Below are 56,961 nucleotides of genomic sequence, written 5' to 3'. Positions count from 1 at the left end.
CGACCGCTGATTTCATTCGGGGCGCCTGAACCGCGCCGTTCACTGGCGGCCGGGCCTTTCCCCTGCTGATCAGGAAGGGTAAGAAGCCGCCAACCCATGCGCCGCTGATCGTCAAGGCATGAGCTTTGCGGCGCATCCAAGAGCTGGAGGACCCTGCCCATGACCAATTCAACGCCCCGCCCCATCATCGATGGTCAGGAACGCAGCCAGGGGTCCCTCGGCACGATACAATTGGTCAACCCGGCCACCGAAGAACTGATCGCGACACTGCCATCCTGCGGCGCTGAGGAAGCGGCAGAGGCGGCGCGGCTGTCGGTGGACGGCTTTGCCCAATGGTCGGCCATCTCCCCCTTCGAACGCAGCAAGGTCCTGCGCCGCGCCGCTGACCTGATGCGCGGCGAGGCCGATGAGGCCGCTGCTGAAATGACACGTGAAGGCGGCAAGCCGCTGGCGCAGGCGCGCGGCGAATGGCTGGCCTCCGCAGACCTGCTTGATTGGTATGCGGAAGAAGGCCGCCGCGCCTATGGACGTCTGATCCCGACCCGCGCCAGCGACATGCGCTGGGCGGTGGAGCGCCGTCCTGTGGGGCCTGTTGCTGCCTTCACGCCCTGGAACTTCCCGGCCTGGACGGTGATGCAGAAGGTCGCGCCAGCGCTGGCAGCGGGATGTTCCGTCGTGCTCAAATGCGCCGAGGAAACGCCGGGCTCAGGCTGGCGGATCGGCCGGGCTTTGCTGGCAGCGGGCCTTCCGCCACGCGCCATCAGCGTGATCTGGGGTGATGCCGCCGCGATCTCGTCCACGCTCTGTGCGGCTCCGGAAATTCACAAGGTGACGCTTACTGGATCGACCCGCGTCGGCCGCCTGCTGGCGAGCGCGGCCGGACAGCATCTCAAGAAGGTGACGATGGAACTGGGCGGGCACAATCCCGTCATCGTCGCGCGGGACGCGGACCTTTCGACGGTCGTCCCCCTCGCTACCGAATTCAAGTTCCGTAACGCCGGGCAAGTGTGCGTGTCGCCGACCCGCTTCCTGGTGGAAAAGCCGCTCTACGCCGATTTCGTCGCAGGCGTGACCGAAGCCGCTGGCAAGCTGCGCGTCGGCGATGGCCTGGAAGCGGACACGCAGATGGGCCCGCTCACGACCGCAGGCCAGCTCTCGAAGATCGAGGCACTGGCGGCAGACGCGGTGCAGCGCGGTGCCAGAATTGAAACGGGTGGGTCGCGCATCGGTAATCGCGGCTATTTCTTCCAGCCCACCGTCCTGTCGGGCATGACTCCTGAAATGGACGCCATGAATGAGGAGCCCTTCGGTCCTCTCATGCTGGTGATGCCGGTTGACGATATCGAGGCCGCGCTGACCGAAGCGAACCGCCTTCCTTATGGCTTGGCCTCTTACGCCTTCACCAACAGCATGAGCACTGAGCGCAAAATCGCCCAAAACATCCATGCTGGCATGCTGGGCCTCAATCACTTTGCGATGGCCATGCCGGAAACGCCCTTCGGCGGCGTTGGCGACAGCGGCATGGGTTCCGAAGGCGGCAGCGAAGGGATGGAAGCCTATCTCCGGCCCTTCCTGGTCTCCGCAAAAATCGGCTGATCCCACACTCCCTCGACGATGAAGATGCTGCCCTGCGCTGATGAAGCGCGGGGCATTTTTGTTCGTGCCCAACTGCCGAAATCCTCTCAGTTCCTTGACTCGGAAACTGATTGGTTTACCAAATCAACCTAACGACAAAAAGGAGAGGACCTAATGAGCGAGTCCGATGGGCCGGGCTTAAGCCTGGGCCAGCAATATGCCGCAACCATGCCCTTGGTGCGCGTACATGGCGTGGGCGACATGCGCGTGGATCAGGTTCCCGTCCCCGAAGTCGGCCCTCGCGACGTGCTGGTGCGCATCAGCGCGACGGGCGTATGCGGCAGTGATCTGGGATATGTCGCGGCCGGTGGCCTGGGCGGGGGCGCGCCGCTCATCGAACCACTGCCGATCGGGCATGAGTTTGCAGGCATTGTCGAGAAGGTGGGGGAGCAGGTCAGCGGCATCCGGCCGGGCCAGCGCTGCGCCGTCAATCCGGACGCGGGGCTGATAGGCGGCGGCGGGCCGGCCGGGGCCTTCGCGCCGTTCATCCTCATTCCGGATGCGCGTGCCGGAGCCGACATCTGCCCCATCCCCGATAGCTTGCCGCTTGAAAAGGCCGCCTTGGCAGAGCCCCTGTCGGTCGGCCTGCATGGTGTGAACATCGGCCGGGTGCAGCCGGGTGAAAAGGTGGTGATACTCGGCGCAGGTCCGATCGGCCTATGCACCATCATCTGCCTTCGCCATCGCGGCGTGGAAGACATTCTCGTCGCTGATCTGTCCGACGCCCGACTGGAACGAGCTCGTCAGCTCGGTGCTGCCGTCATGGTAAACCCCTCGCGCGAGCCGCTGGTCGAAGCCGTGGGGAAGGCGCATGGCACAGGCGAACGGTTCGGCATGCCATATGTCGGCAGCGATGTGATCATCGACGCGGCAGGAGCGCAACCGCCGCTGGCCGAACTGCTGGACGTGGCCAAATTCCGGGCGAGGATCGTGATCGTCGCCCTCCATAAAAAGCCGATGCCGATCAATTTGTGGAAGATGATGGCCAATGAGTTCAGCATTTCCGGATCGATCGCGACCGACCGGGAGGACGAATTCAACGAATGCCTCCAGATGCTGGCAAGCGGGGATGTGAACATCGGCCCGCTGATCAGCCATCGGGTAGATTTCGCCCAACTGGATGAGGCGTTCCGCATCGCTGCAGACACGGATGCCTCCGCGAAAGTCATCGTCACTTTCCCCCAAACTGCATGAAGCTGGCTCCAGCCACGCAATAAAGGATCAACAATGAACGAAACCACGCTGCCGGAGCCGCAGGAAATCCATATCAACGACATGGCGAACCCGGTCATCACGCCGATGTTGGACGCAGCCCGCCAAGGTCCTGCAGACCGTCCGGTACACATGACGGTCGATGAAGTTCTGGCCCAGGCTATCGCGGAGTCAGGCGGCCTCGATGATTTCGGTGAGGATCAAAGTTTCCGCGAACGCATGGCGGTGACGCTCCAGGCGTGGGATGAGGATGAAGGCCTCACTCGCGGAGGCCGCATCACCTTGCTCGACCATCTCGTCCGGGTGATGGTGAACCGCCTGCGCATCGAGGACATCGTCAAGCGGCATCCGGAAATTCTCGACATAGAGATCGACCGTCCGCTCTTCATCGCGGGATTGCCGCGCTCGGGCACGACCCATCTGGTGAACTGGCTCGCACGTGACGAGCGGTTGCGTTCGCTGACGCTCTGGGAGGCCGAGGAGCCTGTGCAGCTGCGCGATCTTGCGCCCGGCGAGATAGACCCGCGCATCACGCGCAGCGCAGAACTTTGGAGCGCATTCGAAGCAGTCCTGCCGCATATGGCGGCGATGCACGGCATGGATGCTGCATCGATCCATGAAGACAATGAACTGCTCTACATGGATTTGAACTGCTACAGCTGGGAGTTCCAGTCCCGCATCCCTCGTTGGATCGACTATTATTTCGCCCATGACCGCACGCCCAGCTACGCTTATGAGAAGAAGGTGCTGCAGGTCCTAACCTGGCATCGCGGCCCCAATCGTTGGCTGCTGAAATCGCCGCAACACATGGAAAATCTGGCGTCGATCAAGTCCGTGTTTCCCGACGCGACGATGGTTATCACCCATCGTGATCCCATCGCCGTTTTGCGATCGCTGACCACCATGCTTGGCTATAGCGACCGCATCCGGCGCGACCCCATCGATCCGCCTGCACTGGCCCGGCTCTGGATGGAGCGGATCGAGCGGCTGCTGCGCGCCTGTGTCGATCAGCGGGATGCATGGGGCCCTGACCAGTCCGCCGATATTCTCTTCCACGAATATATGGCTGACCAGAAACAGGTGATGCGCCAGGTTTATGATCTGGCGGGGCTGGATTTGACGCCAGAGGTGGAGGCCCAACTGCTCGGCTATCTCAACGAAAATCCGCGCAACAAGCATGGGAAGGTGATCTACGACCTTGAAGGCGTTTTCGGCTTGAATGAAGCCGCTGCGCGCGAACGCTTCAGCTTTTATTATGATCGTTTCCCCGTCCGGCATGAAGGCTGAGGCTGGTTGATGGCGACACCGGAAGCCAAGCTCACCCTGGCAGATTCAGCTCTGGCCCCCGCGCGGATGGGCCGGGCGGATCAGACCCTCGTAAAGAAGCGCCGCCTGCTGCAGATCGCTCGAGAGGAATTTATCCGCCAGGGCTATCGCGCCCTCACCATGGATGCGATCGCCCAGGCGGCGGGTGTTTCGAAGCGGACGCTTTATCTTTGGCATGAGGACAAGGCGGCGCTGTTTCGTGCCTGCCTCGCTGCCGGGGTGGAGCGTTTCCCCCTGCCGCAATTGAATGACCCGGCGGAGCCGGAGGCCGATCTGCGCGCGTTCGGCGTCGCCTTGCTCCTGGAATTCACCCGGCCCTCGACGGTAGGCATGGCACGTTTGCTCTTGCGTGAAGCGCATGAGTTCGCCGAATTCGGCCCGATGATCCGCCAAAGCCAGGATGACTATCTGGTCGCTCCCTTGGCCGCGCATCTCGCGCGTGCCGGTATCGCCAAGGACAGCCCTGCGGCAGCAGCGAAGATATTGCTGTCGATGCTCCTGATGCCTGTTCACAATTACCTGCTGATTGACGCCGAGCTTCCGGATGGAGTGGAGATCGAAGCCCATGTCCGGACGGTTGTCGGCACATTCCTCGGCGGCGCATGAAGGAGGGCAACGCCCAACTTGACTTCGAAATTGTCCTTCAATATCCATAAGTGAGTAAACACTCACATCTTGAGTCGGAGAGGTTCTAAAGATGGTCGAACATGCAGAAACCGCGGTAATAGCGAGAGATTGGCACGACCGCAGCTTGCCGCTGCCTGACAGCGATGAGCTGCGGGAAGCGTTGGATAGCGCGAATATCCACACGTTGCTGATGGTCTATGTGCATCTCACGCACGATGCGGTGATGCTGGATATCTTCGGCAACTATATCAAGCCGCCATTCGCGGTTCCCGGGACCGAGATACCGGACGAATATGCCCAGGAATTGCGGTCGAAGCTGCTGCATGTTCTGACGACGCCGGGCGCCGCGCGGGAAGATGATCCTTCCGAACAGCTGATGCAGCGGATGATGAGCGTGGGCGTGGGTGAGGAAGTCGCCGACGAATTCCTGCCGCTGCTCTTCGACCAGATCGGTTTCAAGCTGCCCAAGCCCCGCAAGGAAATCGAAGGCCGTACGCCGCCGCAGGCAGGCTTCAAGGTGCTGGTCATCGGCGCGGGCATGACGGGCCTCGCGGCCTCGCTGAAGCTGGAAGAGGCTGGCTACGAGCATATCGTCATCGAGAAGAATCCCGAGGTCGGCGGCACATGGTATGAAAACCGCTATCCCGGCGTCGGCGTCGACACGCCGAGCCACTTCTATTCCTACTCCTTCGAAATCACGCCGGAATGGACGCACTATCATCCCAAGGGCGTGGACATGCAGAAATATCTGCTGCACGTCGCCGACAAATACGACCTGCGCCGCAACATCCGCTTCAACACTGAAGTGGTCGCCCTGCGCTATGACGATGCCGAAGCCGTCTGGAATGTGACGGTGCGCGGCAAGGATGGCACGGAAGAAGTGATCCGCGCCAATGCCGTCATCAACGCACATGGTCCGGTGAACCGCTGGAAATGGCCGGATATTCCGGGTCGCGAAGACTTCCAGGGCAAGATGATGCACACCGCGACCTGGGACCCGTCCGTGCGGATCGAGGGCAAGCGCGTCGGCATCATCGGCACCGGTGCCAGCGCCGCGCAGCTGATCGGCGCGATTGCGGATCAGGTGGGTGACCTCACCGTCTTCATGCGTACGCGCTACTGGACGATCTACAATCCGGAGATCAATCATGAGGTGTCGCCGGGCATGAAGTTCGCCCTGCGCTACATCCCGCACTTCCGCGAATGGTTCCGCTTCCGCGTCTACTGGTTCGCGGCGGACGGCCTCTACGGCAATGTCGTCAAGGACCCGGAATGGCCCGTAGACAGCCCGTCGGTCTCGGCTGCCAACGAAGGCGCGCGCCAGTGGGCCTTGGCCCATCTGGAAGCGAAGTTCCACGACCGGCCGGACCTCAAGGAAAAGATGACGCCGGACTTCCCGATCTTTTCCAAGCGCATCATCCTCGATGCGGGCTGGCTGGATGCGCTCAAGCAGCCCAATGTGACGCTGGAAGATGGCGGGATCGAATGCTTCACCCCCAAGGGTATCCGGACGAAGGATGGGAAGGAGTATGAGTTCGACATCATTGTCTGCGCCACCGGCTTCGACGTTGCCAACATGATGGGCAAGCTCGAAATTCACGGCAAGGGCGGACGTTCGCTCCGCGACGAATGGGGGCAGGACGATCCGCGTTCCTACCTCGGCGTGACTGTCCCGGGATATCCCAACTATTTCATGACCGTCGGCCCTAACAGCGCGCCCAACCACGCGGCTGGACAGAATCTGATCTCCGAAGCGCAGGTCAACTACATCGTCGAATGCCTCGACTGGATCAACGCCAGTGGCGCGCGCGCCGTTGAGCCGACGCAGCAAGCTTTCGAGCAGTGGAACCGCGCGGTGGAAGACCAGATGAAGAACATGATCTGGACCCATCCGAGGGCGAGCAGCTATTATAATAACTCGAAGGGCCGCGTATTCCTGTCCTGGCCGTGGCGGCTTGTGGACCTCTGGAATCAGACACGTGGGCCGGTCAAAGAGAATTTCGAACTGCACTAAGCAGCTCGGATGTGAAAAAGGAGCCGGCCTGCAAAGACCGGCTCCTTTCATATCGGATGCCTATAATCAGCCCGCGACGGTATACCCCCCATCGACGGCTAAGGTCTGGCCCGTGATCCACGCAGCGCCGGGGCTCGACAGGAACAGGATCGCATTGGCAATGTCTTCCGGTTCGCCCGGGCGGCCCAACGGCGTTCTCGCAAGCGTCGGCGCCATCCACTCATCCTGCGCGAACGTGCCCTCCGTCATGCGGCTGCGGGTCAGCCCTGCCGCGACGGCGTTGACGCGGATGCCGCGCTCGCCCCACTTCACCGCCAGCGTTCGGGTAAGGCCAAGCAGGCCTGTCTTCGCCGCCCCATAGCCCGGAACGATCGGGATGCCGAAATAGCTGCTCATGGATGCGATGCTGACGACGCTCGCACCTCCTGCAATTTTGCTTTGTGCCAGCAGGTCAGCGCTTTGCCGGGCCATGCGGAAGGCGCCGACCAGCAGCATATTGACGGATCGCGCGAAAACATCGGGCTCATATTCGTCAAGGCCCAGGCTCGGCAGCGCCATACCAGCATTGTTCACCAATATGTCCAGTTGGTCGAGGCTGGCGGCAACGGCGTCGATGCTCTCGCCATTCTCAATGTCCATCTTCAGATAACGATAGCCCGACAAGTCGGCATCATATTCGCTGGCGCTCCCGCGCGTGCCTGTGATCGTCACATCCGCACCGGCTTCGCGATAGGCCCCCGCTGCCGCAGCGCCAATGCCGCTGGTGCCGCCGGTGACGAGGACATGCGCGCCCGAAAAATCATAGGATGGGTTCGTCATACTGCCTCCACTTCGACCCAACGGCCTTCCGCGGCGGACAGGCGAGCGGCGTCCAGCACCGCCTGCCCCGCCGCTGCGTCCTGAAAATCACCCGCCGGATCAGGAAGCGGAGGCGCACGCCCTTCGATCCTGGCCTTCATCTGGCGGAACAGCTTGGCATAGGGCGCGACATCGAAGCCTTGCGTATGCCAACGATCCATTTCGGTCTGGATCAGTTCCTTGACAGCAAAGGGCTCGGGCGCCGGGTTGACCAGTTCGTCGGGCATCGGCACCTGACGAGCCCCGTCCGCGTCCTTGATCCAGACTTCTTCGGGATCGCCAAAGGCGCTGCCCGATTGGATCCACGCAGCACCCTTCGTTCCCGCGACTTTCGTCGCCATGACGAACGGGCCGGGGAAGTTCATCGCCGCCTCGATCACACCCATGCAGCCGTTCGCCGTGCGGAATTGCACATTATAATAGTCGTCCGACGTCATCGTGGGACGGCTGGTCGTAAGCTTGCGCAATATCGCATTGACCGCGACGATCTCGCCCACGGTCGAACGAACCTGATCAATCATGTGCGTGCCGAACGCCCCCAGGAATCCGCCGCCCTGGGCTGCGTCCGTCCACCAATCCGCAAGCGGCTCGTCCTCGCCCGTGCCGGGTTGCTGATAGATGCGGCTGAACATCAGCGGATCACCGATGAGGCCGTCCTGCACCACACGCCGCAACAGTGCTTGCGCGCTGTCGAACCGGAACTCCGCGCCCAGAGCATGGACGATTCCTGCCCTGTTCGCCGCGTGGAGCATCTCGCGCGCCTGCGTCAGATCACGCGCGAAAGGCTTTTCGCACATCACATGGCGACCGGCGGCGATCGCCTGCATGACTGGCGTATAGTGGGCGTGCGGCGGCGTTGCGACTGTCACAAGGCGGATCGCCGGATCATCGGCGAGCACCTGTTCCAGATTGTCCGACGCCAGCGGGATGCCGAGTGGCGCGGCGCGTTCTGCGGTGCGTTCCCTGTTGCGCCCGATGATCGCGCGAACGTCAAAGCCTGCTTCCCGCAGCGCTCTCACATGTGTGAACAGGCCAAAGCCCGTGCCCACGACCACCGCGCCGATTGGCGCCTCCTCTCCATTCATTGTATCTCTCTTGCCTTTCTGATGATGCCGTGGGCGGCTGGCGCCCAGGATTTTATCGCTTCGGCCATCGGCGCCGACCGGGTCGCGGCCGAAAAGATCTCGACGGAAATCGGTGCTTCGGTCCCCGTCCGGTCCAGTGTTCGAATGAAGCGCGGGAGGTCGAAACTCCCTTGCCCAGGGATCAGGCGGGAACTCATCGTTTCCTGCAGCAGGTCGGGTTCAGCCTTTGCCGGGGCATCATTGATCTGGATGGTGTGGATGCGCGATCCCGGAATTTGCTCCAGCAGCTCAAAGCTCGAACCACTGCGGAAGAAGTGCCAGCTGTCGAGCGTCAGGCCGCCATTGATCCGTCCTGCCGCCTGAACAATCGCCCATGCGCTCGCCAAATCGGGAATCCCGCCAAAGGGCAGGAACTCGATATGCACCTTCAAACCATGTTCAGCGGCAAGATCGCACAGATATGCGAAGGCTTCCGCCGCTTCATCGAGCGAGGTCGTAACGCCCATCATCTCCACGGCAGTGACGGACGGCGATCCGATCCGCGCTGCGGCTTCGATCACGCGACCTGGGGTCAAGGATCGCAGGAGCGCTGCCATGGGAACATCGTCACCCGCAGTCCGCTGGCTAGGCAGCCAGCAGGCCGTGCAATCCATTTCCATGACGGCGAGGCCATGGTCTGCTATCCGCTGGCCGATCTCGACTGCGCTCATCCCGGCTGCTTCCAGCGACCAGATGTCGCCGGGCATCAACGATATGCCGGAAAAGCCCGCCTCCCGCGCGGGTGCCAGGCGATCGAGCAGCGGCAGATGCCCAAAGGGTGGACCCGACAGGACCAGCATCGGATCGGCCGTCATGCCTGCTCCAAACGAAAGTTGAGTTCAAGGATGATCCCGTTCCGCTCTTCCACGAACAGCTGGACGAGATTGGCAGGCGGATAATCTTTCCGCACAACGTTCACGCCTGCTGTCGTCAGACGGCTCAGCATCACCGGCAGATCATCGCACTCCAACGCGACATGATGCACCGCGCCACTTCCCCGTGCGGGGTGGAAGGGAAATGCGTCGTCACTTGGATAGCGCGCCTCGATCGGACCGATGTGGATGATCGGCCGGTCATCGGGATCGTGGATCCAGCAACCCTTGTCGATGGATTCCGCGCCCGGCGCGGCGGCGGCGCGAAGGCCCAGTACATCCTTGAAGAAGGCGGCAGTGCCCGGCACGTCCGCCGTGCGGATGTTTACATGGTCAAGCGTGCGCACAGCCATGGCATCAATCCACAAATTGTCCGGTCAGGATCGCTGCGTCGGGACTGAGCGCTGCTTCCCCCTCTGCCTCCAATCGGGCGAGCGGCAAGCGCCACAGATTGACCTCTGCGGTGCTCTCCGTTCGCACGAGCCGCAAGCCCCAGATGCCCCTTTCATGACCGAAGGAATTCACCCAATTCCCGCCAAGGCCCGGATCATGTTCGGCGATGATGATGCGCACGCGCCCGTCAGGCTCGGCAACGAAGCGGTAGTTGTTTACCCACCCATTGCCATCCTCGAACGTGTCGAGATTTTCCTGCCACATGTTGCAGATCTGGAAGTTCCAATATTCGCACTCAGGCGGCACGAACTCCAGCACCAGTGCTTCTTCCAGCTTCTTTTCCCAGCCACCAAAGGCAACGTGGCGGTCGGGCACACCACCATTCGACAGATATTGCGCGCGGCTATAGTCGAGCCGGTTCAGCTTCGCGGCGAAGTTGCCTTGCGTGCCGTTCCACCAGTTGCGCACCAGCTCCGCATAGCCAAGCACGGCCTGCCCGGCCCACGCCAGATTATTGGCCATCAGCGCAGGGGTGAGTGGTTCGGGCGCCGCTTCATCCATCCGCTCGATCCGCATGTCAGGCGCAATTTCCCTGTCCCGGTCGCTCCAGACGAGCCGGATGAGGATGCAATTGCTGTCGGGCTGCAGTTTCAACCAGTTCTTGCCTTCGCCCGGATCATTTTGCGACAGGATGATCTCGAACGTCCCGTCGTCCTCGACATGAAGCTGCTGACTGCCCAGGAACCCGGTCGTCTTCAGATTGGATGGGTCGAATTCCTTGAGGCCGTTCAGGCCAAGTTGAGCCCAATCGCGCGCGCCGACATCTTCGGGCGCTGGGGCGGTCAAAATGGCGAGAACGAAATAGGGTATGGTGCCGCGCGTGCCGATGATCCGGTAATCACGGGCTTCATCGAACTGGCACATCAGATGGTCCTGATCGACCGTTTGCACGTTGATCGACTGCCTCCACACCATGTCCCGCAGGCGCGGGCGCGTGGGCTCGGCATTTTCGATCAATCGTTCGAAGCTTGACCGCGCCACGCGGGTCAGGAACCGATACCATTCGGCCCTGTCCAGATCGGACGGGTCATCACCGAACCGGTCGATCATCCCGCCCGCAACCCTCAGGACATCGCAGAAATCTTCCCAGGACTGGCCAGAGAGCAGCCGCTCTGCCGCGCGCGCTTCCATATCGCGCTTGTCGTTCGATCCGTCCAACGCGTCAGCCATTGCGCCCTGTCCTCTCCTATCTTGTTGTGGGGAAGGTGCCACCGTCGCGCTTGCGGGGCCAGCCATTCTTCTGTCGATCCCGTGCCATTATCCTTCTTGTGTGACGCAAAATGGCCAGGCGGTGGGTATGAGCATCCACTCACCAAAGAGGATTGACGAAAAAGTTATAGATCGATAACTTTGTTACATTGATGGCGAATGGGACGATTCGCCTGGCCGTTTGGAGAGGAGTTCGAGAGCCATGTTGAGCAATGAGCAGAAGCGGCATTTGTCCGACCTCCTGCAACCTGTTTCGCCGCCGCGCGAACTGACCAATGTGTATACCGAGGATCAGCGTAGGCGGCTGCTGGACGTGGTCCATAGCGGAGCGTGGAAGCTCATCATTGCCCAGCATTTCCCGACGCCTGAGTCCCTTATCGCGACTTTCGCTGGCGGATTTCCGGAAGGGTTCGAACCGTCGCTGGACATGTTCCTGACGCCCACCTTCCGGGGCTTCTATGCCAATTATTCGACCTGCATGTATCCGGAAATCCAGGACACCTTCTACAATCCGACCTTCCTGGAATATGCCAAGTCCTACTGGAACGCGGAATATGCCAAGCCGCAGATGATGCTGTTCAACGTGAACGGCCCCTGCGGCAACACTGATCCGGGCCATCTGGACTCGCCGAGCTTCCGCGGCGTGCGTTATGAGAACTCGCCCACCTGGCTCTGTTCGATCATGGGCCGCTCGGGCCTGTTCCAGGACTATCTGATCAAGATGGCACAGGTGATCACCTGGTTCAGCCATGACCCGGAAAGCGGCTTCACCTACTGGCCCAAGGGCCCGCTGGAAAAGCCAGCCCGCTTGCAGCCGCCTGTCTATAATCGGGGCGTGCTCGTCCAGAACGAGATGCTCGTCCATCGCGGCGAAGCCAACGGCCCGATCGAGCGACGCAAGCCGAAGGGTCTGGGCTTCGACTCCTTGTTCAGCGGCGAACCGGGTAACCCTGATGGTTGGCTGGTAAAGACCGGTGACGAAGTCATCGAGCGTTATCATACTGATGAACTGCGCTTCCTCGTCCACTGGTCGGCCGAAGTGTTCGAAGACTATGCCGAGCTCAAGAAGAACATGGATGGCTCGGACAACCTCACCTATGATCAGGTGTTCGACACGCTGATCAAGGATGTCCGTTCGCGCGGCTTCCAGATCGAGACGCCGACTGATCCGCTGAATGATCCGGCTTTCATCAAGGCGCTGAATGCCGCTTATGACTATGGTGGCCCTGCCGAATATCCGGCCGAAGCGCCGCGTGAGCTGGTCGCCGCATAAGCGCCAGCGCGCTACGCGACAGGAAGAAGGGGCGCCCGGTCAGGTGCCCCTTTTTCGTTAGGAAACCGGCTCCATGTCGTCCGGTCCCCAATAAGCTTTTAGACTGGTGATGCGTCCTTCCGCATCGAAGGTGCACACGTCGAGCGACCTGATCAGCAGGCGAGGGCCCTCGGGCGGCTGGAACGTCACATCGAAGACCAGCGCGGCGGCATTGGCGTGAGATCCCCTGATGGGCGCAACGGGCCGGATGTGCGTGTCGAAGGCGATCGTGTCGGCAAACCAGCTATCGATATCTGCGCCTGTCTTGGGCGGAGATCCGAGCGGATCTTCGATCACCGCGCCGGGGGCGAACAGCGCAAGGACGCCGTCCTTGTCGCCAGCATTGATGCGATCGACATAGGCTTGAAGCGCCTGCCGCATGAGATCCTGGCTCGGAGCGGGAAGGCCAGGCGGAGAGGGTTCCGACATATTCTGCTTACCTCATCATCATGATGGCTTCAAAACGCGCATTTAACATATGAACTTGCTTTCTGGATCGTGTTTTGCGTAGAAAGAGGGAGATTTCAAGGCAGGCGATGGGCGAGGCTGTGACTCGCTGCATTAGCTGCTATTTTGCCGCGCGCAGTGAGAGGATCAAGCAATGGCGACATCGTCGGACTATCGTCTGGGAGAATTCACCTTTCCACGTGGCTGGTTCATGGTGGGTGAAAGCGCCGAGGCGACGAGCAGCCCCAAGGCGATGCGCTATCTTGGCCAGGACATGGTGATGTACCGTGGCGAGAGCGGGCAGGTCTATGTGACGGAGGCTTATTGCCCGCACATGGGCGCGCATCTGGCGAAGAACACGACCAGCTACATCGTGCGCGACGGCGAGCAGGTGGTGGGCGATTCGATCCGCTGCCCCTTCCATGGCTGGCAGTTCGGCCCGGACGGCGCGTGCAAGAACATTCCCTATTCCGACTTCGTGCCCAAGGCGGCCAAGCTCAAGACCTTTCCGGTGGTGGAACGCGCAGGCACGATCTGGATCTGGCACGATCCCGAAGCGCTCGAACCCAATTTCGACCTGCCCGATTTCGGCGGCCATTATGATGCGCCGGGCTGGGTCAACTGGAAGATCGACTTCATGGGCGATCTCGACATCCACCCGATCGAGGTCGTGGACAACATGGCCGACTTCGGCCACTTCATCCCGATCCATGGCGCGAAGGACTTCGTCTACTTCGCCAATGAGTTCAAGGATCATATCGTCCATCAATATTATGCCGCCGGTCACCGCACGCTGGTGCAGAATCCGGAGGACGTGCTGACGCTCGACACCTGGTATACCGGCCCCTCGATCCTCCAGTCGGAGATGGAAGGGACGTTCGACAGCTTCATCCTCATCACCCACACGCCGATCGAGGATGGCAAGATCCGCGTCTGGCATGGCCTGATGGTGCAGGTGAATGACGGCTCCGCGCCCGTCACCGACGAGTTGCGCGCAGCCGCGCTCGAATATCAGGAAGGCAGCCGCCTTGCCTTTGCCCAGGACGTCGAGATCTGGCAGAACAAGAAGGCCTGCCTCAATCCGCTCGTCATCCCCAATGACGGCCCCTATGGCAAGGTCCGCACCTGGTACAAGCAGTTCTACAATCCCCGCGACAAGACCCCCGACCTGCACAAGCGCACCAACGGCATGCACGTCACGCTCGACAAGCGCAGTTCCACGCAGGCGGCATAAGGAGAAAAGAAAATGGAGAGAAGTGAACGTCCGGTCGCGATCGTAACAGGCGCGAGCAGAGGGGCAGGCCGGGGTATCGCCGCCGCGCTGGGAGAAAAAGGTTATCGCGTCTATGTGACGGGCCGCTCGGTTCGCGAAGGCGATGCGGAACTGCCCGGCACCATCGGCGCCACCGCGGCGCAGGTAGACGCAGCCGGTGGCGAGGGCCGCGCGGTGCAGGTCGATCATGCCGACGACGGCGCGATCGCTGCGCTGTTCGAGCGCGTTCGCGATGAAAGCGGCCGCCTCGACATATTGGTCAACAATGTCGCCGCCCTGAACGACGATCTGGTGAAGCCCGGTCCCTTCTGGGAAAAATCCACTGGCCTCGTCGACATATTGAATGTCGGGCTGCGTTCCCATTATCTGGCGAGCTGGCATGCCGCGCGCATGATGGTTCCGGCAGGCAACGGCCTCATTGCCTTCACCTCCTCCTTTGGCTCCGTCTGCTACATGCACGGCGCGGCCTATGGCGCGCAGAAGGCTGGTGTGGACAAGTTCGCTGCCGACATGGGCGTGGACTTCCGGGGCACCGGCGTCGCCGCCATCTCGCTCTGGATGGGACCGCTGCTCACCGAACGCAGCGCCCGCACGCTTTCGGAACATCCCGAACAATATGAAAAGTTCATGGCAGACGCGGAAACGCCCGAATTCAACGGCCGGGTGATCGCCGCCATCCATGATGATCCGAACCGCGACGAACTGAACGGCCAGACCCTGATCACCGCTGAAATCGCGCAGCGATATGGCATCACCGAAGCGGGCGGCCGGACGCCGCCTTCCTACCGCGCGATGCTGGGCGATCCGCGCATCCCGCACCCCGCCATCGTGGCATGACGGAGCAGGCCATGGACTTCGGACGCCGATTTGCAGGCAAGTCGATCATCGTCACTGGCGCAGCGTCCGGCATCGGGCGTGCGACCGCGATCCGCCTTGCCGCAGAGGGCGGCCGGGTGCTGGCGGTCGACCTGGATGAAAAAGGGCTGGAAACGCTAAGGCAGGAACAACCCGGCATTGCGGTCCGTGCGGGATCGGCAGCAGACGAGCCTACTGCCCGCTCGATCGTCGCGCAGTGGGTGGAAGAAGCCGGGCAGCTCGACGTCCTCATCAACATGGCTGGCATCATCCGGTCGAGCCATGCAGCGACCACCGACTATGAAGCCTTCATGTCGATCATCGCGGTCAACATGGGCAGCACATTCCTGATGTGCCGCGAAGCACTGCCGCATCTGGAAAAGACGAAGGGCAATATCGTCAACGCCGCTTCGACCTCCAGCCATTTCGGTCATCCCTTCCTGACCGGCTACGCCGCCAGCAAGGGCGCGGTCGCCGCCTATACCCAGAGTCTCGCCTGGGAATATGTGAAGCGCGGCGTGCGCGTAAATGCCGTGGCTCCGGGCGGCATTGAAACGCCGCTCGCCAACAGCGTCCGAACCGGTATGGTGGAAGGAGCCGACTGGGAGTTGTATAATCATCTCGGCCCGATCAATGGATTTGCGACTCCTGACAAGATAGCGGGCGTCATCGCCATGCTGGCGAGCGAGGATGGAGGGCATATGAATGGGGCGATCGTGCGCGTTGATGGAGGCGTTCACGCCTGACCGGCCGGGTGATGCAGGAGGGCGGCTGTCATGACTGTCCCTCCGAACGGATTTTGCCTGGACCATCTTTCGCTCGTCAATCTTGACGCGCTGACCGTGATAGAGGCGGCGGCGAGCGCGGGCTTCACCGCTGTCAGCCTGTTCGTCACCCCGATCCCGATCAGCCCGACGCCTGACCTCTTGGCGGACAAGGCTGCGCGCAGGGCGGTGATCTCCGCCTTGCGCGACACGGGACTGCGTGCCGGTATCATCGAACCTTTCATGCTCGATGCGGAGCCTGACTGGGACCTGCTTGAAAGCAGCGCGGAGCTCACCGCCGAGTTGGGCGGCACCGTCAACATATTGGGTCTGGACCCCGATCATGCGCGGCTGCGGGAATCCCTCGCGCGCATGGTCGAGATTTGCCGTCAGGCGGCTGTTCCCGCCATCATCGAACCCTATCCGCTATCTTCGATCCGGTCGCCGTCACAGGCGCTGGAGATCGCTCATTCGCTGGGCGCGGAAGTGGGCCTGTGCATCGACACGCTTCACGTCATCCGTAGCGGCGGAAGCTGGGACGATGTGGCGTGCCTGCCCGCCGATCGCATCCGTCATGTCCAGCTTAACGACGGCCCGATCGAGCCGCCGCATGACCGGGTCAATGAAGCCGTGTTCGACCGCCTGCTTCCCGGTGAAGGAGAGTTCGGCCTCGGCGCGTTGCTCCCGCTGCTGCCCCACCACGCCACCATAGCGGTGGAAGCCCCCTCCCGTGCTTTGGCCAAGGGCGACCCGCACGAGCGCGCGGCGCGGTTGATGGAGGCGATAAAGGCTTTGTACGCGCCGGAATAACGCGTCATCCTAAATTCACCAGATCTCACCTCCTTCGCGCTGAGCCTGTAGGAGCCCTTCTTTCCTAAGAGAAGCCCTTCGACAAGCTCAGGGCGAACGGAAGGTAGCTGGCGCAGCCGAGTTTCGGGCGGAGCGCGCTGCCCCGCCCGCAAGACACCTCACTCCGCCGCCAGTGTCGCCTGCTCGCGGAAATAAGGGATCACCTTCTCACCGATATTGCGGATCGTCTCCATGATCACGTCATGGGGAATGCCGCCCATCTGGAACATGAAAAGGATTTCGTCGGCGCCCGCATCCTGCAGTCGCTTGATCTGGCGGATGCAGTCCTCCGGCGTGCCATAGGCGTCATCGACCACTTCGAAGCTCTCGGTATGATGCCCCCCGACTGTGATCTTTTCGTCCGACAGCCAGGCCACCGTCTCTTCCTTGTGACGCTGAAGCGCGGCCAGGCTTTCGCTGGCGTCGAGATCCTCGACATCGGGCGCGGGGCCGCCCGAATACCAGTGGCCGAGCGACTCAACAAAGAAGCGCTGCCCGCGCAGGCCGATGCGGCGGGCTTTCTCGCGGTCCTCCAGCACGACGGCAGGGCAGAGCGCGGCAAGATGCTGGGTCGGACGGTAGCCGACCTGATCCTCAGCTTTGCGGTTGGCGAAAGCCTCACGATAGATGGCGTTCTTCTTCGCGATATCCTCAGGCCCGGCAAAGCCAAGAACCAGCGCACCGATGCCGCGCGAACCGGCGGTGACCAGCGTATCGGCGCGGGTGCAGGCCATGTAGATCGGCGGATGCGGCTCCTGCATCGGACTCGGGTGGATTGGGCGGAAGGGGATCTTCACGAACTGGCCGTCATGCTCGATCTCGCCATGCTTCAGGATCTTGGGGATCAGATACATGCTCTCGTCGATCATCGGCGGCAGGTCTTCGAGATTATAGCCGAAGGTGCCCGCTTCCTGCTGCGTCCCGCCTTTGCCCATGCCGAAATGGACGCGGCCACCCGACAGGATGTCGAGCGTCGCGATGCGCTCCGCGACCTTCACCGGATGGTTCATCGCGGGCGGCAGGCAGACAACTCCATGGCCAATGCCGATGCGCGAGGTACGCCCGGCCAGATAGGCAAGGAAAGTTTCCGGAGCGGACATATGCGCATATTGCGTCAGCGCGGTATGTTCGACGGCCCAGATCGTGTCGAAGCCCATTTCCTCGGCGTAGATGGACTGCTCCACAATGTCGCGGAACACCTGCTGCTCATTCTGGCGCGACGTGTCGGCCATCTGCGCTTCGTAAATGATCGAGAATTTCATCATCTTCTCCACAAAACTTTTCGTATCGTGGATGCAGGCTATGCTTCGGCCCGTGCCGCTGCATCATCCAAATGGATCAGATTTCGGGTTCGCTGCCGATCGTGCGCAACAGCGTGATCAGTTCGACCTGCCGATGCGTGTTGGTCTTGGCGAATATCGCGCGCAGATGGGAACGCGTGGTATTGTAGGCGATGCCCAGAGCGTCCGCCGCGTCGGCCAGCGTGGCGCCCTGCGCAAGATGCAGGGCCAAGCCCGATTCGGCACGGGTGAGGTGAAAGCGCTCCCGCAGTATCTCTTCCGACGGACCTGCCGGGCGGCTGGGGTCTGCGATGAACAGCGCCAGCCACGCGCCATCCGCATAAGCGGAGGACGGCACCGCGCGGGCTCGCGCATGCAGGGGGGGGCCGTTGGTCGCGATTTCGAACAGGATCTCCTCGCCCTGTGGCGGTGGCGATGAAAGGATGCGGTTGATCGTGGCCGCGCTGGAGCCTGTCCTGACTTCAAAACTGCCATGCTGCTCCGCGATGATGCTTCCCTCTTCCAGCATCTGCGTGGCCAGCGCATTGCGGCGCAGGATGCGGCCCTCGCGGTCGAGGATCAGGGTCGCGACCGCGAGACCCGCCATGGCGCTGCTGAACAGCTGGCTTTCCGCCTGGGTGATAGTCAGCCGCGCGTGAAGGTCGAGCGCAATGCGCAGATGTGGGATCAGCCGTTCGAGCAACGCGCGTTCGGCGTCGCCAAATTGCGTCTGACTGTCTTCGCGCGTGAGGCGCAGCCGCACGGCGACATCAGGCGGCCGGTGCAGGTCGACGCCCAGAATTTCGCTGCTGCGCGCCACGTCCAACCAGTCGCGGAAGCGCGCCGGGACATGGTGGACGAAATCGCGAAAGGAAACGACCTGTCCCTCCGGCAATCCGACAAAGGGGTCGGCCTGCGAGATGCGCTGATATTCCTGCGTGCGCTCCGGGTCCGCTCCCGGGGTGACATGGGCATCGATCCGCGCATGACCCCGGCCGATCAGCAGTGTGGCGAAGGTCGTGTTGGTGATCGCCGCCAGTGCCCGCAGGAAATCCTCCCACGGCGGCGACCGCGTCAATCCGCCGTAAAGCGTCTGCAACAGGTCGGCAAAGGCGGTGTCATCGCTCATGTTCAGATCGGCCGCCAACGGCCCCGGCGATGGTTTGCACCGCCGGGACCATGTTCCGGCTCAGCGCCGCAGCGCCAGCGTGATGCTGTAGCGGCGAGGCGGCGAATAATAGGCTTCCGTAAAGCCAAAGCTGGTCGATGCATCATAACCCGCCGTGATGATGCGCCGGTCGGTGATATTGTCAACGCCGACGCGCACCGACAGGCCGCTGTCCGCAAAGCGCAGCTCCGCGCTGGCGTTGAGGATCGCGTGGTCGGGTTGCCGCAACAACGGCGTGTTTTCGGCATCGACAAAGACTTGGCTCTTATAGGCTGCGTCCAAGCGAAGCACGCCTTCCACATTGTCGCTGAGCGGCGCCTGATAAACCGCGCTGGCGTTGGCGGTGATATCGGGTGCCTGCTTCAGCTTGCGGTCGCTGACATCCGTCGGCACATTGTTGATGACCGAAACATAGTCGAGATATTTCGCGTCCAGCAGGCCGAGTGCGCCGGTCACTGTAAAGCGCGGCGAAACCTTGAACGCGCCTTCCAGTTCGAGACCCTGAATGCGCGAGCGGCCCGCATTTTCGTTGCGGACGACGATCAGGCCGGTGGGGCTCAGGGTCGATACCAATATCTGCTGATCGCGATATTCGTTGCGGAACACGGCGAGGTTGATCGTCGCGATCCCGCCGAAACCGGCTTTGACGCCCGCCTCGTAGGAGGTCAGATATTCCGGATCATAGGACCCGATTTCCTCGACCGAGGTGGGCCGCCCATTAAACCCGCCAGACCGGAAGCCCCGCGAATAGGACGCGTAGGCCATCAAGTTGGGCCGGAACTTGTAGGAAAGCGACGCGCGTGGCGTAAAGGCGTCCCAGCTCTTTTCCAGCGTGTAGCTCGGCGTTCCAGCCAGCAGCGGCTCGCCTGAATAAATCCGCGTGGCCGACTGGAAGAACTTCTTCTTCTCCCATGTGTAGCGCGCGCCAAGTTCCAGCGAGAGGCCGTCGATCAGTTCGTAATTGCCGTTCGCAAACAGCGCGAGATTGTCGGTGCGCTGCCGGTTGCGGAAATCGATGTTGAAGTCGAGCGACGACGCGGGAACCGCCAGCCCGGGCGCGATGGGGAAGGGGTCGAGCCCCGCCGCAATCAGCGCCGGATAGAGCCCATCGGCGACTATCAGCCGGGTATTGTCGCGCGTCTTTTCGCGATAGGCGAAGGCTCCCAGCAACAAAGTGCCACGGCCGCCAAGGTCAAGCGAGAGCTGCAATTCCTGGCTGATCTGCCGCGCCCGCTCGTCATGAATGTCACCGGCATAATTGACCGCCGACGACGCATCGCCATCGCGGCCGAACAGCGCATCGACATAGCGATAGGCGGTGATCGACTTCAACGTCGCGCCGCCCAGATCCTTGGTCAGGGTCAGCGATGCGTTCACCGCATCGGTGTGATCCTTGTTCAGCTCCGAATTGCTGTCGGTGCGGTCGATGTCGCCCGGCACGGTGCAGCAGGGCGCGATGAAGGTCGATTGCAGGATGGAAAAGAAGGTGGGCGTGAAGGCGATCATGCTGTGCGGCGCGCTATGCTGCCGCCGGTGGAGGCCATCGACCTGCAACACGGCGTCCAAGCCTTCGCCGTCATAATGCAGCGCCAGCTTGCCAGCCATCACCTTGCGATTGCCGAGATTGTCGCCGGACGGGATCTTCTGCCACCCCTCGCCAAACTCGCCCAGTGCGGCGACGCCGAGCGACCAGCTGTCGGACAGCGGCGTTTCGGCATAGACCCGCCCGCGCACCGTGTTGAACGATCCATATCGCAAATCGGCTTCGAGCCTTTGCTCCCGGCCCGGGACCGCCGACACGATGTTGATCGCGCCGCCAACTGTGTTCTTGCCGAACAGCGTACCCTGCGGCCCGCGCAACACTTCGATCCGGTCGATGCCCAGCAATTCGGTGGTCGCGCCGAAGGTGCGCGCGACATATACCCCATCGATATAGACGCCAACGGCGGGGTCGGACGTGATGATGAAGTCGTTCTCGCCCACGCCCCGGATAAAGGGCGCGATGCCGCCGCTGTTGCCACCCTGGCCCGGCGTGAATTGAATGTTGGGCGCGATCTGGCTGATCTGCGTGACATTGTCGAGCCCACGGCTGTCGAGAGCCGAAGCATCGACGGCGCTCACCGCGATCGGCACATCCTGCAACCGTTCTTCGCGGCGACGAGCCGTGACGACAATGTCACTACCGCTCGCCGCGCCAGCCCCCAGCGCGTCTGTTTGAGCAAAGGCAGTGCCCGGCGCTGCCAGTGCGATGAGTGAAACGATTGGATATAGCGTCTTGCGCATGCTTTCCTCCCCAAAAAAGCCCGGTTTTATTCTGACGGGTCATCGTTTCGCCCGCGTCTCCATTCTCCATCCACAGCCGGGAAATGGCCCGGCCGTGGCGGAAGAGCATCACCGTTAGGTCAAGCCGCTTCCCATTCGATCAAATGGCTGATGTCGCTGCGCTGCTCGGGCTTGCGGCCTGCGGTCGCGAGATGGTGGGAGGTGATCTGCGCATCCGCAGCCAGCGGGCGGATCATTTCGAACACGCGATCATATTCGGTACGCGCGATCTTCCAGACGCCATCTTCACGCCGGTAAGCGTCACGGTAAATGGCGCTGCCGATGGTGTGATCTTTGCGCTCCACGTCGATGAAGATATCTTCGAGATACCAGATTCCCTCGGCGCTGTCCTCGCCGGTCAGGGTGATTTCGGGCATATGGCCGTGATGCATGGCGACGGCGCCGGAATGGAAGCTGTTCGCCAGGAACTCCAGCATGTTGTCGCGGCCTTCCAACCGGACGCGATAGGTGCCGCCCCGGTAATCGACGGTCAGGTCTTCTGTGAAAAGGGTGCCGAGCAGCGCCAGATCAGCCGTGTCGATGCCCCGGAAATAACGATGCTTGAGGGTCCGGATATCTTCCAGGTCGCTCAACTGCTGCAGGGTATAAGCCATCAATCCTCTCCACTTCTGACGCGATATGCGCTTCTGATGCGATCCTATACCTGATCTGCGTAACAATCTGCAATGACCACTGCATTATCACTGGCGAAAGATGCCGCGGATTGACTATGGAGCCGTTCAAATGGATGTGCTGACTGCGCATTATTCAGAAGAGGAAGGACAAGGCTGTGGGCGAGACGGGTGTAGGCAAGGTCGCGATCGTCACCGGCGGAACGCGCGGCATCGGCGCGGCGATCGTGCGGCGTTTGCTGGCGGAAGGCTATGCCGTGGCGACATGTGGGCGCACCGCGCCGGAAGAACCGATCGGCGTCGATGGCAAAACGGCCGAGTTCGCTGCATGCGACATTCGTGAACCGGCGGCCGTGAACGCGTGGGTTGCGGACCTGGTGGCGCGGCACGGCCGGATCGATCTGGTCGTCAATAATGCGGGCGGATCGCCGCAGGCCGACGCCGCCACTGCCAGCCCGCGCTTTTCGGAACGCATCCTGCAACTGAACCTGTTGGCCCCCCTGCATGTATCGCAGGCCGCCTATCCCCATCTGAAGGCAGTGGGCGGATCGATCGTCAACATCGCCAGCGTTTCCGGCGCGCGTCCATCGCCCGACACCGCGATCTACGGCGCGGCAAAGGCGGGCCTGCTCAGCCTGACCACCAGCCTGGCGCAGGAATGGGGGCCGGAAGTCCGCGTCAACGCCATCATCGTCGGCCTGATCGAAACGGAAACGGCGGAAATGACCTATGGCTCGCAAGCCGCGCAGGATCGGATCGCGTCTTCCCTGCCGCTAGGCCGCATGGGCCGGGGTAGCGACATCGCCGAAGCCGTGGTGTTCCTGGGTTCGCCGTCCGCCGCCTATGTTAGCGGCGCACGGCTGGAAGTGCATGGCGGTGGTGAACGGCCGCTCTTCCTGGAAATCGTCAAGCAGGAAGCTGCAAGGGCCTGACGGAAAAAAGGGCCGGGCGAGGTTCAACCCGCCCGGCCGCTTTTTCAGATGCCCAGCAGCGCCCGCTGCTGTTCGCCCAGTTCCGGATTGCTCTGTTCCTGGAAGAAGGCGATACGACCGGCGAGCGACTGTTCCGTCATCTCCGGCTGGCTCGAAATCCAGAATTTCCGCGCAGCGATGCCTTCGACGAAAATACGGCAGCCTTCGTCCAGATCCATGCCGTAATTGGCCATCATGTGGGCCATGGTCGCGCGATGCCCTGCCGCGCTTTCCGGCTCGCCAACGCCAGCATCGGCGTCGAAGATGCTGGTCTTCAGCATGCCCGGGATGATCGAGCAGACATTGATCGGCGCCTTCGCGACCTGCATCTCCAGATAGAGGCATTCGCTGAAGGACTGGATGGCGTGCTTGCTCATGATATAGGCGGTCTGCGTCGGCATCTGACCGAACGAACCGATCGAAGCCAGGTTGGCGATCCATGCTTCCTGACCGACGCGCAGCATGTGCGGCACGAATGCGCGCACGCCATGGACGACGCCATGGATGTTGACGTTCAGCGTCGTTTCCCAGCGCGCGGTCGGGATTTCCCAGACATTGCCGATGGTTTCGATGCCCGCATTGTTGATCAGCAGGCGGACGGCCCCGTGCCGGTCGAACACATCCTGGGCCAGCGCGTCGAGCGCTTCGGGCTTCGAAACGTCTAGCTGGATCGCTTCCGCCTTGCCGCCTGCCGCCACGATTTCGGCGGCGACCTTGTCGGCGCGGCCCTTGTCGATGTCGGTGACGACGACCGTCATGCCGATCTGGCCGCAGCGGCGGGCAAGGCCCATACCGATGCCAGCGCCCGCGCCGGTGATGACGGCCACGCCGCCCGAAAAGACCTTTTCTTCTTCAGTCATGTTCATGCTTCTCCGAAAGGGAAGGGATTAGATCGATGTCAGCGATGCCGGCGCAGCGGGCAGATAATGGTGGTAATAGCCGGCCGCCCAGCCGCCATCGACCGCCAGTTCAGCGCCGCAGATGTAGCTGGCTTCGTCCGAGCAGAGGAACAGGCTGGCGGCGGCGATTTCCTCCGGCTCGCCGATCCGCTGCAACGGCACGCGTTCATAGCCGTAGTTCTTCGCGTCGCCTTCCAGCGCCTGTGGGTTGCCCATCGCCGTGTTGACGCCGCCCGGATGCACCGAGTTGACGCGCACGCCCTGATGGCCGAACTCCATCGCCGCGCTCTTGGTGAAGCCGCGCACCGCCCATTTGGAGCTGCTGTAGAGCGACACCGAATTAACGCCGCGAAGGCCGTCTACCGACGAAATGTTGACGATGGCCCCGCGCCCGGCGGCGCACATCTTCGCCCCGACATGCTTCATCCCCAGCATGGTGCCCTTGACGTTGATGCCAAGAACGCGATCAATGTCTTGGACGCTAAGGGCGGTGATGGGGCCGAAAGCCACGACGGCCGCGTTGTTGACCAGCGCATCGATGCGGCCATGGCGAGCGATGACCGTATCCACCAGTGCGGTCCAGCTGCCCTCGTCCGATACGTCCAGCCGCTGGAACATCGCGGCATCGCCAACGTCGGCGGCCAGTGCCTGGCCCTCAGCCTCCAGCACATCGGCGATGACCACCTTCGCGCCTTCGCGCGCGAACAGGCGGACGGTAGCTTCGCCCATGCCACGTGCACCGCCAGTGACGATGGCGACCTTGTCTTGCAACCTGCCAGTCATGATTCCTGCTCTTTCTTGCTGATCAACTACTGAATATAGGCCTTGAACGCGTCCCAGGGCACGTCCGAGGTATAGAGGGCGGCTTCATCCATCGATCCTGCGGGGATGTGGAAGCCGTTCGTGTCCATCACTGCGTCAAATTGTGCAAGCGCCGTTTCAGGGGTCCAGTCCTTGTCCGTCGCGCGGTAGCCCCGCGTGACACCTGCGAACACCCGCGTATAGCCGCCGCCCCCTGCGGTGAACATCTCGCCATTGCAGGGCGCGCTGTCATGCGCCAGCATCGCAACCACCGGGGCAACCGCGCGCGCGGGGAAGTCGCGCTCCATCAGGCCGTGTATCTCAGGGCCCATCAACTGCGTCATCCGGCTGCCCGCGATCGGCATGATCGCATTGATCTTGACGTCCTTGCCCTGCGCCTGGGTCGCGGCGGCCAGCCCGCGCGTCATCGCCCACACCGCACCCTTGGCGGCGGGATAGGGCACCGCGCTCCCCATGCCGAACCAGGAGCCTGACGAGATGTTGACGATCCGCCCGAAATTCCGCTCCAGCATGCCGTCCCAGACCGCGCGGCACAGGTAAAAGGTGCCGCTGGCCGACACCGCCATGTCCTTGTCCCACTGTTCATCTGTGACGTCGGAAAGGGTGCCTGACGCGCTGACGATGCCAGCGTTATTGACCAGAATGTCGACGCGGCCCCATCGCGTCAGCGCGTCCTGCACGATCGCCTGCGCGCCAGCCGATGTCGCGACGCTGTCGCCATTGGCCTCTGCAATCCCGCCAGCATCGCGGATTTCCTGGGCTGCTGCGTCCGCATAGCCCTGATCCTTGCCCTCACCCTGGAAATCGCCGCCCAGGTCGTTGACCAGCACCTTGGCTCCACGCGCAGCGAGCAGGGCAGCATAGGCTTTGCCCAACCCGCCTCCCGCACCCGTGACGATCGCCACCTTATCGTCGAAACGCAGTTCAGACATAGGCCTCTCCTTTATGTCCCGCTCGCAACAGCGTCAGGCTTTCAAGATCATGTCCGCCGCCTTTTCGGCCACCATCATCGTGGGAACGTTGGTGTTGCCTCCCGGCACGCGGGGCATGACGGATGCATCGACCACCCGAAGCCCAGCGATGCCGCGCACCCGCAGCTGCGGATCGACCACCGCCATCGGGTCGTGCCCCATGCGGCAGGTGCCCACCGCGTGAATATCGGAAATAGCCGTCTCGCGCAGATAGGCGTCCAGTTCATCATCCGACTGGATGCTCGCGCCGGGCGCCAGTTCCTCGCCCCGGAAGGGATCGAAGGGGCTCTGCGCGAAGATGTTGCGCACCGCCCGGATCGCTGCGCGGCCCATCGCCATGTCATTGGGCGTCGAAAGTATGTTGGGATCGATCAACAGCGGCGCGGAGGGGTCGGGACCAGTCAACTTGATCTCGCCGACGCTCTCCGGGTTCAGCAGGTCGATATGCGCGAAATAGCCATGTTCCATGATCAGCTTGCGCCCCATCGCTTCGTAAAGCGCCATGGCGAAATGCACCTTCACATCGGGATATTCCGCCCCCGGCATGGTCTTAAGATAGGCGCCGATCTCCGCCGGAGGACTCGCGAGCGGACCCTTGCGGAACAGCAGGAAGTTTGCGACCGCCTTGGCCGCGACGACGGGGTGGAAAACGTTGAAGAGCGAAACCGGCTGCGTGCAATATTGCTTCACGCTGACCGCCACATGGTCGCGGTAATTCTGGCCGACGCCGGGCAGGTCATGCACCACCGGCACCCCGGTCTGGCGCAGATGGTCCGCTGGTCCCATCCCCGAGAGCATCAGGATCCAGGGCGAGTGGATGGAGCCTGCCGACAGGACCACCTCACGCGTAGCATTCGCCTCTTCCAGCTGGCCCTCGCGCCGCCACGCAACACCGGTCGCGCGGCCGTCCTTGACGATCACCCGCTCCACATTCGCGCCCGTGATCACGCGCAGGTTGGGCCGCCTCCGCGCAGGCGTCAGATAGGCGCGCGCCGCGCTCCATCGCCGCCCGGCCGACGCGGTGACATCGGCGGGCACCACGCCCTCGCGCTGCGATCCGCTGGGATCGTCATTATAGGGAACGCCCGCCGCGACCGCAGCATCGCGAAACGCCTTGGCCAGCGGATTGTTGATGCCGGGCCGCGTGACCAGCACTGGTCCGCCCTGGCCATGATAGCCTTCTTCGCCGCCCGGCTGGAAATCCTCCAGCTTCTTGAAATAGGGGAGCACATCGTCATAGCTCCACCCTTCATTCCCCAACTGACGCCAGCCGTCATAGTCCGCCGCCGCGCCCCGGTCATAAACCATGCCGTTGATGGAGGATGAACCGCCCAGCACCTTGCCGCGCGGCGTATACATCTGCCGCCCGCCTGCATTGGCCTGCGGCACGCTGACATGCATCCACTGGAACATGCCGCGATACATGATGGGCAGCAGTCCGCCCGGCGCGTGGATGAAGACGCTGTTGTCCCTGCCGCCCGCCTCCAGCAACAGCACGCGATTACGCGGATCTTCAGACAGGCGCCCGGCCAGTACGCATCCTGCCGATCCGCCGCCAGCGATGATGAAGTCGTAACTGTCGGCCATGATCTCTCCCGCGCGAATTCCAACGTCCATTATCTTCTACGATGCTACGGCGCCGGGACTCGGCAGAAGTACCGGAGCAGGCTGGATCGCGGATGACGTGTTGCGCGCTGAATTGGTCAATATGATACGCAGGTCAAGCCGGATTTACCCCGCGCGCCGCCATTGACCGGCAGAAGCTGCCTGTTATTGTCTACGCAAACAAGCGCGACACGTAGCGGAACCTGCGATATTCGCGTTGCCAAACAGAGGCGGCACGCCTGCCGGTTCGCCCTTATCGAGGAGAAGAGGATGTCCACGCAAACCCTAACTGCTGATCGTTTCGATCCGTTCAAAGTCTATGATCCCGAAACGCTGGTCGCGTCCGACCCCGTCGAAATCGACGCGCCTGCGATGGTCGTTTGGAAAATCCTGACCGACATGCCCCGCTATGGCGAATGGAACCCCTTCTGCGTCTGGGCGGAATCGACGCTGGAAATGGGTGCGCCGGTCTATATGCGGCTCAACAACTACGCCAATCCCGGTTCGCTCGCGCCGAACTGCGAATATGTCTGCGCCTTCGAACCCGGCCGTCTTCTGTCCTGGGAGCTGCCCGACAATGAAGCATGGCCCTATCCCGCTCGCCGCGATCAGATCATCGAGGAACTTGGGCCCGAAAAGTGCCGCTACCAATCGACTGATGCCTTTACCGGCCCCAACGGCATCCACGTCATGCGTTTCTGCGGACCCTGGGTGACGCGCGCCTTCAACGACACGGCCAAGGCTTTGAAAGCCCGTGCCGAAGCCATGCACCGGGGCGAGATCAGCTGATCGCCGCCACGGCAAGTGAGGGTAACATTACGCCAGATCGCGGTATTTGAAGCCGTCGCCCGCACCGGCAGCGTGGCGGGCGCGGCTGACGAGATCGGCTTGAGCCCCTCGGCGGCGAGCATGTCGCTCAAGGACCTTGAAACCCATCTGGGCGTGCAGCTGTTCGCCCGGTCGGGCCGCCGCATGCTGCTGACTGACCGGGGCCGCCCAATCCTTGAAATGGCGCGCGGCATATTGGTGCAGGTCGCGGACCTTGAATCCCTTTCCCTGCCTGAAGAAGTGCGCGGGCGGCTGCGCATAGGGGCGGCGGTTCCCGTCGGCGACTATGTGCTGCCCGGCCTCTGCGCCGCCTTCATGCGCCTGCACTCCGGCGTCCGGGTGGAAATGCGCATCATGCCATCCCATGAGGTGATGGAGGGCGTGCGCAACATGGCGCTGGACGTCGGCTTCGTCGGTGCACCGGTCAACAGCAGCTATCTGGAGGCCGAGCCGTGGCTGCGCGACCGGCTGGTCGTGTGCGCCGCGCCGGACCATCCCCTCGCCGGACGTAAGGCGGTGCCGCTTGCCGACCTTGGCGACCAGCCATGGGCGCTGGAAAAGACCCTGTCCAGCGAACGCATCTCCTTCACGGTCGAAACGCTCAAATCCATGAACTCGCTCAACATCATGTTCGAAGGCGAGAGCGTGGAGGCGATCAAGCGCATCGTGCGCGACGGAGCCGTGCTCGCTTGCCTGTCCAGCCTGACCGTCGCGGATGAACTGGCGCGCGGTGAGCTGGTCGAACTGGCCGTGCCCGAACTGCACTTCACCCGCATCGTAAGCCTGGTCAGCCGCCGCGATACCCAGCAGCCTCAAGCCTGCCGCGCCTTTCACGAATTCGCCCGGCAATGGGGCAGGCAAATTGGCGGATCAGGAAAATAGCTTCTTGCGCTGCCTATCCATCAGTTTTTCTGATGTCATGCGTCGGAAATACGAAATGGTAGCATCGCCTCCAAAGGCCTAATCAGGTCATGCATGCCCGGTAGGTGTGTTCAAGGAGAGTGATGTGAAAGCCATGATCTGCAGCGCATTCGCGCCCGTCGAAGAGTTGCACCATGGCGATTTCCCCGAGCCACAAGCAGGGCCGGGGGAAGTGGTGATCGACGTGGCAGCCGCCGGAGTAAACTATCCCGACGTGCTGATCGTGCAGGGCAAATATCAGACAAAACCAGCCCTGCCGTTCGTTCCCGGCAGTGAAGCAGCGGGGCGCATCGCCGCCGTTGGACCTGACGTTACAGGCTTCGCTGTCGGGGACCGCGTCATTGCCTTCACCGGCAGCGGCGCCTTCGCCGAGCAGGTGCGCGTGCCAGCGACGCAGGTCTGGCCGGTGGCCGATGGCGTCGATCTGGAGGTCGCGGCGGGCATCTCCATCACCTACGGCACCTCCTATCATGCGCTGAAGGACCGCGCGCAGTTGAAGCCCGGCGAAACACTGCTGGTGCTCGGTGCGGGCGGTGGCGTTGGCCTCACTGCCGTCGAACTTGGCAAGCATATGGGCGCGCGCGTGATCGCTGCCGCGTCCAGCGCGGAAAAGCTCGCGCTTGCCAAGGCTCAGGGGGCGGATGACCTCATCGACTATGCGCAGGAGGATCTGCGCGAACGCATCAAGCAGCTGACCGAAGGAAAGGGCGTCGATGTCGTCTATGATCCTGTCGGCGGCCCCATGAACCTGACGGCGGTGAAAAGCCTCGCTTGGGGCGGCCGTCTGCTCGTCATCGGTTTTGCAGGTGGCGACATCCCCTCCATCCCCGCCAACCTTTTGCTGCTCAAAAGCGCGTCAGCGGTCGGCGTCCTCTGGGGCAACAGCGTCCGCGCCGATCCGGTCGCGCAGGGCGAAAACATGCGCCAGCTGCTCGCCTGGCTGGCGGACGGCTCGCTCAAACCCGTCATCGACACGCGCTTCGCCCTGCCTGACGCAGTGGCCGCGCTCCAGCATCTCGAAAAGCGCAAGGTGAAGGGCAAGGTGCTCCTGACCCTCCAGCCTGCGTCCTGAACAGGAAATCCTTCATGTCCGAAACAGTCAGCTTCCACATCCATGGCGCGATCGCCGAAGCGGTGATCGATAATCCGCCGGTCAACGCCACCTCCGCCAGCGTGCGGCAGGGGCTTTCCGAAGCCATTCGCCAGCTGGAATCCGATCCCGCCCTCCAGGCGCTTGTCATCCGTTGCGAAGGCAAGACCTTCATCGCTGGCGCGGATATCAAGGAATTCGGCAAGCCCATGGCTGATCCCGGCCTGCCGCTGGTCATGGAAATGATGGACCATTCGACCAAGCCGATCATCGCCGCCGTCCATGGCACGGTGCTGGGAGGCGGCCTCGAAGTCGCTCTCGCCTGCCACTATCGCATCGCCGCGCCGGGCACGAAATTCGGCTTTCCTGAAGTGAAGCTCGGCCTCATGCCCGGTGGCGGCGGCACCCAGCGCACGCCACGTCTCGCTGGCCTCGCCACCGCAATCAAGCTGGTGACGGAAGGCAATCAGATCGGCACGGACGAAGCGCTGAAGTCCAACCTTATCGATGCGGTCGCGACGGGCAGCGACCTTGCGACCAAAGCACGCAGCTTCGCGGAAAAGCTGGTGGCAGAAGGGAAGGGGCCGCGCAGCTCCTCCACCCTGCCCATGCCCGCCGACGATCCGGCGCTATTCGAAGAAGCGCGCAAAACCGTCGCCAAAAAGATGCGCGGCCAAACCGCACCCCTGCGCGCGTTGGAAGCCATGCGCCTCGGCTATGAACTGCCCTTCGACGAGGCGGTGAAAAAGGAACTCGCGATCTTTCGCGAATGCATGAACGGGTCGCAGTCAAAGGCACTGCGCCACCTGTTCGCCGCCGAACGCGAAGTCGCGCGCATCCCCGGCCTCGCGCCCGACACCCTGACCCGCAACATCGAGCGCGTCGGCGTCATCGGCCTTGGCGTCATGGGACGCGGCATTGTCATGGCGGTCGTCAGCGTCGGCATCCCCGTCATCGCCGTCGGCCTTGATCAGCCGAACATCGACGCCGCGATGAAGGCCATCACCAAGATGTGGTCGTCGTCCGTCGCGAAGGGCAGCATGTCGCAGGAGACGATGGACAAGCGCCTCGCGCTCATCACCACCAGCGACGACCCCCGCGACCTGTCGCCGACGCAATTGGTGATCGAGGCAGTGACCGAGGATCTGGACATCAAGAAGGCTGTCTTCGCCAAGCTCGGTGAGGTTACGCCCGCCGGAACCATCCTCGCCTCCAACACCAGCTTCCTCAACATCGATACGCTGGCTGAAGCGTCCGGACGGCCTGAAGACGTGTGCGGCATGCACTTCTTCAATCCCGCCCATGTCATGCGCCTGTTGGAAAATGTCCGCGCGGCCAAGACCGATCCCGAAGTCGTCGCGACGATCATGGCGCTAGGCAAACGCATCGGCAAGCTGCCGGTCCTGTCGGGCGTGTGCGACGGCTTCATCGTCAACCGCATGCTCTCCAAGCGCTCCCGCGAAGGCTTCTTCCTTGTGGAGGAGGGCGCAAAGCCCGCCGCGATCGACAAGGTGCTGCTGTCCTACGGCTTCCCGATGGGGCCGTTCGCGCTCGGCGACCTCGCCGGTCTCGACGTGCAGGCCGCCGCCCGCAAGGCCCGCGCCGCCAGCGCGACGGAACGCGAATTGCGCGCCGACTTCCCCGAGCAGATGGTCGCCGCCGGACGCCTGGGGCAAAAGGCCGGCTCCGGCTGGTACAGCTATGACGAGAACCGCAAGGCGAGCCCCAATCCCCAGACCGACGAGATGATCGCCGCCCATGCCCAGCGTCACGGACTCACCCTGCGCGACATTGGCGAGGATGAAATCCGCGAACGCCTGCTCTACGCGATGGTAAATGAAGGCGCGAAGCTGCTCAGCGAAGGCATCGTGCCGCGCCCGCATGAGATCGACGTGGCGCTGGTGAACGGCCTCGGCTGGCCCAGCTACACCGGCGGCCCCATGCACTGGGCAGACCAGATAGGCCTCGACAAGGTGCTGGCCACCATCGAGAAATTCCGCGCCGAACAGGGCGAGGCCTATTGGACGCCCGCGCCGCTTCTGGAGCAATATGCGCGAGAGGGCAGGGGCTTCTACGCATGAGCTACGAACCCAATGCGAAGACCGCCGATTTGCTCGCCCGCCTGCGCGCTTTCATGGACGCGCACATCTATCCCAATGAGAAGCGCTATTATGAGGAGGTCGCTACCGGCGACCGCTGGGCGCATGTCACGCTCATTGATGACCTCAAGCCGCTGGCGAAGGAAGCGGGGCTGTGGAACTTGTTCCTGCCCGAAAGCACCCATGGCGCGGGGCTCACTAACCTTGAATATGCGCCGCTCTGCGAGGAAATGGGCCGCGTTCACTGGTGCCCCGCCGTCTTCAACTGCGCCGCGCCCGACACCGGCAACATGGAGACGCTCGAACGCTTCGGCACGGACGAGCATAAGGAACGTTGGCTCAAACCCATGCTGGCGGGCGAAATGCGCTCCGCCTTCGCCATGACGGAGCCGCAGGTGGCCTCGTCCGACGCCACCAATATCGAAAGCTCGATCGTCCGCGACGGCGATGATTATGTCATCAACGGCCGCAAATGGTGGATTTCCGGCATGGGCGAGGCGGACTGCGCGCTCATGATCTTCATGGGCAAGACCGATCCGTCAGCGCCCAAGCACAAGCAGCAATCGATGATCCTGGTCCCGCGCGACACGCCCGGCATTACCGTGCTGCGGCCGATGACAGTGCTCGGCTATGACGACGCGCCCCACGGCCACATGGAAATCCTGTTCGAAAATGTCCGAGTGCCCGCGTCCAACATGCTGCTCGGCGAAGGGCGCGGCTTCGAAATCGCGCAGGCCCGCCTTGGCCCCGGCCGCATCCATCACTGCATGCGCATGATCGGCATGGCCGAACGCGCGCTCGAAGCCATGTGCCGCCGGGTGAAGAGCCGCGTCGCCTTTGGCAAGCCGCTCGCCGAACAGGGGGTCATCATCGAACGCATCGCCAACAGCCGCATCATGATCGATCAGGCGCGGCTGCTCACCCTCCATGCCGCGCACCGCATGGATACGGTCGGCAACAAGGTGGCGAAGGCGGACATTGCGATGATCAAGGTCGCAGCGCCCAACATGGCCTGCCAGGTTATTGACTGGGCGATGCAGGCGCATGGCGCGGCGGGCATCAGCCAGGATTTCTTCCTTGCCAGCTACTATGCCCACGCCCGCAAGATCCGCTTCGCCGATGGCCCCGACGAGGTGCACCGTCACCAGCTCGGCCGCCTCGAACTCGCCAAATATGACTGACGTCCGCACGCTCGACACCAACCGCCTCGGCCCATGGCTTCAGGCCCATGTGCCGGGCGCGGACGGGGAAATCAGCGCAGAGAAATTCGCGGGCGGCCAGTCCAACCCCACCTATTTGCTGTCGGTGGACGGGCGGCCCCGCTTCGTCCTGCGCCGCAAGCCCGATGGCGTGCTGCTCCCCTCTGCCCACGCGATCGAGCGGGAATATCGCGTGACCGATGCGCTCAAGGATAGCGCCGTCCCCGTCGCCCGCCCGCTCGCCCTGTGCGAAGATGCGAGCATCGTCGGCACGCCCTTCTTCATCATGACCTATGCGCAGGGCCGCAATTTCTGGGACGCGCGCCTGCCCGACCTCACGCCGGCAGATCGCGCCGCCATCTATGACGAAATGAACCGGGTCCTCGCCGCGCTGCACGCGATCAACCCCGCTGGGGTCGGCCTCTCGGACTATGGCAATCCGGGCAATTACTTCGCCCGTCAGGTCGCCCGCTGGACCAGGCAATACCGCGCCACCCAGACCCAGCCGATCGACGCGATGGAGTCCCTCATAGACTGGCTCCCCGCCAACGATCCCGGCCTCGAAGCAAGCCGCATCGTCCATGGCGACTATCGCAACGACAATATGATCTTCGCGCCCACAGAGCCCCGCATCATCGCGGTCCTCGACTGGGAACTCTCCACGCTCGGCCATCCCCTCGCTGACCTCGCCCAGCATCTGATGGCCTGGCGCGTGCCCAAGGAAGGCTATCGCGGCCTGTCCGACGCAGACTTGCCCACGCTCGGCATCCCGTCCGAAGAGGATTATCTGCAAAGCTATGCACAGCGTAGCGGCGCAGGCGCCATCGATCCCACCCATTGGCGCTACGCCCTTGCCTTTGCCATGTTCCGCAACGCCGCCATCCGCCAGGGCGTCTATCACCGCGCGATCAGCGGCAATGCATCAAGCGAAGCCGCCGCCATCCACGGCGCGCGTGCCGGAGAAATTGCAGGCCTCGCCTGGCGCATCGCCCGCGGGGAAGAGGATGCCCATCTATGACAGAAAAACTTATCGACGCAGGCGACTACCGGCTTCGCGCTGTGGAGCAGGGGGAGGGGCCACTCGTCCTCATGATCCACGGCTTTCCCGGCCTTGCCTGGTCATGGCGGCACCAGATGGAGCCGCTCGCAGCGGCAGGCTTCCGCGCTGTCGCCATCGACAGCCTCGGCTATGGCGGCAGCGACCGTCCCACCGATCCCGCCGCCTATGATGCCGACCGGATGCAGGCCTACCTCATCGCCCTGCTCGACCATTATGAAGCGGATAAGGCCGTGATCGTCGGCCAGGATTTCGGCGCGCAATATGCCTGGAACCTCGCCGTTCGCGCGCCGGATCGCGTGGCGGGCCTCATCGCCACCATCCCCTATGATTATGACATGGCCGGACGCGCGATGCTCGGCAGCGCGCCGCGCCTTTCCCCCGACGAGCCCGCGCGACCGGAAGCATCCTCCCCCGACCGGCTCCCCAGCGAACGCTTCGCCGCGATGGCCACCGAGCATTTCGTCCACTTCCATTATTTCATGGAGGTGGGCCCCGCCGAGCGCGAACTGGCCGACCGCGCGCCCGAATTTCTCGCCCGCCTCTTCTACGCGCTCTCCTCAAAGGGCGACCTGTGGAGTTGGAAGACGGTATCCTCCATCGGCAGCGGCTATCTAGACGTCCTGCCTCCCGCCCCTCCGCTCCCCTGGCCTTGGCTTACCAAGGCAGAGTTCGATCGTTTCGTCAGCGAATATGTCGATGCCGACCCAATGCTGCGTTTCATCGGCGGCCTCAACAGCTACCGCACCGCTGACGTGAACTGGCGCATTGGCGAAAAATGGGCTGACCATGATGTCGAAACGCCCACCCTGTTCCTCTATGGCGAAAAAGACCCGTCCTTCGGCTTCTTCACCGATTGGGAAGCGCGGTTACGCAAGCGCGTCCCCGGCCTGCGCGACATCATCGCCATCCCCGAAGCAGGCCATTTCGTGCAGCAGGAACAACCCGCCGCCTTCAACAAGGCGTTGCTGGACTTCGCTCGATCGGTGACGCAATGACCGGTCGCTGGCCCATCGGCGGTCATCTGGGCCTTAGTTCGCCCGACCAGCCGATGCTCGCGCATCTCGCCCCGTCCACCAGCCCGCTCGACCAGATCGACGCGCTTGCCGATCATGGCTTTCGCGGCGTGCAGGACCTGTTCCTGATGCTGCGGCCCGAGGCTGAGCAAGTCGCGATGGCCGATCGGATGGCGAGCCGCGGTCTTGTCCTGTCCAGCTTCAGCGACCTTAAATATTGGAACCAGCCGGTCTGGAGCGCCGAGGATGAAGCAGGCCTCGAACATCTGCGCAGCAGCGTGGACCTCAGCGCCGAGATCGCCGCCCGCTTCAACGGCGGCAGCGTCGTCTGCGTAGCTGGCCTCGACAATCAGCGCCCGCATGACGTGCAACTCCGTGCGATGACGGAAAATCTGAAGCGCCATGCCGAACAGGCCGCCCGCAGCGGATTGACCCTACTCGTCGAACCCATCGCCGCCAGCCGCATCCCCGGCCTCCTGCTCGATCGGCTGGAGGACGCGGCCGAAATGGTCAGCGCCGCCGCCATGCCATCGGTCCGCCTGCTGTTCGACACCGGCCATGTCGCAATGATGGGCCACGATGTGCCCTCATCCTTCGCCGCCTGCGCGCAGCAGACCGGTCTTGTCCAGTTCGCCGACATACCTAATCGCGTGGATCCCGGCCTCGGCGAACTGGATTGGCCCGCCATCCTGAAGGCGATAGAGGACCATGGCTATCGCGGCATGATCGAACTTGAGTTCGAACCGGCCAACCCGACCGCGACCGGTGAAACGCAAATGCTCGACCGCCTGAAAGCCTTTGGCATCTTCTGACCGGCAGCCAGCGCCAATGTCCTGATCTGCTCCTTATGACGCATTTTGCTCCGTCGCGACAATAGGCCCCCGATCACCGCTTTGGTAAAAGGCGGCAACACATGATCAGGAGAGTCTGGCCCGATGAGAGTGGTTGCCAATCTTGCCCAATGCCAGGGGCACGCCCGATGCGAAGACCTGTGCCCGGAGGTGTTTTCTACTGACGCGATCGAGGGAAAGGTCGTCATAGAACAGCCCGAATTCCCCCCGGAGCTTGAGGACAAAGTGCGGCTCGCCGTGCGCAATTGCCCGGAAGGGGCTCTCCGCATCGCGAAGGGAGCGGCGGCATGACCGTCACCTATTATCCCGCCGCGCCTACTCATGTCCCTGAAGACTTGATCCTGGATTTCGACTTTTTCGACATGCCTGCCGACGTGTCCGATCCGGTGCAGATCTGGCACGGCCTTATCCAAAAAGGTGCGCCGCCCATTTTCTACACGCCGCGCAATGGCGGCCATTGGGTGTTCCTGCGCTACGCCGACATCGCCGAAGCCTATCGCAATCACGAGATTTTCTCGACGCACAAGGCGCAGATTCCCCCGCTAGAACCCTATCCGGTTCTTCAGCCCAATGGCGTCGATCCGCCACAGCATGACGTGTTCCGCAAATTGCTCGCGCCCATGTTCACGCCGCTCGCCGTCCGCCGCATGACCGATGGCTTGCAAAGCCGCGCCGAACGCCTGATCTCCGGTTTCGCCGGGAAGGGCGGGTGCGACTTCGTGCACGACTATGCCGCCAAATTCCCTACCGGCACGTTCCTTGAACTGTTCGGCCTGCCTGAAGAGCGCCTGCCCGAATTCCTGCGCATCTCTGACACCTTCTTCCGCAGCACCGACCCGGAGGTACGCGCCGCAAACCTGCTCGAAATCTATGATGTGCTGGAGGAACTGTTCCGCGAGAAGGAGCGCAATCCCGGCACCGACATAGCCTCCACCGTGGTGCAATCGCGCGATGCGGATGGCAATCCCTTCCCCTGGACCGACATCATCAACTGCGGCTTCCTGCTGTTCGTCGCTGGGCTGGATACGGTCACGAACACCATGACCTATGTCTGGCGCTACCTCGCGACATCGGCCGACGCGCGGCAGAAGTTCCGCGACCGGCTGGATGATCCATCCGCATTCCTCCTCGCCATCGAGGAGCTTATGCGGATCAACGCGGTCTCCAACATCTATCGCCGCGTCACCCATGACTGCGAGTTCAAGGGCGTGCAGTTCCGCCGCAATGACCGCGTGGTCCTGCCCAACACAGTGGCGAACCGCGACCCGCGCACGTTCAGCGACCCACAGACGATCGACCTCGATCGCAAGGTCAACAATCACGTCACCTTCGGCCTCGGCCCGCACCGTTGCATCGGGTCGCACCTCGCCAAACGGGAGATCATGATCTCGCTACAAGAATGGCTGCGGCAAATCCCCGAATTTGAACTGGACCCCGATCAGGACGCGGAGTCCGTCTTTGGCGGCCCGGTCATGGGCTTCACCTCGCTCAAACTGCGCTGGTGACGAGGAGTGCGGAGGGTTTCGCGAGAAGCCTTCCGCGCCCTCACTCCATCAAAGCCGCCGACCGCTGTCGATATTCGCGCGGCGACAAACCCGTTGCCCGGCGAAAAGCCCGGGCAAAGCTGTTGCCGTGGGAAAATCCCGCTTGCTCGGCCACCTGCTTCATTGGCACATCGCCGCGCGCCAGCAGAAGCTTCGACTGCTCGATGCGGTAGGTTTCGATATAGTCTGAAATGGTCTTGCCGGTCAGCGCCAGGAATTGCCGATGCAGATGCCGCGTGCTGATCCCGCACAGGGCAGCCAGTTCAGAAACACCGGGCATGGGCGCACCCGCCTCTATCCGTTCACGTATCCGGCGGAACTGCCAGGGAGCGAGGCGGCTGGCCGTCGCCGCGCCCGCAGCCTGATGGAACACGCGGCCAAGCTCCACCCGCACCAGCTGGAACAGCGCCTCCATGGCCTCAGTGGACCGGTCTAGCGGATTGATCAATTCACGATGGGCCAGCCGCATCAGGCTGCGCAGCGCGTCGTTACGAATATTCAGCAGCCCTTGCAGGAACGACAGCGAAGGCTCGCCCGCGCCAATGATCGCAGCGCCATGCCGCTCATCGAAAAGGCATCGGATCACGCGGATCTGCCTGCCCTCCGATCGCCCGCCGATCGCCACGCCCGGATGGCGGACGAACAACGCGCCCATGAAGCAGCGCCGTTCCGGGTCGATATCCGGGAAATAGGCCGATGCGTCGGCCGCCATCGGGGGCAGCGACATTTCCAGCATCAGCTGCTGCTGCGTCTGCTCGAAACTCACCATGTCGGGCCAATGCCATTCCACCAGCTCGAACCGCCCGCCCGACACAGTGCAGGATGCGATGACCGTGGCGGTGAAATCGATATCGTTCATGTTCGCCGCCATCCCTACCGCATCAATGCCCGCCAGGCCCCCGGCGGCCGCCCCGTCTCGCGCCGGAACGCCGCCGTAAAGGATGGAGCCCCCGCATAGCCCAACGCCCGCGCAATCTCCTCAATCGACCCCTGATCCTCGGTTAGCATCGCCTTGGCCCGATCGATACGCCGCCGCCGGATCGCCGCGCCGGGACTAATCCCCGTCGAGTGGTGGAAACAGCGGATGAAATGATCCCGGCTGATCCCACACCGTTCCGCCATGGCGTCGATCGAGGGTGCATCACCAGGCGCGTCGATCATCGCCAGCGCAATGCGCAGCGCCCGCGCGGACAGCCCACCCCGCCGCCGCCCCGCGCGCTCAGCCGCCTGGGTCAGGAACCGCCGCAGGTCGAGCAGGATCAGCCGCACCAAGGCCTCGCCGACATCGGCGCTGTCGTCGCCCGGGTTCTCCACCTCCGCCGCCAGCCGCAGCATAGCTTCCTCGATCGGCGGCGAATGCATGTCGAAACAGGCGCTGAGCGTCGCGTCGTCGAAACTGATCCCCGTCAGCGCCGGGGCAATCCGCTCATCCTCAAAGCGGATGCGGATGGTGTCGAACGCGCCTTGCGCCACATGAAACTCCATCGGCACGCCAGCCGGGCGCAGGGCCAGCGCGCCCATGCGCGCGAACGGACGGCGCGGATCACCCGCCTTCCGCCCCTCCGACCCGGTCAGCAGCCGCGACAGACCGAGCATCAGGACCGACTGCGGCTCGACCATCTGCACCGTCTCTTCCCGCACTTCGGGGTAGGCGCAAATCTCGACCGTCGCGCCATCCAGCCGGACCGACCGCCGCACGATGTCGGCGCTCTCCCGCGCCAGCCGGATCGAAATTGCATCCATGGGTGCCGCTTATCACATCGCGCGATATATTACGAGATCATGTGACAATCATGCGCATTTACCCCGGCAAACCTTGAGCGCGCCCGCGGCCGCCGCATAGCAATAGAGTCAAGGAGAGTGCCCCCATGAATCGCCCGACCGGACCCATCACGCCTGCCACAAACCCGATCGCTCAGGAAGAAGCGCGCTGGCAGCGGGAAACACGCGGCCCCGCCATGGGCGACCGCCCCGAGCGCCGCGACCCGTTCGTGACGCAGGCGCTCAAATGGCCGATCAAACCGCTCTACACGCCCGCAGATCTCGACGCGGTCGGCTTCGATTACAGCGTAGATCTCGGCTTCCCCGGCGAATATCCCTATACGCGTTCGACCCGCCCCAACGGCCACCGCACTGATTTCTGGACGATGACCCAGGTCACCGGCTTCGGCAAGGGCGAGGATTGGGCGAAGCGCGCCCGCTACATGCTGGACCAGGGCCTCTCCGGCCTCATCCTCGAATATGATCTCGCCACCACCAACGGCTATGACAGCGACGATCCCATCGTGGAGGGCGAAGTCGGCCGGGCAGGGATGGCGCTCGATAGCCTGGAAGATCTGGAAAAAGCCTTCGACCTGCCCTTCGACAAGCTCAAATATCTGATGAGCGTCTGCAACGCGCCGCAGCCTGTCAACCTCGCCATGATCATCGCCGCGCTGGAAAAGAAGGGCGTGGACCCTAAGGATTTCGTCCTCCACATCGTGAACGGTATCCTGATCGAATATACCTGCGTCGGCCGCTACATATATCCGCCCGAACATGGATTGCGCATCGCGACGGACTGCATCGAATATATCATCCGCAACCATCCCAATTGGGCGCCGATCTCGATCATTTCTGCCCAGCTTCAGCCCGCCAAGGCAAACCCGGTGCAGGAGATCGCCTATTCGCTCGCCATCGCCTGCGCCTATATCGACGCGGTGCTGGAACGCGGGCTCGATATCGACACGGTCGCGCCGTACATCAATCACTTCGTCGTCAATGTGGACATGGATTTCTTCGAGGGCGTCTGCAAGCTGCGCGCTTTCCGCAAATGCTGGGCGCGGTTGATGAAGGAGCGTTACGGCGCGACCAAGCCCGAAGCGCTCAAGATCCGCATGATGACATCGCCCACCACCATCGCGCTCACCCTCCAGCAGCCGCTGAACAACATCGCGCGGCTCGGCATCATGGCGACCGCCTGCGCGCTCGGCGGAGCGGGGGAGGCGATGACCACCCCTCTCTATGACGAAGCCCACGCCCTGCCAGCCGAAAACGCCATCCGCGTCGGCGCTGCGATCCAGCATATCGTCGCCCATGAAACCGGCGTCGCCGAAACGATCGATCCGCTCGCAGGCTCCTATTATGTCGAAACCCTGACCAAGCAGATGGAAGACGCCGCCTTCGCGGAGATGGAGAAGGTCTTCGCCATGGGCGGCGCGCTGAAAGCAATCGAGACCGGCTATATCCAGCGCGCGCTCGGCCGCGAACAATATGAGCGCAACAAGGATATTGAGGAGGGCCGCCGCAAATGGGTCGGCGTCAACCACCTCACCCGCGAGGATGAGGCGCGCGAAATCGAAATCTTCCGCCTCGACGAAGCGATGGAGGAGGAGCAGATCCGCAAGGTCCGCGATCTGCGGGCCCGCCGCGACCAGCCCGCCGTCGATGCCGCGTTGGAAAAGGTGCGCGAAGCTGCCCGCACCGGCGCGAACATGGTCCCGCCCTGCCTGGAGGCGGTGAAGCTCTACGCCACGCATGGCGAAATCTGCAACGCGATGCGCGACGTCTTCGGCGTCCACAGCGCCGATAGCCAGTTGATGGGAATCTGACCAGCATGACCACATTCAAGCGCCCCTTGCGCGTCCTGCTCGCCAAGCTTGGCATGGACACGCACACCGTCGGCGTCACCGTCATCGGCCATGCCTTGCGCGAAGCGGGGATGGAGGTGATCTTCACCGGCCTCAAGCAAACCCCGGAAATGGTCTGCGCCGCCGCGGTGCAGGAGGATGTGGACGTCGTCGGCATCTCCACCCTGTCCGCCGGTCACACCCGCAGCCTGCCCAAGCTCGCCCGCCTGCTCCGCGAAGCGGGCGCGGGTGACAAGCTGCTCGTTGCGGGCGGCGTTATCCCCGAAGAGGACAAGCCGATCCTTGAACAGGCGGGCGTTGATCGCATCTTCACCATGGGTTCGGACACGCGCGACATCGTCGCCTATCTCGAAAGCTGGTGGGCGCAGCGGCTGGCGGAGGATGCCGCCTGATGATGCAGCGCGCGGCGGATGTCGCGAACCGCCTTCTTGCCGGGGAAGTCGCGGCAGGCGGGCGCGCCATCCGCTGGCTCGATGATCGCGACCCGCGCGGGCCGGAGGTGCTCGCTGCCGTCTATCCGCAAACAGGCCGAGCGCAGGTGGTGGGCGTCACCGGCCCGCCCGGCGCTGGCAAGTCCACCCTCACCGACACGCTCGTCACTGAATGGCGCAAGCGTGGCCAGCGCGTCGCCGTCATTGCCGTCGATCCCTCCAGTCCCTTTACCGGGGGCGCCATCCTGGGCGACCGCGTCCGCATGAGCCGTCACGCGCTTGATCCGGGCGTCTTCATCCGCTCGCTCGGCACGCGGGGTCAGGCGGGCGGCCTGTCCCGCTCCACCCATGACGCCTGCCTCGTCTTCGATGCCATGGGCTATGACATCATCCTCGTGGAAACCGTGGGCGTGGGCCAGGATGAGATCGACGTCGTGAACCTCGCCCACACGACCGTCATCGTCGCGGTGCCCGGCCTTGGCGACGAGATTCAGGCGGTGAAGGCGGGTCTTATGGAGGCAGGCGACATTTTCGTCGTCAATAAAGCCGACCGGGACGGCTATGACGCGACCCACCGCCAGATGGAATTGATGCTCCACCTGCGCGCGCAAACCGTCACGGACCAGCGCTGGCACGTGCCCCTGCTGCGCGCCGTGGCCGCAAAGGGTGAGGGGGCGGATGCCATCGTTGACGCCATCGCCGCTCACCGCGCCTGGCTGGACGGCCATGGCGACTTCATAAGCCGCAGCCGCATGCGCGCCCGCGAGCAAGTTCTTTCGCTGGTGCGCGACGCTCTTGCGGATCGCGCTGTCAGCATAAGCGGCGACGCCATCATGCACCGCGTCGAAACGCGGCAGCTTGATCCCTACGCGGCGGCAGAGCAGATTGTCGCCACCCTATCTGGAAAGAGTGCAGCAGCATGACCAAATCCATCTGCGCCCTGGCGCACAAGCCCGGCAGCACCCGTGAAGATTTCCAGCTTTATTATGAGGATCATCATGTTCCTCTGGCGATCGGCCATTTCCCCTTTTCGGCCTATGCGCGCAACCATGTCATCGGGACGCAGGCCTTCGGCTGGGACACCATCAGCGAATTCTGGTCCGACGATATAGAAGCCGCCGCGGCGCTGATGGCGGGGCCAGTGGGCGAAATCATGACCGCCGACGAAGAACGTTTCATGGACCGATCCGTGATCGCCCCCGCTGGCGTGGAGGAAGTAATCCTGTCCTCCGGACCGCGCGCTGCGACTGACGGCCTGCGCACAGCCTTGCTGGTTCAGGACAGTGCCGAACATGTCGACTTGCGCTCCGCAGTCACTGATTGGGCGCGCAGCCTCGCCAAGGACATAGCAGGCGTATCCATCGACTTCACAACCAATTGGACCGAAAGGGCTTTCCCTGCGAAGGCAGTGCTGTGGCTGCCCGGATCGCAGGACCCCAGCATTCCGCAGGGTCTTCTCGTCCAGAAGCTGCTCGTCCGCCACGCGGAAACCCCAGCATCACGCCTGCTGGGCGCGCCTTCCTGAGCATCCACTCACTGTTGGGATTATGCAACAGCGTAGACATAAACGTTATATGTTACGCAGATTGCAACTAGCGGGTTGATGTAAGCGATAATTGCGACTAACGGAACCGCATCGGACATGTTTCTTCATGTTCGGGCTCAACAGGCGCTTTTTCCGGTGTAAAGCGCGCCGACAACGATAAATGCCGCACTGTTGACGAAGAACAACTGTGTTTGGGAGGATATATGAAATCCATGTTGCTTGCGGGCGTCACCGCAATTCTCGTTCCTTTTTCCGTATCCGCAAACGCGCAGGAACAGTCTTCCGCCGCGCAAGAGCCTTCGACGAGCCTGGGCGACATTGTCGTGACCGCGCGCCGTTCCGCTGAAACGCTGCAGGACGTTCCCGTAGCTGTGACCGCGCTCAGCGGCGACTTCATCGAACGGCAGAATATCTCCGATCCGACGGACGTGCCGAACTTCGCGCCGAACATCACGATCGAACAGCAGCCGTCCAGCCTTTCGGCCGCGACCATCTACATTCGCGGCATCGGCAACAACGAGCCTTCCGCCGTGTCGGAACAGGGCGTTGGCGTCTATCTCGACGGCGTCTACCTCGCTCGCGCGGCTGGTGCCGTGTTCGACCTTATCGACCTTGAGCGCATCGAAGTTCTGCGCGGTCCGCAGGGCACGCTGTTCGGCCGCAACACCATCGGCGGCGCGCTGCAGCTGATCACCAAGAAGCCCGCCAATGACATGGCCGTCACGGCCAAGGCTGGCTACGGCCGCTTCAACGAATGGTACGCGCGCGCGCGCCTCGACACCGGCTATATCCTCGGTGACGTGCTGAAGGCGTCTATCGCCTACCAGCATCGTGAAGGTGACGGCTACGTGGACAATATCCTGACGCCCGCCCGGCAGGACCCCGGCTCGCTCAACGCGGACTCGCTCGCCATCGGCCTGCAGGCGGACCTCGGCGACGTCACGGTCAACTACAGCTTCGACTATGACAACCGGAAGGGCACGCCTGCCTTCTTCCAGATCGTCGCGGCGACGCCACAGGCGCAGGATTATTATTCGCAGTCGCCCAGCTTCGGCGGCGCGCCGTTCCTCGTCAGCCCGGATCGTCAGGGCACGGTCCAGCAGGCGGGCTTCACCGACCGCAATGGCGATTTCCGTTACGGCAGCAAGACCCGCGTTCATGGTCATGCACTGACCATCAACTATGACGCCATTCCGGAACTGACACTGAAGTCGATTACCGGATACCGCAAGTTCTTCCAGGACACGATCCTGAACCTGTCGGGTAACGGTGTACTGCGTGGTCCAGTCGTGGACTTCACCTCGCCGACGCTGGTTTCCGTCCAGGATGTCGTTCCCTACACCGGGAACAATGCACCGCAGAAACAGTGGCAGTTCAGCCAGGAATTCCAGGCGCTCGGTAAGGTCGGCGACTTCAACTACCTGCTCGGCATGTATTATTTCTACGAAAAATCGTCGGAATATAACCAGCAGGCATTGACGATTTTGGCGCCGCCTGCTGCCCTTGATTTCTACGGCTTCCCCGTCGGCACGGGTGCCGCAGTAGCGGCGGCCAACCCCGGCCTCGCAACGGTCGGCATCAATGCGACGCCCGTTCAGGCCTTCGGCGGCACGTCGCAGTCGATGGCGCTCTTCGGTCAGGTGAGCTGGAAGCCTGCCTCGCTGGACGAGAAGCTCGAAGTGACCCTCGGTGGCCGCCATACCGCTGACGACAAGACCATCTATCTCGCGGGGGATGTTTTCCCCGTGCAGCGTGGCCGCCGCAGCTTCGACAATTTCTCCTGGCTGGCGTCGGTGTCCTATGAGGTCATGGATGACGTGATGCTCTATGGCCGCGTTTCGACCGGCTATCGTTCGGGCGGCATCAACCCGCGCGGCGGCACCATCAACGGCTTCGATCCGGAAAAAGCCACCTCTTACGAGGCCGGTATCAAGTCGCAGTGGTTCGACAACCGCCTGCGCCTGAACCTCGCTGGTTACATGACGGACTATGATGATCTTCAGGTCCAGCAGTTCGCCGCGGGCAGCGGCGGCGCCACCTCGTTGATCGTGAACGCGGGTAAGGTGCGCCTGTCGGGCTTCGAAGCGGAACTGACCGCAGCGCCGTTCCAGGGTTTCCAGATCGACGGTTCGGTCGGCTATGTGAAGCATAACTACAAGACGTTCCTCTTCCGCGATCCGGGCACCAACACGGTTCTCGATGTCGCTGACGAGGCACGACCGCTCTACACGCCAAAGTGGAACGTCCATGTCGGCGCTGAATATTCGCACCCGATCGGCGGTGGCGACACGCTAGTCCGTCTGCGTGGCGACTATTCCTACCGCTCGAAGATCTACTTCAACGCGCTCGACAACACCGCGCCGTTCAACGAACAGATCGTCTCGCCCAGCCAGACCAACGTCAAGGCACGCCTGTCTGTGGAAGGCATCGACCTTGGCAGCGGCAAGCTCGACGTAGGCGTCTGGGGCGACAATCTGCTGAACCAGCAGCGTCTTGTCTACGGCATCGACTTCGGTGCCCTGGGTTTTGCCGGTGCGACGTTCAACAAGCCGATCTCCTACGGCATCGACGCCAAGATCGCCTTCTGATCACCCCCAACATTCCCCTCCCGCAGGCGGGAGGGGTTAGGGGTGAGCGCGAGCGAAGCGAGCTTCGACGCAAGCCTTTGAAGAACAAGTCCGAGGTGGCGCTAACCCACCCCCTGACCCCCTCCCGCCTGCGGGAGGGGGAATGGCATCTACCGGAGTCGACGTCTAATTAACCGTCGATCCCCCATCCACGGCAATGCACTGGCCGCTGATCCACTCGCCATCCTGGCTCACAAGCAACGCCACCATCGCCGCGATATCCTCCACTTCGCCCAGACGCGGAGACCGGCCCCTTGCCAGCACCTCCTGCTGGAAATCGGTCGGCATCGTCTGGCGAAGCTCTGGCGTGATGATCAGGCCCGGCATGATCGCATTGGCCCGGATGCCCTGCTGGCCCCAGCCGCTTGCGACATGACGCACCAGCGCGTTGATCCCGGCCTTTGCCATAGCATAGCAGGGACGTACCGGCTCCGCCGCGATGGCCGCTGCTGACGAGGTATAGATCATCGCGCCGCCTCCGCGTTCCAGAAGCTTGGGCACGGCATGGCGCGTGATCCGCAGCATGCCCTTCAAATTGACGTCCAGCGTGCGCTCCATCACCTCTTCGGTCACGGTGAGCGCATCGCTGTCCGACATCAGCACGCGCAGGTCAGCAAAATTGGCATGGACCGCGTCGATGCCGCCAAAGCTGCTCGCCGCGCCGTCGATCAACGCCGCGACCGACGCGTCATCCGTGGCATCGAATGCATAGCCAACAGCCCGACTGCCCATCGCGTTGATCTCCTCGACCAGGCTGTCGATCTTTGCCTTTTCACCCGCCGGCGCGGCCACGGCGACGGTCGCGCCCTCCGCCGCCAGCCGCAAGGCCGTGCCCCGGCCAATGCCGGTGGAGGCGCCCGCCACCACGACGGCCTTGCCTTCCAGGCGACGGCAACCCCGCGCATAATTCGCGTTCATCCATACTCTCCTATTTCGTTTCTTATTCGCAACTATTTAGAAGGTTCAGCGGTGCCCACCCCCTGCCAACCGAGCCCCAAAGCTTTTTCAACACTGATAAAGCTGCTGGTCAACGCCGCCGCCGCCTGGACCCGCGCCTGCGAAGCGTTCAAAAGCGAACGGCGGCTTTCCAGATAATTAATGCGTGAAATCGTCCCCGCCTCGCTCCGCTGCCGCGCAAGTTCGGCCGCCGCTTTCCCCTGTTGCTCCGCCCGCACTAGATCCGCCAGGCTCTCGCGCTGCCGCTGGAACCGCGCCAGCGATCCCTCCGCATCCTGCAACGCTCCCAGCACGGCCGCCCGGTAATCCGCCGCCGCCTCGTCCCGCTGCGCCTCCGCCGCATTGATCCGCGCCCGCGCTTTGCCAAAGTCGAGGAAAGACCAGCTGATCCGCGGCACCGCCGCCACCGTGAACTTGTCCAGGTCGACCAAATCTTCCGGCGATGATCCACCGAGGCCGATCAGCCCGAGGAAACTGATGTGCGGAAAGCGCGCCGCGTCCGCCACGCCGATCCGCGCGGTCTGCGCCGCCAGCTTGCGTTCCGCTGCCCTGATGTCGGGGCGACGCTGCAACAGCGCAGCTGGATCACCGACCGCGACTTGCGCAGGCGGCAAAGGTAGGGGCATCGGCGCATCCAACATGCCGTCGAGTGAACCCGGAGCGCCGCCGGTTAGCACCGCCAGCTTGTCTTTCAGCGAATCGATTTCTGCCCGCATCGGCGCCAATCTCGCCCGCGCTCCGTCCCTGTCGGATTCCCGTTGCAGCAAGTCGCCGCGCGCAATCGTCCCGCGCTCGAACCGCTGCCGGGTGAGGGCGACTTCCTCATCCTGCAAGGCCAGGGCCTCTGCGCCCAGCGCAAGCCGCTGCTGCCGGTCCCGCAGATCGACATAGCTTTGCGCCACTTCCGCCGACAGGCTGACGCGCGCGTCTTCCAGGCTTGCCTCGCTTGCCGCCACATCGGCCCGGCTTGCCTCGACCGCGCGGCGGGAGCCGCCGAAGAGATCCAGCTCCCAGCTCGCGTCGAAACCCAGATTGTAAAGGTCTAATGTGGTGGCGCCCCCGTCCTCGGACTGCCCGGGTAAACGCGCCTTTGCATAAATGGCTGATCCGTTGATCGTCGGCAATTCATCCGCCCGCCTTTGCCGAAGCGTGGCGCGCGCCTGCCGGATACGGGCGGCAGCAGCGTCCAGACGCGGATTGCCGCTCAGCGCGCGGTCGATCAACTGGTTGAGAACCGGATCGCCCAGGCTCGTCCACCAGGGGCTGGCACCGTCAACCGGCTTGCCGTCGGCATTGCCCCTGACGAAGTTTGGCGGCGGGGGAGGGGCTGCCTCTTGTGGCCCCCGATAGTCGGGGCCAGCGGTACAGGCCGTGGCCAGCAGGAGGATGAAGGCAATGGCGGATCGGTTACGCATCGGCGATCTCAATGGGCGGCCACGGGTGCGGCATGCTGTGGCAATGGGCGAAGGAAGAAGACGAGCGGCGCGGTGCAGAGGATGGCGATGATCAGCATCCAGAACAGGTCGATATAGGTCATGGTCAGCGCCTGCGTATAAATGCCTTGCTCGATCATGCGGTAGGCTGCCTCATGCCCGCCAAGCGCCTGCGCCTGCATGTCCACATAATTTTGCAGGCCAAGCCCGTTGGCGGCGAGGTTTTCCTCCATCCGGCGGCTGTGGAGCCACAAGCGCTGATCCTGCATGACCGCGATACCCGCCAGCGCGAAGGAACCGCCCAGGTTGCGCGCTGCGTTGTACAGGCCTGACGCGTCGGCGGCCAGCGACGTGGGCACCGACCGGATGGCAGCCTGATTCAGGAACATCATGACGCAAATGGTGCCGACCCCGCGCATCAGCTGGGAATCGACGAAGTCGGCGCCAGTCGACGCCGATGTCAGCGACGTTTCGATATAGGTGCTGAGGATCAGCAGGGCCAGTCCAACCAGCACCGACAGATGGATCGGCACGGTCCGGATCGCCCATGGCATGAACGGCATCATCAGCACCATCGGTATCCCGGAAAGCAGGACGATCTGCCCCGATTGCAGCGCGTTATAATGCGCGATCGCCGTCAGGAACTGCGGGATGACATAGGATGTGCCGTAGATCACCATGCCGATCATCATCGCCATGATGAACACCGCGCCGAACTGCCGGTCGAGCAGCAGCCGCAGCCGGATCACTGGCCGCTCCGAACGCATCTGCCCCGCCAGCAGCATGGCAAAGCCCGCGACCGCCGTGATGGTGAGCCAGATGATCGTCGAGGATTCGAACCACTGTTCCCGCTCGCCTTCCTCCAGCACGACGGTAAGTCCGCCGAGCCCAAGGATCAGGCCGAACACGCCCAGCCAGTCCGCCTCGCCGATAAGGTCCAGCCGCGCCCGCTCATGTGGCAATGCGACGAACAGCAAAAGCAGCAGCGCAAGCCCGACCGGAAGATTGAGGAAGAAGGCATAGTGCCAGCTCCAATTCTCGGTCAGCCAGCCGCCCAGCACCGGCCCCATGATAGGCCCCAGGATGGCGGTCGCGCCAAAGAGCGAGTTGCCGACAGGTTGCTGGTGGCGGGGCAGCCGCGTCGCGATGATGGTCATCGCCGTCGGGATCAGCGCGCCGCCCGTGATGCCCTGGCCGATCCGCCCGCCGATCATCACCGGCAATGTCTGCGCCATGCCGCAGATCATCGAAAAGAGGACAAAGCCGATCGTCGCGATGATGAGGAAATTGCGCAGCCCCAACAGCCGCTGCAACCAGCCTGCCAGGGGGATGATGACGATTTCGGCAACGATGAACGACGTCGCGATCCACGTGCCTTCCGTCCCGCTGGCGCCGATTTCGCCCTGGATGATCGGCAGGGCCGAATTGACGATGGAGATGTCGAGCATCGCCATCATCGCGCCCAGCGTGCCTGCCGCAACCGCGAGCCAGTCCGCGGCGCTCGCGCGCTGCGCTGTCTCAGGCTGGGCTGCGTTCACTTGGCGGCTTCCCGCCGGACCTGCTGGTTACTCTTGAGCCGCTCCAGCTCTTCGCGAGCCGAGCGCGTGTCCACAGATACGCCGACGGACATGCCGGGCAGCAGCAGCTTCTTGACCGAGGGGTCAGCATCGATCGCGATCCGCACCGGCACCCGCTGAACGATCTTGGTGAAATTGCCGGTCGCGTTCTGCGGCGGCAGCAGCGAGAATTGCGCGCCTGTGCCGGGCGCAAGGCTTGCCACATGGCCATGCAGCGTCATGCCCAGCAGAGCGTCGACCTCGATCTCCGCTGGCTGCCCCTGCCGCATCAGGCCGAGCTGCGTTTCCTTGAAATTCGCTTCCAGATACAGCTGTTCGACCGGCACGACGGACATGAGGCGCAGGCCCGGCTGCACGAACTGCCCTACCCGCGCGGAAAGGTCGCCCACCCGCCCGGCGATGCTCGCGCGGATCACCATGTCGCGGACATTGCGCTGCGCCGCCTCAAGCTGGGCGCGCGCGCTTTGGCCCTGCGCCTTCGCCTGGGCGATCTGCGCTTGCAGGCTGGCGATGCGCCGTTCCGCGCCCGCCGTCGTCGCGCGCTGGGCCGCGACATCCTGCGCCGCCTGCGCCGCCTGGGTGCGAAGCGTCGCCAGCTTTTCCCGCGGTTCCGCTCCACTCGCCGCAAGCGGGGCATAGCGCGCCACCTCGGCTGCGGCAAAGCGCGCCTTGGTCTGCGCCGCCGCCAGCATGGCGCGGGCTTGCGCGATGGCGGCTTCCTGTTCGCCGATCAGCGCTTGCGCATTCTCGGCATTGGCCGCTGCCAGATTGATCTGCGCCTGCCCCTGTGCCGCCTGAGCCGGGTAATCCGGCGCTTCGATCCGCAGCAGCGGTTGACCAGGCTTCACATCCTGATTCTCATGCACCAGCACTTCGCTGATATAGCCGGACACGCGGGCGGACACGGTGACGCTGTCGGCCTGCAGATAGGCGTCTTCGGTGCTCTGCTGATATTTGCCATATGTCTGGTGGCGTATGAACCAGATCGCCCCGATGATCAGCACGATCACGGCGGCCGTGCCCAGGATCAGGCCCAGCTTGCGCCGCTTCGGGCTGCTCGCGCTATCATGAACGTCTTCGTCGGGAAGGGTCCCTGCCTCGGCCCTGTCGGTCAACGGCCCCTTAGCTTCGGTCATATCATTCCTACCGTCTCGGCTTTACGGCGACGGCTTAGGGTTTGCCGCAGGCGGAAGGCAAGTATTTTTCCGATTCGAAATCGGAAATGTTGTCAGGTCAGCAGGAGGATCACGCTCAACCCTATAAGCGCCGATGTACCGCTAGCCAGGCACAGCAATCGAAAGGGACATAACAAGAATATGGTGCTGTCAGGTTCCATCCTCTTCCCCATATTTTAACGTCGGGGTTACCAGAATTATAAACGATCTCCGCGATAACTCCAAATCCCTTTGCGCAGATCCGCCTGCTACGAAAAACAGCGGTTCGTCTCTTTTTGCGCTTCCCCTATGCGCAGGATAGCCGCTATTCGACATCGTGGAACGATAACAATCCGGCCTTGCGACCGGAATGGAGAGAAATATGTCGCAGTCATTGCTCGACCGGATTGCGCTGCACGATCTCGTCATGCGCTACTGTCGCGGATGTGATCGCCGCGACTTCGCTCTCGTGCGAACCCTCTATCATGATGATGCGATCGACGATCATGGAGCGATGTTTCAGGGCGGGCCCGATGCGTTCGTTGCCTGGCTACCTGAAGTGACCGCGCATTGGAGCCTGACCCGCCACAGCATCACCAACAGCCTGTTCGTCGTTGACGGTGACCATGCCGAAGGTGAACATTATGTAGAGGCCTGGCATCGCACCCATGGCCCTGACGCCAAGCTCTTCATCGCCCTCGGCCGCTATCTCGATCGATATGAACGGCGGGATGGCGAATGGAAATTCACCTATCGCAGCCTCGTTTTCGATCATGGTTCGATCGTGCCGGTTGATGAAGGAGCATTTGAACGGATGAGCAAGGATGCACCCAATGGCCGCGCGGATCGGGATGATCCGTCCTTCCGCTATCCCCTGCTGGCGGGGTTGAGCGCATGAGGGCCGCGCTTTGGGACGGACAGTCGCTCTTCGTCAGTGACACCGTGACACTTCGCCCCGTCGGGCCGGGCGAGGTCCGTGTCCGCGTTCTGCGGTCCGGCATCTGCCACAGCGACATAGCGATGCTGACGCCGCACCTGCCCAACCTTCCGGTTGTGCTGGGGCATGAGGCCGCAGGTGAGATCGCGGAGCTCGGCTCGGGCGTAGAGGGCTGGTCGGTGGGCGACCATGTCTGCGTGGGTACGCAAACACCGTGCGGAGAATGCCGGGAGTGCCAGCGCGGGGAGCCGCATAATTGCGACATCAATTGGGGCATGGCGCCCGGCTTTCCCTTTACCCTTGATGGAAAGCCGGTCGCCTCTTTCGCCAATGTCTCCTCCTTCGCCAGCGAAATCGTGGTGAAGGCGTCGCAATTGTTCGCGATCGATGACCTGCCCCTGGATCAAGGGGCGCTGATCGGGTGCGCCGTTTCGACGGGCGTCTGCGCCTCGCGCGTTCTCGGCCGAGTGCGCGCCGGGGATACCGTCGCCGTTTTCGGGGTGGGCGGCATCGGCGTCAACGCCATCCAGGGCGCGGCGCGGAATGGCGCGAATGTGATCGCCGTCGATGCCAATCCTGCAAAGGAAGCGACGGCGCGGCAATTTGGCGCCACCGCCTTTGTGCTGGCAGACCCCGCGCAGGACAGCGATGCTGCGGCGGCCACTTTGGCTCGCGACCATGGCCCCATCGATGTGGTGGTGGAGTGCAGCGGCGCGGTGGGCGCCATCAACACCGCCTTGCGCTGCACGAAGCGCGGCGGCCGCGTCGTGCTGATCGGCATGTCCCGTCCCGGCGCAGAAGCGGCGCTCCCGCTCGGCAGCTTCGTCATGGGTGGTGAGGTGATTGCGACCATGAACGGCGGCGCGTTGCCGCAGCGCGATTATCCCGAACTCATCGCGCAGGCGCGGGACGGCCGACTGAACATCGCCGACCAGATCAGCGGCATCTGGCCGCTCGACCGGATCAATGAGGCGATCGCCGCGCTGAAGGCGGGGGAGGTCACCCGCGCCGTCATCGATCACGAACTGTGATGAAGAGCATGATCTTTCACGCAAGCGTCCGCTACTCTACGTCGCCCCGGGCCTGACCCGGGGTCCCGCTGCCTCTGCAACATCAGATAAGAGGTGGAACCCCGGACCGCCTCCGGGGCCGATCAATCCAACCCGATCATGCTCTAGGCATTCATGGTCTGCAACAACTCGACCCGGTGGCCCTGCGGATCGATGATATAGGCAGCACGCAAGCCATGTTCGGGGATGTCGGTCGCGGCGACCTCGATCGATCCACCGGCAGCAGTCGCCTTTTCCAGCGTCGCGTCCAGATCATCTACGACGAAGCCCGTCGTCGCCTCTCCTGTGGCAGGGGGCGTCCGGTTGGGATAGCTGACCAGGATGAAGTTGGGCGCGGGCGGCTGAGCGCCAGCGGTCTTGAGGATAACCTCGTTCATCAACTCTTCGCCTTCGCCAAGGTTGAGATAACGCACCACCTCAAGGCCGAAGAGTTCTGTGTAGAAACGTTCGGCAGCGGCAAGATCCCCGACGATGATCTTGGTGAAACTGAAGGCTAGTGCGGTCATCCTCAACCCCTTTCACGTTACGCATTTATGTGAGACAATCTCTGTCTTAGCGCCTGAAAATGGCGTAAGCCAGATCAACTGATACGCATGTTGGAGAGAATGATGGCCGAAGAGGCAGCAGGTGACATTCGGTTGTCGGCAGTTTGGCGGAATTTCTGCGATCAACTGGCGCAGGCTGGGGAAGTTCTGGATCGTTCCACTGCGCCGGGAACGGCGATCGATCAGGCGGAAGGACTGCGGTATCTTTCCCGACTGACCCGCACGGCGCTCAACATGCTGGTCGATTCCAGCGATCCGGATTTCCCCCGCATCTTCCTGTTGACCGACGACGCGATCAAGATCGGCGCCGACAATCCGGACAATCTCTATCAGCAGATCGTGGTTCGGGGCGATCGCGAATATCGCATCACCGGCAAGCGGAACAGCGTTCCCTATTTTTCGATAGGATCGAAGGCGAATCGCTACGCTATCGACGGCACCATGGCCTCGACCGGCGAGATCGAGCTTGCCGACATGCAGTTTGGGCCGGACGGCAGCTTCGAGATCATTGTCAGCAAGACGAAAAAGCCGGGCAACTGGCTTCCGATGGCGGATGACACGACCTTGCTCATCATTCGCCAGACCTTCAATGACAAGCGGACGGAAGTCGCAGCGGATGTGCGCATCGAACGGATCAGCGAAGGGCCCGCCGTGCCCGCGATTCTGGCGCCGGAAACGATCGAAGCGCAGTTGAACGGTGCCGCCGCTTGGGTGCGCGGCACGGCCAACACCTTCGCCGACTGGTCGCAATGGTTCATGGAACAGCCCAACCGCTTTTATGAGGGCAAGGAACAGTCGGTCTATCAGCGTGCCGGTGGCGATCCGAAAATCTGGTATGGGCACATCTATTATGATCTTGCCCCTGACCAGGCGCTTGTCATCACCGCAAAGCCGCCCCAGTGCCGCTTCTGGAACTTCCAGATCGACAATTGGTGGATGGAATCCATGGACCATGTGAACCGCAAGGTGTGGGTCAATGGTGCGCAGGCCAAATATGAAGAAGATGGCAGCGTCATCCTGGTCTGCGCCGACAAGGATCCGGGCTATGGCAACTGGATCGACCTGTCCGGCCATCGCAAGGGCACCGGCCTCTGGCGCTGGATAGAGGCTGACGAGCATCCGGTGCCGCAATGCAAGGTGGTAAAGCTCTGAGCGCGCCTGCCGATCTCGCTGCGCGTATCGCCATCCTTGAAGATCGGGAAGCGATACGCGACTTGATCGCCAGCTACGGCCCCTTGGCCGACGCGGGCGATTGCGCGGGCGCTGCTGCCCTTTGGACGGAGGATGGCGTCTATGAAGTCGGCGGGTTCGGCAGCTACTCGGGCCGCGCCGCGATCCAGGCCTTGCTGGAAGGGGAAAGCCACCAGTCGCTGATCCATGGCGGCGCAGCCCATGTCCTTAGCCCGCCGGTCATCGATCTTGACGGTGACAAGGCGACCGCCCGGACCTATTCGGTCGTCTTCCGCAAGTCCGGCGATAGCTGGGAGGCCCATCGCGCCTCCGCCAATAGCTGGCATCTCATACGCATGGGCAAGGAATGGAAGGTGGCGCGTCGCGTAAATCGCTTGCTTGACGGATCAGCCGACGCCCGCGCGCTGATCGGCGGCCAGTAGCGGCCGGGGCCAAGAGCCGTCGCGGACTGTTCAGACTGTGATCGTCTTACGGACGCATCCGCCCCTTTCCGTCACCCCGGACTTGATCCGGGGTCCCGCTACATCGTCAGCGTCAGATAAGAAACGGGCGCCGGATCAAGTCCGGCATGGCGATCACTTGAATATGATCATCCTTGGCCGAAGGGCGGCTCCAGCCTCGCGGCGCCGCCCTTCGCCTCATATGGTTCACGCAGTCTGGCGCGCGGCGGCGAACTGCTTCTTGGCAAAAGCGCATGCGTCGGCCATCGCTTCCTGCGCGCCCGGCAGGAACCCCAGCCATGAAACAAAACCGTGGACCATGCCCGGATAGCGCTTCACTTCGACTTCCACCCCGGCCTTTTCCAGCACCGGGCCATAGGCTTCCACCGCGTCTCGAATGGGATCGCACTCGGCGGCGGCGATAAAGGCTGGCGCGAGGCCCTTGTGGCTCTCGGCCTTCATCGGACTGGCGCGAAAATCATCATAATCGCTTTCGTCCTTGATGTGCAGTTCCCAGAAATAATGGGCATCTTCCAGGCGAAGCACGGGGCCGTTCGCGAATTCAAGGGCTGAACCTTCTTCCGGAATCGGATGGATGCCGGGGCCATACCAGTTGATCTGCGCGGCGATGCGCGGCGCGCCGGCGTCGCGTGCCAGGAGGGCGCAGGCGCTGGCCAGCACGCCGCCCGCGCTGTCTCCCGCAACGGCGATCAGGGCAGGGTCGCCGCCCAGTTCGGCCGCATTCGCCGCCGCCCACTGGGTCGCGGCCCAGCAATCCTCGAACGCCGCCGGAAACTTGTGCTCGGGCGCCAGGCGATAGTCCACGGACACCACGATGGTCTCCGCGCCCGCCGCCAGTCCGCGCGCGATCATGTCCTGCGTGTCGAGATCGCCGACGACGAACCCGCCGCCATGGAAATAGGCAGTGACCGGGAAAGGCCCTTTCCCCTCTGGCGTATAGATGCGCACCGGTATTTCACCGTTCGGTCCCGGGATCGTGCGGTCGGAAACCGACGCCAACGACACCTGCGGCGGCGGCAACTGGATCGAACTCGACCGCACCGATTCCCGCAATACGGGTACGGGAATGTTCCGTATCGGCGGCCATTCCGGCTGATTGGCGAACATGGCCTCAAGCTGCGGATCGAGCGGCATCTCTATTCTCCTCGTTTCAATTCTGCAGTTTCTTCATTAATTCACACAATCGCGTCGCCGGATTTATCGTCACCCTCTTGGTTCTCGTGGCATAGCTAATCCGCGTTCAGCGATGATGTTGCGCTGGATTTGGTCTGTGCCTGCGTAGATGGTGTCGGATCGTG

At 62.9% G+C, this 56,961-nt stretch carries 53 protein-coding genes (1 of these 53 only partly in view); 31 read left to right on the top strand and 22 right to left on the bottom strand.

The window, feature by feature from the left end; genetic code table 11:
* From SPHS8_RS15465 to SPHS8_RS15440, 6 genes are all read left to right on the top strand, one after another.
* On the top strand, positions 1–29 hold the final stretch of the coding sequence (locus SPHS8_RS15465; RefSeq protein WP_201516326.1) for an acyl-CoA dehydrogenase family protein. It extends 895 nt beyond the left edge of the window; only the last 29 of its 924 coding nucleotides appear in the window; its start codon lies off the left edge, out of view; it ends in the stop codon at positions 27–29.
* 130 nt (positions 30–159) lie between these two features.
* Positions 160–1,596, top strand: a complete 1,437-nt coding sequence (locus SPHS8_RS15460; RefSeq protein ID WP_201516325.1) for an NAD-dependent succinate-semialdehyde dehydrogenase — start codon at positions 160–162, stop codon at positions 1,594–1,596.
* Positions 1,597–1,749: 153 nt separating this feature from the next.
* Positions 1,750–2,829, top strand: a complete 1,080-nt coding sequence (locus SPHS8_RS15455; protein WP_236575199.1) for a zinc-dependent alcohol dehydrogenase — start codon at positions 1,750–1,752, stop codon at positions 2,827–2,829.
* Between the two features lie 33 nt (positions 2,830–2,862).
* A complete protein-coding gene (locus SPHS8_RS15450; RefSeq protein ID WP_201516324.1) occupies positions 2,863–4,134 on the top strand; it encodes a sulfotransferase family protein in 1,272 nt (423 codons plus the stop codon).
* Positions 4,135–4,143: 9 nt separating this feature from the next.
* The gene (locus SPHS8_RS15445) at positions 4,144–4,779 is read left to right on the top strand and encodes a TetR/AcrR family transcriptional regulator (RefSeq protein ID WP_201516323.1); all 636 of its coding nucleotides are present in this window, start codon (positions 4,144–4,146) and stop codon (positions 4,777–4,779) included.
* Between the two features lie 91 nt (positions 4,780–4,870).
* Entirely contained in the window at positions 4,871–6,814 is a 1,944-nt protein-coding gene (locus SPHS8_RS15440; RefSeq protein WP_201516322.1) for a flavin-containing monooxygenase, read from the top strand.
* Positions 6,815–6,880: 66 nt separating this feature from the next.
* Here SPHS8_RS15440 and SPHS8_RS15435 read toward each other — a convergent pair whose 3' ends face one another.
* From SPHS8_RS15435 to SPHS8_RS15415, 5 genes are read right to left on the bottom strand one after another with little or no spacing between them, the layout of a single operon-like run.
* On the bottom strand, positions 6,881–7,633 hold the full coding sequence (locus tag SPHS8_RS15435; RefSeq protein ID WP_201516321.1) for an SDR family NAD(P)-dependent oxidoreductase: 753 nt from the start codon (positions 7,631–7,633) through the stop codon (positions 6,881–6,883).
* Positions 7,630–8,757, bottom strand: a complete 1,128-nt coding sequence (locus SPHS8_RS15430) for a Gfo/Idh/MocA family protein (protein ID WP_201516320.1) — start codon at positions 8,755–8,757, stop codon at positions 7,630–7,632. The genes SPHS8_RS15435 and SPHS8_RS15430 overlap by 4 nt, the downstream gene beginning before the upstream one ends.
* Complete coding sequence (locus SPHS8_RS15425) at positions 8,754–9,611, bottom strand: sugar phosphate isomerase/epimerase family protein (protein WP_201516319.1); 858 nt, start codon at positions 9,609–9,611, stop codon at positions 8,754–8,756. Before SPHS8_RS15425 ends, SPHS8_RS15430 begins: the two co-directional genes overlap by 4 nt.
* Positions 9,608–10,021, bottom strand: coding sequence for a VOC family protein (locus tag SPHS8_RS15420; RefSeq protein WP_201516318.1), 414 nt, complete (start codon positions 10,019–10,021; stop codon positions 9,608–9,610). Before SPHS8_RS15420 ends, SPHS8_RS15425 begins: the two co-directional genes overlap by 4 nt.
* Before the next feature lie 4 nt (positions 10,022–10,025).
* Entirely contained in the window at positions 10,026–11,291 is a 1,266-nt protein-coding gene (locus tag SPHS8_RS15415) for a DUF1214 domain-containing protein (RefSeq protein ID WP_236575198.1), read from the bottom strand.
* A gap of 241 nt (positions 11,292–11,532) precedes the next feature.
* Here SPHS8_RS15415 and SPHS8_RS15410 point away from each other — a divergent pair, with 241 nt between their 5' ends.
* Entirely contained in the window at positions 11,533–12,603 is a 1,071-nt protein-coding gene (locus SPHS8_RS15410) for a hypothetical protein (RefSeq protein WP_201516317.1), read from the top strand.
* 57 nt (positions 12,604–12,660) lie between these two features.
* Here the strand turns inward: SPHS8_RS15410 and SPHS8_RS15405 are convergent, their stop codons facing one another.
* Entirely contained in the window at positions 12,661–13,071 is a 411-nt protein-coding gene (locus SPHS8_RS15405; protein WP_201516316.1) for a nuclear transport factor 2 family protein, read from the bottom strand.
* A 172-nt stretch (positions 13,072–13,243) separates the two neighbouring features.
* On the opposite strand from SPHS8_RS15405, the gene SPHS8_RS15400 reads away from it, so the two are divergent.
* The 4 genes from SPHS8_RS15400 to SPHS8_RS15385 are packed head-to-tail and all read left to right on the top strand — an operon-like array spanning position 13,244 to position 16,791.
* A complete protein-coding gene (locus SPHS8_RS15400; RefSeq protein ID WP_201516315.1) occupies positions 13,244–14,323 on the top strand; it encodes a Rieske 2Fe-2S domain-containing protein in 1,080 nt (359 codons plus the stop codon).
* A 12-nt stretch (positions 14,324–14,335) separates the two neighbouring features.
* Positions 14,336–15,199: an SDR family NAD(P)-dependent oxidoreductase gene (locus tag SPHS8_RS15395; RefSeq protein ID WP_097092972.1), complete on the top strand. Its 864-nt coding sequence runs from the start codon at positions 14,336–14,338 to the stop codon at positions 15,197–15,199.
* Between the two features lie 11 nt (positions 15,200–15,210).
* Positions 15,211–15,963, top strand: a complete 753-nt coding sequence (locus tag SPHS8_RS15390) for an SDR family NAD(P)-dependent oxidoreductase (protein ID WP_201516314.1) — start codon at positions 15,211–15,213, stop codon at positions 15,961–15,963.
* 30 nt (positions 15,964–15,993) lie between these two features.
* Positions 15,994–16,791: a sugar phosphate isomerase/epimerase family protein gene (locus SPHS8_RS15385; RefSeq protein WP_201516313.1), complete on the top strand. Its 798-nt coding sequence runs from the start codon at positions 15,994–15,996 to the stop codon at positions 16,789–16,791.
* 158 nt (positions 16,792–16,949) lie between these two features.
* Here SPHS8_RS15385 and SPHS8_RS15380 read toward each other — a convergent pair whose 3' ends face one another.
* The 4 genes from SPHS8_RS15380 to SPHS8_RS15365 form a co-directional block, all read right to left on the bottom strand.
* Positions 16,950–18,092 carry an LLM class flavin-dependent oxidoreductase gene (locus SPHS8_RS15380; protein WP_201516312.1) on the bottom strand — a complete coding sequence of 381 codons (1,143 nt, stop codon included), beginning with the start codon at positions 18,090–18,092 and terminating at the stop codon, positions 16,950–16,952.
* A gap of 76 nt (positions 18,093–18,168) precedes the next feature.
* Positions 18,169–19,239, bottom strand: coding sequence for a helix-turn-helix transcriptional regulator (locus tag SPHS8_RS15375; protein ID WP_201516311.1), 1,071 nt, complete (start codon positions 19,237–19,239; stop codon positions 18,169–18,171).
* 60 nt (positions 19,240–19,299) lie between these two features.
* On the bottom strand, positions 19,300–21,561 hold the full coding sequence (locus SPHS8_RS15370) for a TonB-dependent receptor (protein ID WP_201516310.1): 2,262 nt from the start codon (positions 21,559–21,561) through the stop codon (positions 19,300–19,302).
* Between the two features lie 119 nt (positions 21,562–21,680).
* Entirely contained in the window at positions 21,681–22,214 is a 534-nt protein-coding gene (locus tag SPHS8_RS15365; protein ID WP_201516309.1) for a nuclear transport factor 2 family protein, read from the bottom strand.
* A 176-nt stretch (positions 22,215–22,390) separates the two neighbouring features.
* Between SPHS8_RS15365 and SPHS8_RS15360 the strand changes: the two genes are divergently transcribed.
* Positions 22,391–23,164, top strand: coding sequence for an SDR family oxidoreductase (locus tag SPHS8_RS15360; RefSeq protein WP_201516308.1), 774 nt, complete (start codon positions 22,391–22,393; stop codon positions 23,162–23,164).
* A gap of 44 nt (positions 23,165–23,208) precedes the next feature.
* On the opposite strand, the gene SPHS8_RS15355 is transcribed toward SPHS8_RS15360, so the two are convergent.
* From SPHS8_RS15355 to SPHS8_RS15340, 4 genes are read right to left on the bottom strand one after another with little or no spacing between them, the layout of a single operon-like run.
* On the bottom strand, positions 23,209–24,063 hold the full coding sequence (locus tag SPHS8_RS15355; RefSeq protein WP_097093301.1) for an SDR family NAD(P)-dependent oxidoreductase: 855 nt from the start codon (positions 24,061–24,063) through the stop codon (positions 23,209–23,211).
* 27 nt (positions 24,064–24,090) lie between these two features.
* Positions 24,091–24,885: a glucose 1-dehydrogenase gene (locus tag SPHS8_RS15350; protein WP_201516307.1), complete on the bottom strand. Its 795-nt coding sequence runs from the start codon at positions 24,883–24,885 to the stop codon at positions 24,091–24,093.
* A 26-nt stretch (positions 24,886–24,911) separates the two neighbouring features.
* Entirely contained in the window at positions 24,912–25,856 is a 945-nt protein-coding gene (locus SPHS8_RS15345; RefSeq protein ID WP_201516306.1) for an SDR family NAD(P)-dependent oxidoreductase, read from the bottom strand.
* Between the two features lie 33 nt (positions 25,857–25,889).
* Positions 25,890–27,482 (bottom strand): GMC family oxidoreductase, encoded by a 1,593-nt coding sequence (locus tag SPHS8_RS15340; RefSeq protein ID WP_201516305.1) that lies wholly within the window; start codon positions 27,480–27,482, stop codon positions 25,890–25,892.
* A 288-nt stretch (positions 27,483–27,770) separates the two neighbouring features.
* On the opposite strand from SPHS8_RS15340, the gene SPHS8_RS15335 reads away from it, so the two are divergent.
* From SPHS8_RS15335 to SPHS8_RS15290, 10 genes are all read left to right on the top strand, one after another.
* Positions 27,771–28,289, top strand: a complete 519-nt coding sequence (locus tag SPHS8_RS15335; protein WP_097092963.1) for an SRPBCC domain-containing protein — start codon at positions 27,771–27,773, stop codon at positions 28,287–28,289.
* Between the two features lie 15 nt (positions 28,290–28,304).
* Positions 28,305–29,210 carry a LysR substrate-binding domain-containing protein gene (locus tag SPHS8_RS15330; protein WP_201516304.1) on the top strand — a complete coding sequence of 302 codons (906 nt, stop codon included), beginning with the start codon at positions 28,305–28,307 and terminating at the stop codon, positions 29,208–29,210.
* 133 nt (positions 29,211–29,343) lie between these two features.
* Positions 29,344–30,321, top strand: a complete 978-nt coding sequence (locus SPHS8_RS15325) for an NADPH:quinone oxidoreductase family protein (RefSeq protein ID WP_201516381.1) — start codon at positions 29,344–29,346, stop codon at positions 30,319–30,321.
* A gap of 14 nt (positions 30,322–30,335) precedes the next feature.
* On the top strand, positions 30,336–32,420 hold the full coding sequence (locus SPHS8_RS15320) for a 3-hydroxyacyl-CoA dehydrogenase NAD-binding domain-containing protein (RefSeq protein ID WP_201516303.1): 2,085 nt from the start codon (positions 30,336–30,338) through the stop codon (positions 32,418–32,420).
* Positions 32,417–33,619, top strand: coding sequence for an acyl-CoA dehydrogenase family protein (locus tag SPHS8_RS15315; protein WP_201516302.1), 1,203 nt, complete (start codon positions 32,417–32,419; stop codon positions 33,617–33,619). Before SPHS8_RS15320 ends, SPHS8_RS15315 begins: the two co-directional genes overlap by 4 nt.
* Entirely contained in the window at positions 33,612–34,655 is a 1,044-nt protein-coding gene (locus SPHS8_RS15310; protein ID WP_236575197.1) for a phosphotransferase family protein, read from the top strand. The genes SPHS8_RS15315 and SPHS8_RS15310 overlap by 8 nt, the downstream gene beginning before the upstream one ends.
* Positions 34,652–35,692 carry an alpha/beta fold hydrolase gene (locus tag SPHS8_RS15305; RefSeq protein ID WP_201516301.1) on the top strand — a complete coding sequence of 347 codons (1,041 nt, stop codon included), beginning with the start codon at positions 34,652–34,654 and terminating at the stop codon, positions 35,690–35,692. The genes SPHS8_RS15310 and SPHS8_RS15305 overlap by 4 nt, the downstream gene beginning before the upstream one ends.
* Positions 35,689–36,522 (top strand): sugar phosphate isomerase/epimerase family protein, encoded by an 834-nt coding sequence (locus SPHS8_RS15300; protein ID WP_201516300.1) that lies wholly within the window; start codon positions 35,689–35,691, stop codon positions 36,520–36,522. Before SPHS8_RS15305 ends, SPHS8_RS15300 begins: the two co-directional genes overlap by 4 nt.
* Before the next feature lie 123 nt (positions 36,523–36,645).
* Entirely contained in the window at positions 36,646–36,852 is a 207-nt protein-coding gene (locus SPHS8_RS15295; RefSeq protein WP_201516299.1) for a ferredoxin, read from the top strand.
* The gene (locus SPHS8_RS15290) at positions 36,849–38,066 is read left to right on the top strand and encodes a cytochrome P450 (protein ID WP_201516298.1); all 1,218 of its coding nucleotides are present in this window, start codon (positions 36,849–36,851) and stop codon (positions 38,064–38,066) included. The genes SPHS8_RS15295 and SPHS8_RS15290 overlap by 4 nt, the downstream gene beginning before the upstream one ends.
* 40 nt (positions 38,067–38,106) lie before the next feature.
* Here SPHS8_RS15290 and SPHS8_RS15285 read toward each other — a convergent pair whose 3' ends face one another.
* Both SPHS8_RS15285 and SPHS8_RS15280 read right to left on the bottom strand, forming a co-directional pair.
* Entirely contained in the window at positions 38,107–38,964 is an 858-nt protein-coding gene (locus tag SPHS8_RS15285; RefSeq protein ID WP_201516297.1) for a helix-turn-helix transcriptional regulator, read from the bottom strand.
* Between the two features lie 14 nt (positions 38,965–38,978).
* Positions 38,979–39,848, bottom strand: coding sequence for a helix-turn-helix domain-containing protein (locus SPHS8_RS15280; protein ID WP_201516296.1), 870 nt, complete (start codon positions 39,846–39,848; stop codon positions 38,979–38,981).
* Positions 39,849–39,973: 125 nt separating this feature from the next.
* On the opposite strand from SPHS8_RS15280, the gene SPHS8_RS15275 reads away from it, so the two are divergent.
* The 5 genes from SPHS8_RS15275 to SPHS8_RS15255 all read left to right on the top strand — a co-directional run bounded on the left by SPHS8_RS15275 (position 39,974) and on the right by SPHS8_RS15255 (position 46,299).
* Positions 39,974–41,695, top strand: coding sequence for a methylmalonyl-CoA mutase family protein (locus SPHS8_RS15275; protein ID WP_201516295.1), 1,722 nt, complete (start codon positions 39,974–39,976; stop codon positions 41,693–41,695).
* A gap of 5 nt (positions 41,696–41,700) precedes the next feature.
* Complete coding sequence (locus SPHS8_RS15270; RefSeq protein WP_097092952.1) at positions 41,701–42,126, top strand: cobalamin B12-binding domain-containing protein; 426 nt, start codon at positions 41,701–41,703, stop codon at positions 42,124–42,126.
* The gene (gene meaB / locus SPHS8_RS15265) at positions 42,126–43,088 is read left to right on the top strand and encodes a methylmalonyl Co-A mutase-associated GTPase MeaB (RefSeq protein WP_201516294.1); all 963 of its coding nucleotides are present in this window, start codon (positions 42,126–42,128) and stop codon (positions 43,086–43,088) included. The genes SPHS8_RS15270 and meaB overlap by 1 nt, the downstream gene beginning before the upstream one ends.
* A complete protein-coding gene (locus tag SPHS8_RS15260; protein WP_201516293.1) occupies positions 43,085–43,690 on the top strand; it encodes an EthD domain-containing protein in 606 nt (201 codons plus the stop codon). Before meaB ends, SPHS8_RS15260 begins: the two co-directional genes overlap by 4 nt.
* Before the next feature lie 224 nt (positions 43,691–43,914).
* Complete coding sequence (locus SPHS8_RS15255; protein ID WP_236575196.1) at positions 43,915–46,299, top strand: TonB-dependent receptor; 2,385 nt, start codon at positions 43,915–43,917, stop codon at positions 46,297–46,299.
* 165 nt (positions 46,300–46,464) lie between these two features.
* On the opposite strand, the gene SPHS8_RS15250 is transcribed toward SPHS8_RS15255, so the two are convergent.
* Genes SPHS8_RS15250 through SPHS8_RS15235 form a run of 4 tightly spaced genes read right to left on the bottom strand, consistent with a single transcriptional unit; the run spans position 46,465 to position 51,441 of the window.
* Positions 46,465–47,256, bottom strand: a complete 792-nt coding sequence (locus SPHS8_RS15250) for an SDR family NAD(P)-dependent oxidoreductase (RefSeq protein WP_097092950.1) — start codon at positions 47,254–47,256, stop codon at positions 46,465–46,467.
* Positions 47,257–47,288: 32 nt separating this feature from the next.
* Positions 47,289–48,710, bottom strand: coding sequence for an efflux transporter outer membrane subunit (locus SPHS8_RS15245; RefSeq protein WP_201516292.1), 1,422 nt, complete (start codon positions 48,708–48,710; stop codon positions 47,289–47,291).
* A gap of 8 nt (positions 48,711–48,718) precedes the next feature.
* On the bottom strand, positions 48,719–50,266 hold the full coding sequence (locus SPHS8_RS15240) for an MDR family MFS transporter (RefSeq protein WP_236575195.1): 1,548 nt from the start codon (positions 50,264–50,266) through the stop codon (positions 48,719–48,721).
* Positions 50,263–51,441, bottom strand: coding sequence for an HlyD family secretion protein (locus SPHS8_RS15235; RefSeq protein ID WP_201516291.1), 1,179 nt, complete (start codon positions 51,439–51,441; stop codon positions 50,263–50,265). Before SPHS8_RS15235 ends, SPHS8_RS15240 begins: the two co-directional genes overlap by 4 nt.
* A 400-nt stretch (positions 51,442–51,841) precedes the next feature.
* On the opposite strand from SPHS8_RS15235, the gene SPHS8_RS15230 reads away from it, so the two are divergent.
* The gene (locus SPHS8_RS15230) at positions 51,842–52,357 is read left to right on the top strand and encodes a nuclear transport factor 2 family protein (RefSeq protein ID WP_201516290.1); all 516 of its coding nucleotides are present in this window, start codon (positions 51,842–51,844) and stop codon (positions 52,355–52,357) included.
* Complete coding sequence (locus SPHS8_RS15225) at positions 52,354–53,427, top strand: alcohol dehydrogenase catalytic domain-containing protein (protein ID WP_201516289.1); 1,074 nt, start codon at positions 52,354–52,356, stop codon at positions 53,425–53,427. The genes SPHS8_RS15230 and SPHS8_RS15225 overlap by 4 nt, the downstream gene beginning before the upstream one ends.
* 143 nt (positions 53,428–53,570) lie before the next feature.
* Here the strand turns inward: SPHS8_RS15225 and SPHS8_RS15220 are convergent, their stop codons facing one another.
* Positions 53,571–53,972 carry a VOC family protein gene (locus SPHS8_RS15220; protein ID WP_201516288.1) on the bottom strand — a complete coding sequence of 134 codons (402 nt, stop codon included), beginning with the start codon at positions 53,970–53,972 and terminating at the stop codon, positions 53,571–53,573.
* 87 nt (positions 53,973–54,059) lie between these two features.
* Here SPHS8_RS15220 and SPHS8_RS15215 point away from each other — a divergent pair, with 87 nt between their 5' ends.
* Complete coding sequence (locus SPHS8_RS15215; protein ID WP_236575194.1) at positions 54,060–55,163, top strand: DUF1214 domain-containing protein; 1,104 nt, start codon at positions 54,060–54,062, stop codon at positions 55,161–55,163.
* Complete coding sequence (locus SPHS8_RS15210) at positions 55,142–55,624, top strand: nuclear transport factor 2 family protein (protein WP_201516286.1); 483 nt, start codon at positions 55,142–55,144, stop codon at positions 55,622–55,624. The genes SPHS8_RS15215 and SPHS8_RS15210 overlap by 22 nt, the downstream gene beginning before the upstream one ends.
* Positions 55,625–55,849: 225 nt before the next feature.
* On the opposite strand, the gene SPHS8_RS15205 is transcribed toward SPHS8_RS15210, so the two are convergent.
* On the bottom strand, positions 55,850–56,797 hold the full coding sequence (locus SPHS8_RS15205) for an alpha/beta hydrolase (RefSeq protein ID WP_097092943.1): 948 nt from the start codon (positions 56,795–56,797) through the stop codon (positions 55,850–55,852).
* Positions 56,798–56,961 lie beyond the last annotated feature (164 nt).

Origin of the sequence: Sphingobium sp. S6, assembly GCF_905120495.1 — a bacterium.
Taxonomy (GTDB): Bacteria; Pseudomonadota; Alphaproteobacteria; order Sphingomonadales; family Sphingomonadaceae; genus Sphingobium; species Sphingobium agri.
The sequence above is the reverse complement of the archived record's forward strand: the minus strand, read 5'-3'. Positions and strand labels throughout refer to the sequence as shown.

Coding starts and splice junctions, on each gene's coding strand:
- SPHS8_RS15405 (WP_201516316.1), bottom strand. CDS start 13,071: ATGTCGGAACCCTCTCCGCCTGGCCTTCCCGCTCCGAGCCAGGATCTC.
- SPHS8_RS15380 (WP_201516312.1), bottom strand. CDS start 18,092: ATGAAATTCTCGATCATTTACGAAGCGCAGATGGCCGACACGTCGCGC.
- SPHS8_RS15400 (WP_201516315.1), top strand. CDS start 13,244: ATGGCGACATCGTCGGACTATCGTCTGGGAGAATTCACCTTTCCACGT.
- SPHS8_RS15455 (WP_236575199.1), top strand. CDS start 1,750: ATGAGCGAGTCCGATGGGCCGGGCTTAAGCCTGGGCCAGCAATATGCC.
- SPHS8_RS15305 (WP_201516301.1), top strand. CDS start 34,652: ATGACAGAAAAACTTATCGACGCAGGCGACTACCGGCTTCGCGCTGTG.
- SPHS8_RS15335 (WP_097092963.1), top strand. CDS start 27,771: ATGTCCACGCAAACCCTAACTGCTGATCGTTTCGATCCGTTCAAAGTC.
- SPHS8_RS15395 (WP_097092972.1), top strand. CDS start 14,336: ATGGAGAGAAGTGAACGTCCGGTCGCGATCGTAACAGGCGCGAGCAGA.
- SPHS8_RS15230 (WP_201516290.1), top strand. CDS start 51,842: ATGTCGCAGTCATTGCTCGACCGGATTGCGCTGCACGATCTCGTCATG.
- SPHS8_RS15435 (WP_201516321.1), bottom strand. CDS start 7,633: ATGACGAACCCATCCTATGATTTTTCGGGCGCGCATGTCCTCGTCACC.
- SPHS8_RS15390 (WP_201516314.1), top strand. CDS start 15,211: ATGGACTTCGGACGCCGATTTGCAGGCAAGTCGATCATCGTCACTGGC.
- SPHS8_RS15295 (WP_201516299.1), top strand. CDS start 36,646: ATGAGAGTGGTTGCCAATCTTGCCCAATGCCAGGGGCACGCCCGATGC.
- SPHS8_RS15365 (WP_201516309.1), bottom strand. CDS start 22,214: ATGGCTTATACCCTGCAGCAGTTGAGCGACCTGGAAGATATCCGGACC.
- SPHS8_RS15410 (WP_201516317.1), top strand. CDS start 11,533: ATGTTGAGCAATGAGCAGAAGCGGCATTTGTCCGACCTCCTGCAACCT.
- SPHS8_RS15415 (WP_236575198.1), bottom strand. CDS start 11,291: ATGGCTGACGCGTTGGACGGATCGAACGACAAGCGCGATATGGAAGCG.
- SPHS8_RS15285 (WP_201516297.1), bottom strand. CDS start 38,964: ATGAACGATATCGATTTCACCGCCACGGTCATCGCATCCTGCACTGTG.
- SPHS8_RS15430 (WP_201516320.1), bottom strand. CDS start 8,757: ATGAATGGAGAGGAGGCGCCAATCGGCGCGGTGGTCGTGGGCACGGGC.
- SPHS8_RS15245 (WP_201516292.1), bottom strand. CDS start 48,710: ATGCGTAACCGATCCGCCATTGCCTTCATCCTCCTGCTGGCCACGGCC.
- SPHS8_RS15235 (WP_201516291.1), bottom strand. CDS start 51,441: ATGACCGAAGCTAAGGGGCCGTTGACCGACAGGGCCGAGGCAGGGACC.
- SPHS8_RS15210 (WP_201516286.1), top strand. CDS start 55,142: ATGCAAGGTGGTAAAGCTCTGAGCGCGCCTGCCGATCTCGCTGCGCGT.
- SPHS8_RS15355 (WP_097093301.1), bottom strand. CDS start 24,063: ATGACTGAAGAAGAAAAGGTCTTTTCGGGCGGCGTGGCCGTCATCACC.
- SPHS8_RS15280 (WP_201516296.1), bottom strand. CDS start 39,848: ATGGATGCAATTTCGATCCGGCTGGCGCGGGAGAGCGCCGACATCGTG.
- SPHS8_RS15315 (WP_201516302.1), top strand. CDS start 32,417: ATGAGCTACGAACCCAATGCGAAGACCGCCGATTTGCTCGCCCGCCTG.
- SPHS8_RS15445 (WP_201516323.1), top strand. CDS start 4,144: ATGGCGACACCGGAAGCCAAGCTCACCCTGGCAGATTCAGCTCTGGCC.
- SPHS8_RS15260 (WP_201516293.1), top strand. CDS start 43,085: ATGACCAAATCCATCTGCGCCCTGGCGCACAAGCCCGGCAGCACCCGT.
- SPHS8_RS15460 (WP_201516325.1), top strand. CDS start 160: ATGACCAATTCAACGCCCCGCCCCATCATCGATGGTCAGGAACGCAGC.
- SPHS8_RS15350 (WP_201516307.1), bottom strand. CDS start 24,885: ATGACTGGCAGGTTGCAAGACAAGGTCGCCATCGTCACTGGCGGTGCA.
- SPHS8_RS15255 (WP_236575196.1), top strand. CDS start 43,915: ATGAAATCCATGTTGCTTGCGGGCGTCACCGCAATTCTCGTTCCTTTT.
- SPHS8_RS15250 (WP_097092950.1), bottom strand. CDS start 47,256: ATGAACGCGAATTATGCGCGGGGTTGCCGTCGCCTGGAAGGCAAGGCC.
- SPHS8_RS15275 (WP_201516295.1), top strand. CDS start 39,974: ATGAATCGCCCGACCGGACCCATCACGCCTGCCACAAACCCGATCGCT.
- SPHS8_RS15220 (WP_201516288.1), bottom strand. CDS start 53,972: ATGACCGCACTAGCCTTCAGTTTCACCAAGATCATCGTCGGGGATCTT.
- SPHS8_RS15325 (WP_201516381.1), top strand. CDS start 29,344: ATGATCTGCAGCGCATTCGCGCCCGTCGAAGAGTTGCACCATGGCGAT.
- SPHS8_RS15440 (WP_201516322.1), top strand. CDS start 4,871: ATGGTCGAACATGCAGAAACCGCGGTAATAGCGAGAGATTGGCACGAC.
- SPHS8_RS15270 (WP_097092952.1), top strand. CDS start 41,701: ATGACCACATTCAAGCGCCCCTTGCGCGTCCTGCTCGCCAAGCTTGGC.
- SPHS8_RS15375 (WP_201516311.1), bottom strand. CDS start 19,239: ATGAGCGATGACACCGCCTTTGCCGACCTGTTGCAGACGCTTTACGGC.
- SPHS8_RS15425 (WP_201516319.1), bottom strand. CDS start 9,611: ATGACGGCCGATCCGATGCTGGTCCTGTCGGGTCCACCCTTTGGGCAT.
- SPHS8_RS15340 (WP_201516305.1), bottom strand. CDS start 27,482: ATGGCCGACAGTTACGACTTCATCATCGCTGGCGGCGGATCGGCAGGA.
- SPHS8_RS15450 (WP_201516324.1), top strand. CDS start 2,863: ATGAACGAAACCACGCTGCCGGAGCCGCAGGAAATCCATATCAACGAC.
- SPHS8_RS15225 (WP_201516289.1), top strand. CDS start 52,354: ATGAGGGCCGCGCTTTGGGACGGACAGTCGCTCTTCGTCAGTGACACC.
- meaB (WP_201516294.1), top strand. CDS start 42,126: ATGATGCAGCGCGCGGCGGATGTCGCGAACCGCCTTCTTGCCGGGGAA.
- SPHS8_RS15205 (WP_097092943.1), bottom strand. CDS start 56,797: ATGCCGCTCGATCCGCAGCTTGAGGCCATGTTCGCCAATCAGCCGGAA.
- SPHS8_RS15215 (WP_236575194.1), top strand. CDS start 54,060: ATGTTGGAGAGAATGATGGCCGAAGAGGCAGCAGGTGACATTCGGTTG.
- SPHS8_RS15345 (WP_201516306.1), bottom strand. CDS start 25,856: ATGTCTGAACTGCGTTTCGACGATAAGGTGGCGATCGTCACGGGTGCG.
- SPHS8_RS15300 (WP_201516300.1), top strand. CDS start 35,689: ATGACCGGTCGCTGGCCCATCGGCGGTCATCTGGGCCTTAGTTCGCCC.
- SPHS8_RS15290 (WP_201516298.1), top strand. CDS start 36,849: ATGACCGTCACCTATTATCCCGCCGCGCCTACTCATGTCCCTGAAGAC.
- SPHS8_RS15320 (WP_201516303.1), top strand. CDS start 30,336: ATGTCCGAAACAGTCAGCTTCCACATCCATGGCGCGATCGCCGAAGCG.
- SPHS8_RS15420 (WP_201516318.1), bottom strand. CDS start 10,021: ATGGCTGTGCGCACGCTTGACCATGTAAACATCCGCACGGCGGACGTG.
- SPHS8_RS15310 (WP_236575197.1), top strand. CDS start 33,612: ATGACTGACGTCCGCACGCTCGACACCAACCGCCTCGGCCCATGGCTT.
- SPHS8_RS15370 (WP_201516310.1), bottom strand. CDS start 21,561: ATGCGCAAGACGCTATATCCAATCGTTTCACTCATCGCACTGGCAGCG.
- SPHS8_RS15385 (WP_201516313.1), top strand. CDS start 15,994: ATGACTGTCCCTCCGAACGGATTTTGCCTGGACCATCTTTCGCTCGTC.